We start from the raw sequence: 57671 nt of genomic DNA, 5'->3' as shown, positions 1-57671 counted from the left end.
GATTCGACCAGCGCCGCGGTCTCGGCATCGACGGCGTAACTGTCGATGGCCACCCGCGGCGGCACCGCCGCCTTGTAGTAGCTCACGCCGGCGACCAGGTGCAGCAGCCGCAGCGCCCGCTGCACGGCGTCGGCGCGCGCGTCTTCCATCGGGAACGGTGCGCCCGGCACGGTGACGGTCTCGGTCATCTCCGGCCCGTCGTCGAAGGCGTACACCAGCCGCGCCACACCGGTGTCCGCGGCGAAATCGCAGCGGACGAAACGGAAGACGGCAACGGAATCTCGATCAAACATGGGGTTCAGGTCTCCACCCGGGTGGGGATACGCCGCGCGCACGGGCGGCGGCGGGAAAAATACCAGCCTCCGGCGCCGCGCTGCGGCCACGCCGGCAGGCCGCGTCCGGCCGGCGCCGCGGCCGCGGTCACGGCAGGACCTCTTCGCGCGGCAACGCGCGCAGGTTGTAGGTGCTGGCCATGCTGAATCCATAGGCGCCGGCATCGGCGACCAGCATCACGTCCCCCGGCGCGGTGGCGCGCGGCAGCTTCACCCGCTGCGCGAACACATCGCTGGATTCGCAGATCGGGCCGACCACGCCGACGTCCGCGTCGCAGGCCTGGTCCAGCCGCGACAGGTTGGCGATGTCGTGCCAGGCGTCGTACAGCGCCGGACGCAGCAGGGCGTTCATGCCGGCATCCAGGCCGACCCGGCGCGCGCCGTCCTTTTCCACCACCTGGGTGGCATGCGCCAGCAGCACTCCGCACTCGGCGACCAGGAAGCGGCCCGGCTCGATCGCCAGCTGGAACGCCGGGTGCACCGCCTTGACCGCGGCCAGGCCGCGGCCCCAGGCGTCCAGGTCGAACGGCTCGTCGTCGTCGCTGTACGGCACCGGCAGCCCGCCGCCGATGTCCAGCACCTCCACGCTGCCGATACGGCGCGCGAACCCGGCCAGCTCATCGACCATCTGCTGCCAGTGGCCGCTGTTCTCCACGCCGCTGCCCAGGTGCGCATGGATGCCGCCGATGCGGATGTCCAGGGCCCGCGCCTGTTCCAGGAACTCCTCCACGCGCTGTGCCGACAGGCCGAACTTGGCCTCCTTGCCGCCGGTATTGACCTTGCGGTGGTGGCCGTCGCCATGGCCGAGGTCGATGCGCAGCCACAGCGCCCGGCCACGGAACACTTCCGGCCAGTGCTGCAGCAGCTCGACATTGTCCACGGTCAGGTTGACGCCCCGCGCCAGCGCCGCGCGGTATTCGTCGATGGGCGCGAAACTGGGCGTGAACAGCACCTGCGCCGGGTCGATCCCCGGCACCGCCGCGAACACCCGCTCCAGCTCGCCCTGCGACACGCACTCCAGGCCGAAGCCCTCCTCGGCCAGGGCGCGCAGGATGTGCGGATGCGGATTGGCCTTGATCGCGTAGAAATACCGGTCGATGGCCGCCACCGCCTTGAGCTGGCGCGCGCGTTCGCGCACCGTCGCCAGGTCGTAGGCGTAGGCCGGGGTGCCCTGCGCGGCCAGCGCCAGCAGGCGGCTGCGCGCGGCCGGTGCCCGCCACCAGGGCGTCGCCCGCGGGCGTACGCTGCCGATGATCTCGCGCCAGCGCGGGCCGAACACCTGCGCGTCGTAGACCGGCATGGCGCCGCTGTCGATCAGCTCGCCGTGCAGGATCGGCAGCAGCCCGTCGGCGTCGGCCTCGTCGATCACGAAGGTGAGGTTCAGGTCGTTGGACGACTGCGAGATCATGTGCACGCGCTCGCGGCCGAACGTGGCCCACACGTCGGAAAGCTTGTACAGCAGCGAGCGCATGCCGCGCCCGACCAGGGTGATGGCCGCGCACGGCACGATCACCTTGACCTTGCAGACCTGCGCCAGGTCCGCCGACAGCGCCGCCAGCACGTCGGTGCTTACCAGGTTCTCGGACGGGTCCAGCGACACGGTGACGTTGGTCTCGGCCGAGCCGATCAGGTCCACCGACAGCCCGTGCTGCTTGAACAGCGCGAACACGTCGGCCAGGAAGCCGACCTGCTGCCACATGCCGATGCCTTCCATCGACACCAGCACGATGCCGTTGCGGCGGCTGATCGCCTTGACCCCCGGCACCGGCTCGGCGCTGCCGTCGATACGGGTGCCGGGCATGTCCGGGCGCCCGGTATCGCGGATGGCCATCGGCACGCCGGCGTCGCGGCACGGCTTGATCGCGCGCGGATGCAGCACCTTGGCGCCGGTGGTGGCGATCTCCTGCGCCTCGTAGTAGTCCAGCCGCGTCAGCAGGCGGGCGTCGGGCACGTCCTTCGGATTGGCGCTGAACATGCCCGGCACGTCGGTCCAGATCTCCACGCCACGGGCACCAAGCAGGGCGCCGAAGTACGCCGCCGAGGTGTCCGACCCGCCGCGGCCGAGGATCGCGGTGCCGCCGTCGCCATGGCGGGCGATGAACCCCTGGGTGACCAGCAGCCGGGTCGGCTGGGCGTCGAAACGCGACCCGAAATCCTCCCCGCCCTGCCCTTGGCAGTTCACCGACAACCGCTGCGACCACGCGCTCTGGTTCGGCGAGGGCGGCAACGCCTGCAACCAGTGCCGCGCATCCATCCAGCCGACATCCAGGCCGCGGCTGCGCAGGTAGGCGGCACCGAGGGTGGAGGACAGCAGCTCGCCCTGCGCCAGCACCTCGGCCTGCCAGTCCAGGGGGCGGCCCGCCGCGCGCGGGTCCTGCAGCAGCCCGCGCAGCGCCGCCAGGCGCTCGGCCAGCACCTCCTGGCCCAGCTCCAGTTCCTCCAGGAAGGCGCCGTGGCGGGTGACCAGCGCGTCCACGCGGGCGGCGCTGTCGGCCGCGCCCTCGGCGATGGCGGTCAACTCGTTGGTGACCCCGGACAACGCCGAGACCACCACCAGCGCCCGTCCCCCGATCTCCTCCGCGCGTTTTCCCGCCAGGTCCCCGATCGTGTTCCAACGATGGCGGCGCGACACCGAAGTGCCACCGAACTTGAGGACGATCCAGCGATCGACGGGGCGGGAAGAGGCCATTGGCGGAAGGATTCACGTAGGGAGAAAGACCCGGCAGGCGGGCGGAACCGTCGATTCTATCGCCATGCCCCACCCTGCGGCGGCGCCACTGGCGGGCAATTGCATTGCATTGCCGTCGGCCGCGTCCTGCACCTGCCGGCCGGCACTCGCGACGCGCGCCCATGCTGCCTATGCTGGCCGTCCCGCCCCCACCCCCGCCTCCCGTCATGGCCGCACACCGTTTCCTGCAGCTGGACGTCTTCGCTCCCCAGCCGGGCACCGGCAACCCGCTGGGCGTCGTACTGGACGCCGATGGACTCTCCAGCGACCGGATGCAGGCGCTGGCCGCCTGGCTGGACCTCTCCGAGACCGTGTTCTTCCTGCGTCCGGACGTCCCCGGTGCCGACTACCACATCCGCATCTTCACCCCCGTCAGCGAGTTGCCGTTCGCCGGCCACCCCAGTGTCGGCGCCGCCTGGGCGGCGGTGACCTGCGGCCTCGCCACGCCCCGCGGCGGCGCGCTTGTCCAGCAATGCGCCGCCGGGCGGCTGCCGGTACGGGTGCGGGGGCCCGCGGAGGCCCCCGGCATCCAGCTGGCCAGTCCTCCGGCCCGGCGGCTGGCCACCGCCCCGGGCACGGTCCCCCCGGCGCTGCAGGTACTGGCCGCCGACGGCCAGGTGCCGGAGCTGTGGGACAACGGCCCGCGCTGGTGGCTGCTGCCGCTGCGCGACGCCGCCGCCGTGCGCCAGCTGCGGCCGGACATGGCCGCCGTGCGCGACTGGAGCAACGCCACCGGCGCGACCGGCGTGACGGTGTTCGCCGACGAACACGGCGACGGCCATGACCGGGTGGTGCGCGCCTTCTGTCCGGGCGATGCGGTGAGCGTCCCGGAGGACCCGGTCACCGGCAGCGCCAACGCCCTGATCGGCGCCTGGCTGCGGCACCACGGCGCCCTGCCCGGCGGCGAAGGCGGCTACGTGGCCAGCCAGGGCCGCGAGGTCGGCCGCGACGGGCGTGTGCAGGTGCAGGTGGATGCCGACGGCACGGTGTGGATCGGCGGCCAGGTGCAGTGCGTGATCGACGGCCGCGTGGACTGGTAACCGCCCGCCCCCGCCGCGGTGCGCGCCGGGAGGGCGCGCCCTCCCGCGGCGGGCACGCCCCGGCGCGACCGGCTAAGCTGCGCGCCATCCGTTTCCCCGAGGCCCCCGATGTCCGCACGCCGTTTCCTGCAGCTGGATGTGTTCGCCCCGCGCGCCGGCACCGGCAACCCGTTGGCCGCGGTGCTCGATGCCGACGGCCTGGACCCGGCCGCCATGCAGGCCATCGCCGCCTGGCTGAACCTGTCCGAGACGGTGTTCTTCCTGCCGCCCGAAGCGGGCGCGGACTACCGCATCCGCATCTTCACCCCGAAGATGGAGCTGCCCTTCGCCGGCCATCCCAGCGTCGGCGCGGCCTGGGCCGCGGTGGAACTGGGCCTGGCCGCGCCGAACGATGCAGGCCAACTGGTCCAGCAATGCGCCGCCGGACAGTTGCCGGTGCGCGTGCAGGGTGGCAGCCGCTTCCGCCTGGTCCATGTGCGCAGCCCCCGGGCGGTGCGCCGCGACATCGCCGCGCCGGAACTGCCGCCCGGCCTGGCCGGGCTGGCCCACCCGTCCGCGCGGCCGGCGCTGTGGAACAACGGCCCGGACTGGTGGCTGCTGGAAGCGGGCGATGAAACCGCACTGCGCCGCTACACCCCCGAACTGGCCGCCATCGCCGCCCTGCCCGGCAGCGGCAAGCTCGCCGTGTTCGCACCCGCCGCGCGCCCGGATGTCGGCTACCAGTACGCGGTGCGTGCATTCGCACCGGGCGCGGGCATCGACGAGGACCCGGTGACCGGCAGCGCCAATGCGCTGGTCGCCGCCCACCTGCTGGCACAGGACCGGCTGGCGCCCGGCCAGCAGTACCGCGCCAGCCAGGGCCGCGAGCGCGGCCGCAACGGCGAGGTCCACGTACAGGTGGACGCCGACGGCCACCTCTGGATCGGCGGCGAAGTGCAGCCGGTCATCGAGGGACGCATCGACTGGTGAAGCGGCTCCCGGCGCCCACCGGCAGAAGCGGTCCCGGGAACGCCGTGCGCCCGCCTGCCACCCCGTTTTCCTGTCCGCCGCCGGGCGTCCTCCCCCGGCCTTCCCGACCCGACTTACGGAATCCCCCATGACCCCTCGCCGCTTCCTGCAACTGGATGTGTTCGCCCCGCGCCCCGGCACCGGCAACCCGCTGGCCGTGGTGCTCGACGCCGACGGCCTGGACGATGCCGCCATGCAGGCCATCGCCCGCTGGACCCGCCTCCCGGAAACCACCTTCGTGTTCGCGCCCACCGCGCCGGGCAGCAGTTACCGCATCCGCATGTTCGCGCCGCAGAAGGAGGTGCCGTTCGCCGGCCATCCCAGCGTCGGCAGCGCGCATGCGGTGCTGGAATGCGGGCTGGCCACACCGGCCGACGGCCTGCTGGTGCAGGACGGCATCGCCGGCCAGCTGCCGCTGCGCGTCGACGAGACCGACGGCGTGCGCCGCATCGCCATCCGCACCCCGCGCGCATCGGTGGCGGAGGTCGTGGACGCGAATGACCCGCGCCTGCGCCCGGCCATCGCCGGCTGGGCGCTGGGCGCGCTGCCACCGGTGCGGATGGACGGCGGCCGCCGCTGGTGGCTGGTGGAACTGGCCGACGAGGCCACGCTGCGCGCCCTCGCGCCCGACTGGGACGCCATCGCCACGCTGGCCGAAGCCACTGGCGCGATGGGCGTGTTCGCCTACGCCCGCGGCGGCGGTCCGTCCCACGACCTGGCGGTGCGTGCCTTCGTCGGCAACGGCCGCCGCTTCGAGGACGCCGCCTCCGGCGCCGCCAACGCGGTGCTCGCCGCGTGGCTGGACGAGCGCGACGCCCTGCCCGGCAGCGGCAAGCGCTACACCGCCAGCCAGGGCCGCGAAGTCGGCCACGACGCGCTGCTGGAGCTGCGCATCGACGAACACGGCGACGTGTGGTCCGGCGGGCAGGTGCAGACGGTGATCCGCGGAACCCTCGACTGGTAGGCCGGTCATCGCAACACACTCCAGGCGGATCACCCCATGCGTCGATGGATGCCGCTGTCGCTCCTGCTCCTCGGGTGCATGCCTGCGTTTGCGATGGAGCCGGCGTCGGCACAGCGCATCCTGTTCGTCGGCAACAGCCTGACCTACGTGGGCAATCTGCCGGCCACCTTCGCCGCGATGGCCCGAGCCAACGGGCACGACGTCCACAGCGCGATGATCGTGCAGGGCGGCGCCACGCTTGCCCAGCGCATGGCCGATGGCTCCGTGCGACGGGCGCTGGTCCGTTACAGGCCGGCGGTACTTGTGCTGCAGGAGCGCGGTGGCGACCTGGTGTGCCTGCCCGACGAAGAGGCCTGCCGCCAGTCCCGGCAGGCGGTACGGACATTGGCCCGGGCCGGTCGCGAAGCAGGCGCGCGGGTGCTGCTGCTTGGCAGCTACCCGTCCCTTCCCCGCGCCTCGGCGGCCATTGTCGAGGAAGAACGCGCGGCCGCCACGCAGGCCGGCATCGGCTACATCGAGATTTCCGAAAGCCTGCGCCGGTTGTCCGGTAAAGCCACCTCATCTGCCTGGTACGACGCCGACGGCATGCACCCCGGCCCGGCACTTACCCTGCTGGATGCAACCCAGCTGCACCGTGCGCTGTTCGGCACGTTCCCCGCACAGGGCTTTTTGGTGGCCGCACCGATCTACACACCCGACAGCAGACTGCACGCCGAACTGCGCGATGCCGACGCGCCGGCACCGCGACCGGATACGCCGCAGGGCATCCGCTACGACGCAACGATGCTCGAACAACTCGGTTCCATGCTGGATTACAGCGACAAACGGCCCCGGTAGCTGCGGGGCATTCCCCGCATCGGGCCATCCTGCCAACGCCCGTGCCGGGCAAGCCCGGCACGGGCGGACGGGTCAGCGCGAGGCGCGCAGCGCCTGCTGCTCGACCAGGGTGAGCGCGACGTTGTCGCGCAGGTAGGCCGGCTGCACCCGTTCCGGGGCGATGCCCCCGCCGCGGGCGAAGGCCGGCACGGCGATCTTCAGCACGTCCGAGGCGCGCGGCAGCGCCTGCGCATCGACCGACGACAGCCGGGCCTGCAGGCGCGTGGCGAGCAGGCCCTCGGCCGCGCTGAAACCGGTACCGATGCCGGCCCAGCGACTGCCATCGTCGGGCAGCTGCAGCGCGTCCGGCGCGATCACCACTTCGGCGCCCTGCACCTGCATCACGCCCTCGGTGTCGCGCACGCAGCGCGCGGCATAGACCTCGCCCATGCGCGCGTCGATGCTGGCCAGCGCGTGGGTCGCCTCCCCGGACGCCTGCATCGCCAGCACCTGCAGGGTGGAGACCGGCAGCAGCGGCCGGTCCAGCGCCAGCGCGATGCCCTGGGCGATGGCGATGGCCAGGCGCACGCCGGTGAAGGCGCCGGGCCCACGGCCCAGGGCGATGGCATCCAGCTGCCCACGGACGATGCCGGCCTCGGCCAGCAGCTGCTCGGCCCATGGCAGCAGCAGCTCGGCATGGCGCCGCGGTGCGATCTCGAAACGCTCCCGTACCTGCCCGTCCACCTGCAGGGCGACGGAACAGGCTTCGGTGGCGGTTTCCAGGGCGAGCAGCTTCATGGGGTCACATCGGGATCGGGAAAGGGGGCCGGCGGCGGTTCCGTGGGCGACGCCCATTGTCGCGCAAAGAAGGCCTGCACATCGGCCAGCTCGCGGGTACGCCGGAACGGCGGCAGCGAATCGAGGAACACGCGCCCGTAGCCGCGGGTCAGCAGGCGCGGATCGCACAGCACCAGCACGCCGCGGTCGGTCTCGCTGCGGATCAGCCGGCCCACGCCCTGCTTGAGCGCGATCACCGCCTGCGGCAGCTGCTCGTCGCGGAACGGGTTGCCGCCCTCGCGGCGGATCGCATCCAGCCGCGCCTCGTAGACCGGTTCGTCCGGCGCCGCGAACGGCAGCTTGTCGATCACCACCACGCTCAGCGCGTCGCCGGCCACGTCCACACCCTCGCGGAAGCTGGCCGATCCCAGCAGCACGCCATTGCCCGACGCACGGAAGCGCTGCAGCAGGCTGGCCCGGGGCGCCTCGCCCTGCACGAACAGCGGCCACGGCCCGCCGCGCAGCGCATCAGCGGCCTCGCGCAGCGCGCGGTGCGAGGCGAACAGCAGGAACGCACGGCCCTGCGAGGCCTCCAGGACCGGCCTCAGGGCCGCGATCAACGCCGCACCGAAGCCGCGCGCGCCCGGGTCCGGCAGCCGCGGCGGCAGGTAGCACAGCGCCTGCACCGGCCAGTCGAACGGGCTGGGCTGGACCAGTGTGTGCGGGTCGTCCAGGCCCAGGCGCGCGGCCAGATGGTCGAAGCCGCCGTCGACGGTCAGCGTGGCCGAGGTGAATACCCAGGCCGCCTGCGAGCGCTGGCGGTGGTCGCGCAACGGTCCGGAGACGTCCAGCGGGGTGCGCTGGCAGCGGAACCCGCGCGGCGTGAGTTCGTACCAGAGCACGTCGTTGCCGTCCGCGACGGCGGCCGTCTCCGGCTCGGCATCGAAATCCGGCAGCGGCACGTCCTCGCCCAGCCAGCGCGCCAGCCGCCCGGCCCCCTCGACAGCGCGCGCGTGGCAGGCCTCCAGCCCCGGCGATGCACTGCGTACGAGCGCCAGCGCATCGCGCAACTGCGCCAGTGCCGCGGCCAGCGCGTCGAAGCCGTCGGCCACCGCCGGCACCGCCAGCGCGCGCCACTGGGTCCCCCGCGGCGGCAGCGCTTCCATCGCCGCGCGCAGCTGCCGCAGCGCGAGTTCCAGGGTCGCCACCGGCTGCAGCAGCACCGGCTGCGCGCCGGCCACGCCGCGGCACTCGGCCAGGCAGTCCCGGGCCAGCTCCTGCCACGGCCGCATGCCCAACCCTTCGCCGAAGAAGTTCGCCGCCAGCTCCGGCAACTGGTGGGCCTCGTCGATCACGAACGCCTGCGCGCCGGGCAGGATCTCGCCGAAGCCCTCCTGCTTGAGCGCCAGGTCGGCGAGCAGCAGGTGGTGGTTGACCACGACCAGGTCGGCGTCCTGCGCCCGCTGCCGGGCCTGCACCACGCAGCAGTCGCTCCAAAACGGACAGTCGCTGCCCAGGCAGTTGTCGACGGTGGAGGTGACCAGCGGCAGCAGCGGCGAGTCGTCGGCCAGCCCGTCCAGCTCGGCGATGTCGCCGTGCCGGGTGCGGCCGGCCCAGGCGACGATGCGCTGGAACTGTGCCGCTTGTTCGGGCGAGGCCAGGCGCGGTTCGCCGCGCGCCTGGTCCAGCCGGTAGCGGCACAGGTAGTTGGCGCGGCCCTTGAGCAGCGCGCTGCGGTGGCCGACGCCGAGTGCGGCCCGCACCCGCGGCAGGTCGCGATGGTAGAGCTGGTCCTGCAGGGCGCGGGTGCCGGTGCTGACGATGGTCTTCAGCCCCGACAGCAGCGCCGGCACCAGGTAGGCGAAGGTCTTGCCGGTGCCGGTGCCGGCTTCGGCCAGCAGCACGTCGCGCTGCTGGAAGGCATCGGCGATGGCTTCGGCCAGGCGCAGCTGCGCCGTGCGCGGCACGAAGGCATCCAGTTGCCGGGCGAGCGCCCCGCCCTCGCTGAGGGCGTCACGGCTGGCGGTGGCGAGCGACATCAGCGTGGCCTGTCCAGCGCCCGGACGGCGCCGGGATCAGTAGCGGATGATGCCCGGCACGGTGCAGCGTTCGATCTGCGCATGCGCCGAGGCGGCGTTTTCCTGCTCGGCGCGCGCCAGATGCGCCTGCTCGATGGTCGCCCAGTGGCGGCGGCACAGCGGCCCGGTACGCGACCCCAGCGCGACCGCCTTGCGCGCCAGCGTCTCCGCCCGCGCCCAGTCGCCCTGCAGCAGGGCGATCTCGGCCCGCTCCTGGAGGATGCCCGGGTCGTCCTCGACCTGCAGCAGCGCCTGGTTCAGCGCCTCGCCGGCCGCGGCCAGGTCGCCGGCCTCGCGGTGCGCGGCGGCGGTCTCGCGCAGGTCGTCCACCTGCGGATCACGCAGCGGCTGCACCGACAGCTCCTTGTCGTCCACGCCCGCGGCGGCCAGCACCGCGGCCATGCGCTGCGCCGGGGAGGTCGCATCGATCTGCGGCGGCGGTGGCGGCGTGCTGGTGCAGGCGGCGGCCAGCACGGCGGCGGCCACGGCGGCGAGGAGGGAACGGAGCGGAAGCAGGCTGTTCATGACGATACCGGAGCGTTGCGACGCACGATGGCGGGCGATGGCGCAGCAGCGTATACGAATACGCCGCGCTTGTAAGGGCCGCCGGAGGCCGCCGCGGCAGGCCCGGCGCTAACGCGCCGGTGCATCGGCGGGTGCCTCGGTCGCGGCGTCCTTGCGGTCCAGGCCGAACCATCGCCGCCAGCCGCCACCGCGTTCTTCTTCCGGCGCCGGCGGTGGCGCACAGGAGGCGTAGGGCGGTGCGAAACCGGCCACGAACGGCAGCCGCCGGGCACCGGGACAGCCCTCGTCGGTGCTGCTGTAGCCTTCGGCCGACACGTATTGCCAGTCCATCCCGCGGCCTCCGACCCGCAGCGGCTTGCTCGGCAGGTTGCGGAAGATCCCCGACCAGACCCGCATCGCACCGGTGGCGCCGAACAACCCGGTCTGCGCGTTCTGATCGTTGCCCATCCACACCACCGCCAGGTGGTCGCCGGTATAGCCGGCATACCAGCTGTCGCGGCCATCGTTGGAGGTGCCGGTCTTGCCGGCCGGCTGCAGCCGGCCCAGGCCATCGGCATTGAGCCGCGCCGCGGTGCCACTGGCCACCACCTGCTGCAGCGCCACGCTGATCAGGTTGGCGGCGATGGAGTCGCCCTCCTGCGCCGGCGCCGGGGTCTTGTCGTAGCGCTTGAGCAGCGTGCCGTGGGCATCGACCACGCCGCGCACCGCGTGCAACGGCTGGATCTGGCCGCCGGAGGCCAGGAACTGGTACAGCTGGGCCATGCCGTAGGGGCTCTGGTCGGTCGCCCCCAGGATCACCGCGGGGTTGGCCTCGGCCTTGAGCCCGGCCAGCACCTGCATCAGCTGGGTCACGCGTTCGGGCCCGACCTCCATGCCCACCCGCACCGTGGCCTGGTTGTAGGAGCGCGACAGCGCGTCGATCAGCCGCACCGTGCCATGGCTGCGGTTGTCGGCGTTGCCCGGGGTCCAGCCGCGCCCGCGGCTGAGCGGCACCGTGACCGGCGTGTCCTCCACCCAGGTGGCCAACGACCAGCGGTCCGGCTGCGCCAGCGCCAGCAGGTAGACGAAGGGTTTGAGCAGCGAGCCGACCTGGCGCTGCGCGTCGATGGCACGGTTGAAGCCCGGCTCGGCGACATCGCGGTTGCCGACCACCGCCAGCACTTCGCCGTTGTGCACGTCGGTCAGCACCAGCCCGGCCTGCAATGCCGGCCGCCGCGCGTTCTCCAGCGACTTGACGGTGTGCGCCACCGCGCCCTCGGCATAGGCCTGGGCGGAAGGCGACATGCCGGTGAACACATTCAATCCGGCGCCCTGCAGTGCGCTTTCCGGATAGTCGTGGCCGAGCTGGCGGCGCACCAGGTCGATGTAGGCCGGGAACCGGTTGGCGGCGACCAGCCCCGGCACCGTCGGCACTCCCAGCGGCGCCTTGAGCGCACGCTGGTATTCGGCCTGGTCGATGAGCCCGTTCTCGTGCAGCTTGCCCAGTACGAAATCGCGCCGGTCCTGCGCCCGCTCGGGGTTGCGCCGCGGGTCGTAGTACGAGGGGCCCTTGACCAGGCCGATCAGCAGGGCGACCTGCTCGGTGGTCAGTGAGTGCAGATCGCGCCCGAACCAGAACTCCGCGCCGGAAGCCACGCCGTGGATCGCCTGGCTGCCGCGCTGCCCGAGGTAGACCTGGTTGAGGTAGGCCTCCAGGATCACCGGCTTGTCATAGCGCGCTTCGATGATCAGCGCGTACAGGACCTCGTTGAACTTGCGGGTGACGGTCTGTTCCTTGCCGATGCCCAGCAGGCCGCTGCGCGCCAGCTGCTGGGTCAGCGTGCTCGCGCCCTGGCGGACCTTGCCGCCGGACCGCAGCGTCACCCACAGCGCGCGCGCGATGCCGCTCAGGTCGATGCCGTGGTGGCTGCTGAAATCCTTGTCCTCCACCGCCTGCAGGCCGGTGACCAGCAGTTCCGGCGTCTCGGCGATGCGCACCAGCCGCCGCTCTTCCTGCTTCTGCCCGTACAGGGTGGCGATGCGCGCCGGGTCCAGGCGCGCGGCCTTCAGGGGCTTGCGTTCGGCGCCGTCGCGCAGCGAGGCGACCTGCCCGCCGGACACCACCACCTCCACCTGGCGCGGCGCGACCCTGCCGTCGACGTCGACATAGCCGCGGCTGGAGATGGTGAAACGGCCCTCCTGCTGCCGGTAGGTACCCGGACCGCTGCCCGCACCGTCGTCGCGGTAGGCCGATGCCGCCAGCTCGGTCTTCAAGGTGGTGGCATCCATCGCCAGGCCCGGCGCCAGTACCAGCGGCCGCGCATAGACCCGGGTCGGGATCTGCCACCGCAGTTGCCCGAAGCGCTCGGTGACCTGCGTGTTCAGATAGACGGTGTAGGGAATCAGGAAGCCCAGCGCCAAGGCCAGCGCCGCCAGTCCCCAGGTGATCAGGCGGCCGCGCCAGCGCAGGCCGGGCGCCCCGGTGTCGTCGTCCAGTTGGTCGGAATCGTAGCGTCGCGGCACGGGAATGCGAGAATGGAGGTTCAGGCGAGTCTAACGCAGGCTCGCGCTCTGGCAGGTCCAACGCGCCCCGGCCTGCTCAGAAGGTGTTTACGATCCGGACGCGGCCCTGCCCGGCGGGCCCTGCCCCGGTGGAGCGCGCGGCGCTGCCCGGGCCGCCCGGGCGCCCGTTTCCACGCTGGAGTTGCACACGAATGTCGATGTCCCTGGCCGATGCGCGCTATCACCTGACCCGCATCGTCGGCCTGGTCCGCCGCGGCCTGTCCAGCCTGCGCACCCGCGGCTGGCGCGCCACCGCGCAGCGCGCCGGCGTGCACCTGCGGCCGGTGCCGCCGCCACCGCGCACGCCGCTGGTCTTCCCCGCCGATGGTCCGTTCGCGGCGTTCGCGGTACCCGCCAGCACGCAGCCGGTCGCCAGCATCGTCATCCCGGTCTACAACCATGTCCGGCACACCCTGGCCTGCCTGCGCGCCCTGGCCGAGCACCCGCCGGCCGCGGCCTGCGAGATCCTGGTGATCGACGATGGCGGCAGCGACGAGACCGCCGACTGGATGCCGCGGATCCAGGGCCTGCGCTACCACCGCCGGGCACGCAACGGCGGCTTCATCGCCGCCTGCAACGACGGCCTGCGGCTGGCGCGCGGCCGCTACGTGGTCCTGCTGAACAACGACACCGTGCCGCAGCCGGGCTGGCTGGACGCGCTGCTGGCGACCTTCGAGCAGGTTCCCGACGCCGGCCTGGTCGGTGCCCAGCTGCTGTACCCGGACGGCCGCCTGCAGGAGTCGGGGGGAGTGGTGTTCACCGACGGCAGCTGCTGGAGCTACGGGCGCTTCGAGGACGCCGACGATCCGCGCCACGCCAGCCTGCGCGACACCGACTACTGCTCCGGGGCGGCGCTGGCCGTGCCCCGGATGCTGCTGGAAGCGCTGGGCGGCCTGGATGTCCGCTACGCCCCGGCCTACTACGAGGACGTGGACCTGGCCTTCCAGGTGCGCGCCGCCGGCCACCGCGTACTGGTGCAGCCGGCCAGCCGCGTGGTGCACGACGAAGGCACCAGCAACGGCACCGACACCGGCAGCGGCGTCAAGGCCTGGCAGGTCCGCAACCAGCAGGTGTTCGCCGGGAAATGGCGCGATGCGCTGACCCGGCAGCTACCGGTCGGCAGCGTCCCCGGCCCGGCCACCCTGCACCGTGGCCGGCGGCAGATCCTGATCATCGACGAAGCCGTGCCGCGGCCGGACCGCGATTCGGCGTCGCTGCGCCAGTTCAACCTGGTCCGCATGCTGCTGGCCGGCGGCGCGCATGTGGTGTTCCTGCCCACCGGCGGCGAGCACGGCGGCGCCGCCACCGGCGCGCTGCAGGCGCTGGGCGTGGAGGTCTGGTACGCACCGCACCTCAAGGGCGTCGGCCGCTGGCTGCGCGTCCACGGACGCCGTTTCCAGGTGGTCATGCTGGTCCGCCACCATGTCGCCAGCCAGTGCCTGCCGCTGCTGCGGCGCTTCGCGCCCCAGGCGCGCACGGTGTTCGACACGGTCGACCTGCACTACCTGCGCGAGCGCCGCGGTGCCGAGGTGAGCGGCGACCCGGGACTGCTGCGCGCCGCCGAGCGCACCCGCGCCAGCGAACTGGCGGTGATGGCCGCCAGCGACGTCACCTTGCTGGTCAGCGCCGCCGAACAGCTGCAGCTGGCCAGCGATGCGCCGCAGGTACGGGTGGAACTGCTGTCCAACCTGCATGAGGTCGCCGGCCAGGGCCAGGACTGGGCGCAGCGGCGCGACCTGGTGTTCGTCGGCGGCTACCGGCATCCGCCGAACCTGGACGCCATGCAATGGTTCATCGGCGAGGTGTTCCCGCGGATCCGCGCACGCCTGCCGGCGATCGAACTGCACTGCATCGGCGCCGACGTCCCCGACAGCCTGCGGGCCCTGGCCGCGACCCGGCCCGGCGTGCACCTGCACGGCTACGTGCCCGACCTGGTCCCGTGGATGGCCGGCGGCCGGATCGCGGTGGCGCCGCTGCGCTTCGGCGCCGGGGTCAAGGGCAAGATCAACCTGAGCATGGCCCACGGCCAGCCGGTGGTCGCCACGTCCTGCGCCGCCGAGGGCATGCACCTGCGCGATGGCGAGGACGTGCTGGTGGCCGACGGCGCCGAGGCGTTCGCCGAGGCCGTGGTGCGGCTGCACGACGATGCGGCCCTGTGGCGGCGGCTGTCCGGCAACGGCCTGCACAACATCGCCACCCACTTTTCGATGGCGGCCGCCCGCGCGGTGGTGGAGCGGGTATTCCTCGACACCGCCGCGGGCACCGGTACCGGCGGCCGCGCGGCCGGCTAGCGCTGCGCGTTGCCCAGGCGTTCGGCGAAGGCCGGCAGCTCCGGTGCGCCGGCATCCAGCTCGCGCGCCTGCGCCAGGGCATGCGCGGCAAAGCCGATGTCGCCGGCCCCCAGCCGTTCGCTGCCCACCGCCAGCCAGCGCTGGGCCAGGCGACGGCGGGCCACCACCAGCCCCGTATCGCCCGGGGCCAGCGCCTGCCAGGCATCCAGGCAGGTGCGCGCCGCCTGCAGGCGGTTGCCCTGCAGGTTGTGCTCCATGCAGTCGCGCGCCACCGGACGGATGCGGGCGCCGGCCTGCACCACCCGCAGATCCTCCGGCGCCAGCGCCTGTGCGGCCTTGAAGCGGTCGTAGGCGCTGGCGCCCGGCGGCAGCAGCCAGTGCCCCTGGGCCGCGGCCGCCTCCATCTGCGCCAGCAGTTCGCGCAGCCGGCGCACGCGCTCGGCCGGCGGCAGCGGCGCGTGCATCGCCTGCCGCGCCTGTTGCGCCCGGTGCAGCGCCTGGGCGGCAGCGGCGACCTCGGCACTGTCCGGCGCCAGGCCGCGCGCCCGCTGCAGCGCCTGCGTGGCCGGCCCGAACCGGAAATCCCCGGCCAGGCGCAGCGTTTCGTCGGCCCAGGCATGCGCGAGCTGCTGCATTCCCTGTTGTGCCCGTGGATCGTCGGCCACTGCCAGCACCTCGCGGAACCCCTCCTCGGCCCGCTGCAGACGCCCGCGCGCCAGGTCGCGCTCGGCCCCGCGGCGGCGGCGGTCGGCCGCGGCATTCAACGCGGCGCGCGTCGCCGGCAGGTCCGAATGCCCGGGATCATGCTGCTGGGCCCGCTGCAGCAGCGCCACGGCGGTGCCGGTGTCGCTGCGCTGGGCGGCGCGCACCGCCTCGGCAAGCAGGTCGGACAGGACATCGTCGCGTCCCTGCAGGGCGCGCATGCGGTCGGGCTGCACCGCCAGCACCCGCTGGTACAGCGCCAGCGCGCTGTCCGGCCCGTCATCGTCCGGCCGGCCCTGCGCCTGCGCCGCCTCCGCCCGCTGCAGCAGGCTGTCGACCTCGTCGCGTTCCTGGGCGCGCTGCTGCAGGTGCAGGGCGATGGCCTCCAGCTGCGCCTGCGGCACCTGCAGCTGCCGGCCCACCTCCAGCGCCGCCCGCGCACCGGCGACGTCGCCGGCCGCCAGCCGCTGGCGCGCCTGCGCCAACGCCCGCTGCCCGGTCTGCGCCAGCGCGCGCTGCACATCGCCACGGTCCGGATCCAGCGCCGCCGCCGCCTCGAACAGTTCGCGCGCGCCGCTGCCGTCGGCCGCGCTCAGGTGCCCGCTGCGCAGCGCCCGGTCGCCCGCGTCGAGCAGTTGCTGGATCCGCGTATCCGGCCACAGCAGATCGGCCAGCGGCCGCCGCACCAGGGTCAGCACCAGTACCAGTCCACCCACCGCCACCGCGATCGTGCGCCAGGCGCGCGGGCTGTCCCATCCCCGCGCCACCCACCAGCGCGCGTACAGGCGCAGGCGTGCGCCGGCCCGGGCCAGCCACCGCGACGCGTGGGGGGGAGCATCATGCATGGCGCCAGACTAGCAGTCCGCCGCGGCGCAGGCCGCGCCTCACCCCATGCGCCGCGCTTCGTCCACGCCCGGCAGCGCGTCGAGCTTGCCGAGCAGGGTCGACAGCTGGCCGTAGTCGTTCACCCGCAGCCGCAACCGCAGCTGCATGCGCCCGCTGTCGCGCAGCGGGTCGCTGTTGATGTCCAGCACGTAGGCGTCTTCCTGGGCGATCAGGTTGGTGATGTCCTTCAGCAGCCAGCGCCGGTCCATCGCCCGGACCATCACGTCGACCTCGTAACCGGAGCCGGTCCGCCCCCACTCCACCGGCAGCACCCGCTCGGTGTGCGCCGCCGCCAGCCGCGCCAGCGCCGGGCAGTCTGCCCGGTGCACGGTGACGCCGCGGGTGCGGGTGAGGTAGCCGGCGATCGGCTCGCCGGCCACCGGCTGGCAGCAGCGCGCCAGCTGCACCAGCAGGTTGCCCACGCCCTGCACGGTGAAATCGGAGCGCCCGGTACGCTCGCGCCGCGCTGTCGGCCGCGGCAACGGCGGCGTGGCCGGCGCTGGCGCGGCCTTCTCCTTTTCCGCCTCCAGCAGCGTGCGGCTGACCTGGCTGGGGCCGGTGTCGCCCAGCGCGACCTGGATGTACAGATCGTCCACGCTGTCGGCGTGGAAACGCTTCGCCGCCACCATCAGGTCGGCCTGCTGCAACCCCAGCCGCTTGAGCTCGCGCTCCAGCAGTTCCCGCCCGGCCTGCACGTTGCGCGCGCGGTCGAGCTTGTGGAACCAGCTGCGGACCTTCTCGCGGGAACGGTTGCTGGCCAGGAAGCCGTGGGCCGGCAGCAGCCAGTCGCGCCGCGGATCGGCGTCGCGCGCGGTCATGATCTCCACCCGGTCGCCGCTGCGCAGCCGGTAGGTCAATGGCACGATGCGGCCGTTGACCTTGGCGCCGCGGCAACGGTGCCCGACCATGGTGTGCACGTGGTAGGCGAAGTCCAGCGGCGTGGCGCCGGCCGGCAGGTCCATCACCTCGCCCTTGGGGCTGAGGGCGTAGACCCGGTCCTCGATCAGCTCCGCGTCCAGCGCGCCGGCCAGGTCCTCCGGGTGGGCCGCATCCTGCGACTGCTCCAGCAGCTGCCGCATCCAGGTGATCTTGCGGTCGAACGCCTTCTCCGCCCCCTTGCCGCCTTCCTTGTATTTCCAGTGCGCGGCCACGCCCAGCTCGGCCTGGGCATGCATCTCGTGGGTGCGGATCTGCACTTCCACCGTCCGTCCCTCCGGGCCGATCACCGCGGTATGCAGGGAGCGGTAGTCGTTGGCCTTGGGGCGGGCGATGTAGTCGTCGAACTCGCTGGGCACCGGGGTCCACAGCGCGTGCACCACGCCGAGGGTGGCATAGCAGGCCGCGACGTCGTCCACCATCACCCGCACCGCGCGCAGGTCGTAGAGCTGGTCGAACGCCAGCTGCTTCTTCTGCATCTTCCGCCAGATGCTGTAGATGTGCTTGGGGCGGCCGCTGACCTCGCCGCCGATGCCGTGTTCGGCCAGGGCGGCCGACAGGGTGTGCTTGACCGCCTCGACGTAGCGCTCGCGGGCGAGCCGGGTCTCGTCGACCTCGCGTGCGATGTGGCGATAGGTCTGCGGATCGAGGAACCGGAACGCCAGGTCCTCCAGCTCCCATTTCAGTTGCCAGATGCCCAGCCGGTTGGCCAGCGGTGCATGGATGTCGCGGGTCAGCTGCGCCAGCGCGCGCCGCTCGTCCTCGGCCAGCCGATCGGCCGCACGCATGCAGGCCAGCTGCCGCGCCAGCAGCACCGGCACCACCCGCAGGTCGTGGACGATCGCCAGCAGCAGCCGGCGCAGCCCCTCGCTGTTGCGCCCGGCCTCGCGCCCGGCATGCAGCGCCCATACCTGGTCCGCCGCATCCTGCCCGTCCAGCAGGCCCTGCACCGCCGCGGCCGCGCCGTCCAGCGGCAGGTCGGCGAGGCGCGCGCGCAGCCCAGGCAGGTCGAACAACAGCGCCGCCGCCGTCACCGCCTCGTCGGCGGACAGCAGCGCCAGCGAATCCAGCGTGTCGGCCAGGGCCGGCCACGGCAGCCGCGGCCGGGTATCGGTGTCGGGCTGTTGCCAGGCCTGCAGCAGCGCCTGCCGCAGCGTGTCGGACAGGCCATCGCAGGAAGGACGTTGCAGCAGGGCGTCCAGGCCGGAAAGGGAAGAACGGTTCACAGCGGTCAATCGCGGGCGGTTGCCCCTACACTAGCGCCCAACCGTCCACGGGAACAATCGCCCATGAGTCCGTCACGCCTGTCCTCCCTGGCCCTGCTCTTCGTGCTCGTGCTCGCGCCGGCCTTCGCCGCCCAGGCACAACGTACCGTCGAGGGCGGCCTGCGGCAGCAGATGTCCGCCGACGAATTCCGTGCCGCCGGGCTGGACAAGCTGTCCGCCGACGAGCTCGCGGCGCTCGATGCCTGGCTGCAGGGCACGGTGCACCACGCCACCCGCGACGCGCTGGACCAGGCCCGCGAAGAGGGCCGCCAGGAGGTGATCGTGAAGAACCGCGGCTTCTTCGACTTCGGTTCCAAGGAGCCGATCGAGGCGCGCCTGGAGGGAGAGTTCCGCGGTTTCGGCAAGGGCCGCCACTACACCCTGGACAATGGCCAGGTCTGGGAGCAGACCGACGATGCCAGCATCGCCGGCGTGCGCCGGCAGGCGCCGACGGTGAGGGTCGCTCCCGGCCTGCTCAACGTCTGGTACCTGCAGGTCGATGGCCTCAATACCCGCGCCAAGGTCCGCCGCATCCGCTGAGCCCCGCCACCGCCCCGGCCGCGAGCGCCGGCAGCCGTCCGCCGCGGGTACCCGCCCCGCCACCGACCGAGGGTCCGACATGCCCGTCACCGCGTTGTCCGCACTGCTTGCCTCCCTGCTCCTGCTGTCCGCCGGCGCGTCCGCGCAGGAGGTCTACAGGTGCAAGGGAGCCTCCGGCGAGACCGCGTATTCGGCGCATCCCTGCGATGCCGGCTCGCAGCCGATGAAGCTGCGCGAAGAGCGCCTGCCCACGTCGGCCCCCGTCACCGTGACCGCGCCCCCGGGGCCCGGGGAGCCGGAATCCGAGCTTCCCGCGGACAGCGACGACGCGCCGCTGCCCGGCGACCCACCCACCGAGGGCGATCTCCCGCCCGCCCTCGTCGAGGTGGACCGCAGCGCCGAACGCGCCTGCATCGCCACCGCCACCGCCGCGGTCTACGGCCCGTCCAACGACCGCGTCGCGTCCTACCAGCAGCAGATGGCGATGCTCGGTGAACAGCTCGGCCAGGCCAGCGACCCCACGCATTCCAGCGCGCTGCGTGGACGCATGGCCAACCTGCGCGAATCGATCGCCCGCGAGCACGCCCGCGCCCACCAGCAGATCAGCGCCGCGCGCCGGCACTGTGTCGAACAGCACCGCGCGCCGGCCCCCTGACAGGCCAGGACGCAGGCCTACCGGCCCGGTCTTCCGTATGGCCCGGCGCCGGGCATTGGCGCCGCGGACGCGCCTCCGCTGATCCCCATCCGCCATGACGTCATGAGCACACCTCATGGCGCTCCGTCCACGTGCCCGACGGTGGCTGCGACCACACGGGTCCCCGGCCCGGAGCCGTGCGTCCCGGCACGGGAATCGGTCCACGATGAACGGAAAATGGTTTGACCCGTAACAATTTTCACGCGCATATTCCCAACAGGCACGCAGGGGGTGCCTGTGCACGTCCTACGGCATTGGGTCTCCGGCAGCACCCAAGGATCGCCGCGACAACGCTGCCTGTAACGGAGCTGGCAGTTCATGAAGAGCGCAAACCGTACCTCCCGGGCCCTTCGGGGCACCTCCCGCAGGCAACCGCCGCGCAGCAGCCGGTTGCGCAGGGCGCTGGTCCTGGCCCTGGTCCTGGGCATCAGCCCGGCGATGGCGCAGGCCCAGGCCGAAACCGGCGCGCCCGGTGATCCCGGCAGCTGGATGAGCGACGAATTCAAGGCCGACTGGGGGCTGGCCGCCATCAAGGCCCAATACGCCTACGCCCGCGGACTGACCGGCAAGGGCATCCGCCTGGGCGTCTTCGACAGCGGTGTCGATCTCGCGCACGGGGAGTTCGCGGGCAGGAACGTCGACGGCATCCGTATCGCCGATGTGCTTGCCGACGGCACCCCCTGCACGAACACGAGCCTGCTGGCCGGGCCGGATGCCTGCTTCCTGTCCGACGGCGATACCGTGGCGGTGGACTACTTCCACTACACCGACGCCGACCGTGCCCTCGTCGACGCCCTGGTGGACGGCGGATATCTGTATGACTGGGTACCGGAATATTTCGAATCCCTGGCGGGCTTTTCCTTCCAGACACACGGCACGCATGTCGCCGGCACGATGGCGGCCAACCGCGATGGCCAGGGAACCCATGGCGTGGCCTTCGCCGCCGACCTGACCTCCGCGCGGCTGTTCTCCAACAGCTATTCCGACCTGTACAGCCAGCTGGGCCTGGGCGGGGAGTCGCATGCGATCGGCCCGGACAGCGGCACGGTGGAGAGCATGTACGCACAGATGGCGGCCGCCGGCGTACGCGCCATCAACCACAGCTGGGGCCTGAGCGAAGAGCCGACCTCGGTGGCCGACATGGACATGCTGTACGCCTACAACGTGGCGTATTTCGATACCTACGTGCAGCCGTCGCTGCGCGACGGCATGCTGCAGGTGTTCGCCGCCGGCAACAACTACGGCGAGATCGCCGGCATCTACGCGACGCTGCCGCGCTATGTCCCGGACCTGGAGAAATACTGGTTGAGCGTGGTCAACATCGACCTCGCCGGCGCGATCGACGGCAGCTCCAGCCGCTGTGGCCAGACGATGGACTGGTGCGTGTCCGCGCCCGGCACGGACATCACCTCCACGGTCGTGGTCGGCGATATCGAAGGCGAGGTGCTCGGTGACGGCAACGGCGGAGTCGCCGGCCTGGAGATCACCGCCGAATCGCCCGAATACGGCTATGGCGACATGACCGGCACCTCGATGGCCGCGCCGCACGTCAGCGGCGCGCTGGCGCTGCTGATGGAGCGCTTCCCGTACCTGGACAACCCGCAGATCCGCGATGTGCTGCTGACCACCGCCACCGACCTTGGCGCCCCCGGCGTGGACGAGGTCTATGGCTGGGGCCTGATCAACCTGGAGAAGGCCATCGATGGCCCGGGCATGCTGCGGGTGGATACCGACGTGGTGATGAACCAGCGCGCCGGCGGTACCCGGGTATGGGAAGGCGCGGCGTGGGATGACTGGCGCAACGACATCGACGGCCCCGGCAGGCTGGGCAAGGACGGGATCGGCTGGCTGCGCCTGAGCGGGGACAACCGCTTCGCCGGCGCCAGCGTCAGGCAGGGCATCCTGGAGCTGACCGGCGACAACACCCTGGCCGGCGATGTCAGCGTGGACGGCACGGCGGCGGCGCTCTACCTGACCGCCACCGGCAGCCTCAACGGCAGCGACCTGCGGGTGAACCAGGGCATGGCGGTGGTCAACGGCAGCGTCCGCGACGGCCGCACCGTGGTGGGGGCCGGGGGCACGCTGGGCGGCAGCGGCACCCTGGGCGACCTGGAGGTCCAGGGCACGCTCGCCCCGGGCAACTCCATCGGCACCCTGTCCATCAAGGGCGACTATGTGCAGAAGGCCGGTTCGACCTACGTCGCCGAGCTCTCGCCGCCGGCCGCCTCCGACACCCTGGACGTGAGCGGAACCGCGCTCATCGAGGGCGGTACCCTCATGCTGCTGCCGTCCGGTGACGGCACCTTCCTGCTGGGCCAGCAGTACACGCTGCTCACCGCCGCCGGCGGCCTGAGCGGCGCATTCGAGGCCGTCGACGCATCGGGCCTGTCCCCCTTCCTGAAGCCGTCCGCGCTGTTCTCCGCCAACCGGCTGCAGCTGGCGATCGAACGCGGCCAGGCCCTGGCGTCGGCGGCGACCACCCGCAACCAGAAGCCCGTGGCCACCGCACTCGACAGCATGGCCGACTCCAGCGGACTCCTGCAGCGCCTGGTGCTGCTGTCGGCACCGCAGGCCGCCACCGCGTTCGACCAGTTGAGCGGCGAGATCCATGCCAGCGCGAAATCCCTGCTGGCGCAGGACTCGCGTGCCGTGCGCGACAGCGCCCTTGCCCGCGCCCGCCATGGGCAGGATGCGTTCAGTGCACAGAACGCGGCCGACCCCGGCCTCGGGGCATGGGTCGAGGTGGAGCAGAGCAACAGCCGCCTGGAAGGCGATGGCAATGCCACGCAGGCGCGCCTGAGCGGGAACACCACCCTGGTCGGTGCGGACCTGCAGACGGACAGCGGCTGGCGCTTCGGCCTGCTCGGCGGCACCGGGCGCTCCACCCTGCGGGTCGCCGGACGCAGCTCGAAGGCCGAAGTGGACAGCCGCCATGTCGGCGCCCATGCCGGCCGGCAATGGGGCGGCTTCGGCCTGCGCGCCGGTTACGCGCAGTCACGCCAGACCCTAGAGACCCACCGCGAGGTGGTGTTCACGGGCCTGTCCGAACGCGCCGACGCCAAGTACGACGCCGACCTGAAGCAGGCCTTCGTCGAAGCCGGCTACCGCTTCGCCTTCGGACGCAACGAGCTGGAACCCTTCGCCCAGTTCGCGCAGGTACGGATCAGGACCGATGATGCCCGTGAAACCGGTGGCCTGTCGGCGCTGGCGGTCCGCGGCGACAGCAGCACCACCCACCTGTCCACCGCGGGCCTGCGCTTCAACGCCAACCTGTCCGCCACCGGGCAACCACAGAGCTGGCTCAGCCTGCGCGCCAGCCTGGCTTACCGGCATGCCGGCGGCGACCTCACCCCGCGCACCTCGGCCGACTGGAACGGCGGCGGCGGTTTCACCGTGGAGGGCACGCCGTTGACCCGGAACGCCACCCTGGCCGAACTGGGCGTGGCCGCGCGGCTGTCGGCGCGGACGCTGCTGGAACTGGGCTACACCGGCATGCTGGCGAGCGACGGCAACGACACCGGCATGAACGCGCGCCTGTCCGTGCAGTTCTGAGCGGTTTCCCCACTGGGATGGAGCGGGGGGCGACGACGGCGGCGGCCCTCCGCCCTTCCCGCTCCCCTGCCCCCGCCATGCCATCGAGCGTCCCCATGCCTGCCAGCCCACTTCCCCGGCTTCCACTGCTGTTCGCCGCGGCGCTGCTGAGCGGCTGCGGCGGCGCACGCGGGACCCCGGCGCGGAGCTCGCCGGCGCTGGAGATCGGGCGCCCCAGCGCGCCGGTGACGGCGATGGTGCGCCTGCCGCGCCAGCTGCCCCCTGGTGCACCGCTGACCGGACAGGTTCCGCCCGGGTCGTCCGTCACCGCCAATGGCGAAGCGCTGCCGGTATCCGCCGACGGCCGCGTCGACTGGCCGGTTCCCGCCGGCACGACGGCAGTGCGGCTACGCGTAGAGCGGCCCGACGGGCGGGTGATCGTCCAGCAGCTCGAGGTGAAGGTGCAGGCGCAGACGGAGGAGCACCGGACCCCGGAAGCGCCGGTGCGGCCTCCGCCCGCGGCGGAGTGACGCGCCGGCGAGGCCTCCGTGCCGCGCGGCGTCACTGCTGGCGCAGGGCCGCTGCCCGCTGCGCCAGCTTCTTCGCCGAGATCCCCGAGCGGACGCCGAGCTCCTGCGCGAACAGCGATACCCGCAGTTCCTCCAGGTCCCAGCGCAGCGCGGACCATGCCGGACGCGCGGCATGGCCCTGCGCGCGCGCCTCCTCCAGCGCCTGGATGAAGGGCTCCAGCTCCAGCATCCGTGCCTGGTCGCGCGGCGGGTCGCGCTTGGCCCGCTCGGTGCGCAGGACCATCGCCTTGAGGTAGCGCGGGAACTGCGCCAATGCATCGGCGGGCGTCTCCCGCAGGAAGCCCGCGGGGACCAGCGCGGCCAGCTGCCGCTCCATGTCGTCCAGGTTGCCGCGTGCCCAGCCCATCAGCGGCGCCTCCAGCAGCGGCTTGAGCTCGCCGACCAGGCCGAGGATGGTCTCGGCCAGCCGCAGCCGCTCCATCGCCTCGCCGAACAGCTGCTTGCCGGCATCGGCACGGCGCTGCTCGAACGCTTCCGACGAGCGTATCCCCTCCAGTCCGTCGGCCAGCACCGCGTTCATCGCCGCGTCGACCAGGTCGGCGCGCAACCGGTCATGGCGGGACGCATCCCTGCCGTCCGGGCCCCCGTCGAATGCATGGATCGCCGCGTACAGCAGGCCGATCCTGGGAGACACCGGCAGCTGCCGGCGGGCCTGCTTGACCTTGTCCGCCAGCGCGATCTCCAGCAGCCGGCGCACGCCCTGCGGATGGGCCTGCCCCGCCTCGCCCTGGTCGGCGAAGATCCGCAGCGCCACCGTTTCGCCATCATCCACCAGTGCCGGATACGCCGGCACCCCGGCCTCGCCCGGCACCTGCACGGGAATGGCCGTCTCCGGGAAGCTAAGCAGGCCCTCGGCGGCCAGCGCCTGGCCGGCACGCGCGGCGAACGCCTCTCCGGCACGGTCGCCGAACCGGCGGCGCAGCGCCTCGAGGTCGCGCGACATTGCCAGCACCTGCGGCGCAGCGGACTGCGCCGTCCGTTCCTGCGCACGTCCGCCGCCGGCACGGCGCCCCCGTGCGGCGACCTCCACCAGGCGCAGGTTCATCCGCAGGTGCGGCTCCAGCGCCGCCTCGTCGAAATCGGTGGCCGCGACCGTCGCCCCGGTGGTCCTGGACAGGAACCGTGCCAGTTCCCCGCGCAGGTCATCGGCCGACGGCTGCGGCCAGGCTTCGGCGAACGCGCGCGCGAAATCCGGGGCCGGCACGTAGTTGCGGCGCATCGCCTTGGGCAGGCTGCGGATCAGTGCCGCGGCCTTGTCGGCGACGAAGCCCGGGGCCAGCCACGACAGCCGCGCCGGGTCCAGCGCGTTGAGCAGGTGCAGCGGCACGTCGAGGGTGACACCGTCGTCCTCGGCACCGGGCTCGAAGCGGTAGTGCAGCGCCAACCGCGCCTCACCGAGCGCGAGGTATTTCGGATAGCGTTCCTGCTCGCTGCCTTCGCCGGGCAGCAGGTCGACCAGCGACCAGCGCAGCGCCCGGTGCTGCTCGGCCGGCAGCGCCTTCCACCAGGCATCCAGGCCGCTGGCCGAGTGGATCTCCGCGGGGATGCGGTCCAGGTACCAGCGGGCCTGCCAGTCTTCGTCGGCGACGATGCCGGCGCGGCGCAGCTTGGCCTCTTCCTCGCGCGCCTGCTCCAGCATCTTGAGGTTGTCGGCGACGAAGCCGGCGCGGGTATTGATCTCGCCGGTGACCAGTGCCTGCCGCACGAAGAGGTCGTGCGCCTCCCCCGGCGCGATGCGGCCGTAGTGCACGGGCTTGCGCGGCGCCAGCACCAGCCCGAACAGGCTGATCTGCTCGGCCGCCAGCACCTGGCCCTGCGCACGCGACCAGTGCGGGTCGAAGTGCTTGCGTGCCAGCAGGTGCGGCAGCTCGGCGATCGCCCAGTCCGGCTCGATGGCGGCATTGGTCAGGCCCCACACCCGCTGGGTGTCGAGCAGGGTCGCGCTCAGCACCCACGGCGGTGGACGCTTGGCCAGCGCCGAGCCCGGGAACAGCTGGAAACGGCGCTGGCGCGGTGCCTGGAAGTCGCCCTTGTCGGTGCGGTGCCCGACCTGGGTCGGCAGGCCGGCAAGCAGCGCACGGTGCAGCGCCTGGTAGGCGGCGGCACGGACCTTCTCGGGGATGGCGGGTGAGCCGGGCGGCACCGCCCCGGGCCGCGCCTTGCCCTGCGGCCCGGCCGTGGCCGGGCCGGGCGCATCGGCCGTGGCTGCCGTTCCTTCGCGCGCCAGCCGCGCCGCCTTGTGCAACTCGCCGCGCGTGGCCTTGCGCTTCGCCTCGCCATCGCCGCCGGCCGCCACCGTGGCCGGGCTGGCCAGCAGCGCCTTGCCGAAGGCCCCGTCGCTGGAGCTGTCCCAGCCCAGCTCCTCGCACAGCAGGCGCAGCTGGCGGTGCAGCTCGCGCCATTCGCGCATGCGCAGGAAACCCAGGAAGTGGCGGCCGCACCAGTCGCGCAGCTTCGATTGCGTCAGGTCTGCATGCGCGGTCTTGTACCCCTCCCACAGGCGCAGGATGCCAAGGAATTCCGAGCGCGGATCGGCGAAGACCGCGTGCGCGTTGTCCGCCGCCTCGCGCGCTTCCGGCGGCCGCTCGCGCGGGTCCTGGATACCGAGGAAGGATGCGATGACCAGCAGTTCGTGCAGGCAACCGCCCTTCTGCGCCGCCACCAGCATCCGTGCCAGCTTCACGTCCACCGGCAGCCGCGCCATCTGCCGGCCGATGGCGGTGAGCGCCCGCTCGGCGTCCACCGCGCCCAGCTCGGTCAGCTGCTGCCAGCCGTCGGCCACGGCGCGTTCGTCCGGCGGCTCCAGGAACGGGAAGTCCTCGATCCGTCCCAGGCCCAGCTGCAGCATGCGCAGGATCACCCCGGCCAGCGAGGAACGGCGGATCTCCGGGTCGGTGAATGCCGGGCGCGCCTGGAAGTCGGCCTCGGCGTACAGGCGGTAGCACACCCCCTCGGCGATGCGCCCGCAGCGCCCCTTGCGCTGGTTGGCGCTGGCCTGGGACACCGGCTCGATGTGCAGCCGGTCCAGTTTCTGACGCGGACTGTAGCGCTTGACCCGGGCCAGGCCGGGATCGACGACGTAGCGGATCCGCGGCACCGTCAGCGAGGTCTCGGCGACGTTGGTGGTCAGCACCAGGCGCCGCTTCGGCCCCGGGTTGAACACCCGGTCCTGGTCCTTGGCCGACAGCCGCGCGTACAGCGGCAGCACCTCGGTCTCGCGGTACTTGCGGCGTTCCAGCGCCTGGTGCGCATCGCGGATCTCGCGTTCGCCGGGCAGGAACACCAGCACGTCGCCGCGCGGGTCGGTACGGCTGATCTCGTCGACCGCGGCGACGATGCCGTCGTTGACCGACATCGGGTCCGTCCCGGTGTCGTCGCCACGTCCGCGCCCCTTGGCCTCGGTGGCCGGGCGCAGGTCGTCGAGCGGCCGGTAGCGTACCTCCACCGGGTAGGTGCGGCCTTCGACGCTGACCACCGGCGCGTCGTCGAAATGGCGCGAGAAGCGCTCGGTGTCGATGGTCGCCGAGGTCACCACCAGCTTCAGGTCCGGACGCCTGCGCAGCAGCTGCTTGAGGTAGCCGAGCAAAAAGTCGATGTTGAGGCTGCGTTCGTGGGCCTCGTCGATGATCAGCGTGTCGTAGCGCGACAGCCAGCGGTCCGAGGCGATCTCGGCCAGCAGGATGCCGTCGGTCATGAACTTGATGCGGCTGTCCTCGCCGACCTTGTCGGTGAAGCGCACCTGGTAGCCGACCACCGCGCCCAGCTCGGTGCCCAGCTCCTCGGCGACGCGCGCGGCGACCGCGCGCGCGGCGATCCGCCGCGGCTGGGTGCAGCCGATCATGCCGGCCTCGCCACGCCCGGCGGCCAGGCACAGCTTGGGCAGCTGCGTGGTCTTGCCCGAGCCGGTCTCGCCGGCGATCACCACCACCTGGTGGGCGCGGATCAGCGCCGTGATGCGCTCGGCTTCACGCGCGATCGGCAGCGCCTCGTCCATGATCACGGCCAAGGGCTGTCCGGCGCGCCGCCGCCGCTGGGCGCACGACCGCTCCAGCAGTTGCGCGAAGGCCGCCTCGGCGGCGGCATCGGCCGGCTTTCCCTGCCAGCGCGACAGCGCGCCCAGCAACCGGCCACGGTCGCGGCTCATCGCGCCGTCGATGGCCGTGCGGGCCGCGCGCAGGCGCGCGGCGATGTCCTGTTCATTGACGCTCATCGATCGTTCAACGCGAAAACCCGAAATACGGATAAGGTGCCAAGGGCACCATTGTGAAGCCATTCAACCCGCCAAGGAGAACCCAGCATGGCCAAGGCCAAGAGCAGCAAACCCGCAACCGCCAAGAAGAAGCTGGCGTCCGCCGCGCCCTCGGCGCCGGGGATCGATATCGGGATCAAGGACGCGGATCGCAAGAAGGTCGCCGATGGCCTGTCGCACGTGCTGGCCGACGCCTACACCCTGTACCTGAAGACCCACAACTTCCACTGGAACGTCACCGGGTCGATGTTCAACTCGCTGCACACCATGTTCGAGGAACAGTACACCGAGCAGTGGACGGCGCTGGACGAGATCGCCGAGCGGATCCGCGCCCTGGGCTTCAACGCGCCCGGCTCGTACCGGGAGTTCGTGGCCCTGACCTCGATCACCGAGGAGCCCGGCCTGACCGACAGCCCGGACTGGCGCGAGATGGTCCGCCAGCTGGTGCAGGGCAACGAAGCCTTCTGCCGCACCGGCCGCAAGGTGCTGGAGCAGGCCGAGAAGGCCGGCGACGCCCCCAGCGAGGACCTGCTGACCCAGCGCCTGCAGACCCACGAGAAGTACGCCTGGATGCTGCGCTCGCTGCTGCAGTAATCCCCGGCCCTCGCCCTCCGGTCGTCCGGGGTTCCCGTACGCGGAACCCCGGCGCCCCTCGCCCGTCATGCCCCGCCCCTGCTGTGCGTAAAGCGGGGGCCATGTCCCGCCGGGACATCACCGCACAGGCCCTGCCGGGCATGGCCCGGGCGCTACAGCATCACCGCAACCCGTCACCCCGGTAGAGCGGGGCCATGCCCCGCTGGCACAGCGCCGCACACGCCCCGCCGAGCATGGCCCGGCGCCACAGCATCACCGCGTCCCCTCACCCTGTAGAGCGGGGCCATGTAGAGCGGGGCCATGCCCCGCTGGCGCATCGCCGCACACGCCCCGCCGGGCATGGGCCCGGCGCCACAGCACCACCGCGACCCGTCATCCCGGTAGAGCGGGGCCATGCCCCGCTGGCGCAGCGCCGCACAGATCCCGCCGGGCGCGGCCCGGCGCTACAGCATCACCGCGTCCCCTCACCCGGTAGAGCGGGGCCATGCCCCGCTGGCACAGCGCCGCACAGATCCCGCCGGGCATGGCCCGGCGCTACAACAGCGCCGCAACCCGTCATCCCGGTAGAGCGGGGCGATGCCCCCCTGGCGCATCGCCGCACAGATCCCGCCGGGCATGGCCCGGCGCTACAACACCGCCGCAACCCGTCATCCCGGTAGAGCGGGGCCATGCCCCGCTGGCGCATCGCCGCACGGGCACCGCCGGGCACGGCGCGGCATCCCGACGCCACCGCGCCCCACCTCTCCCATAGAGCGGGGCCGTCGGTCATTGCACCGCGGGATTTCCCTATCGCCCCGCCGTTTCTCCGCGGGGACCCGGCGAGACCGCGCGGTATCCTATGCGGCATGTCTTCCCCCGCCCATGAAGTGCTGAAGCGCGTCTTCGGCCATGACGCCTTCCGCGGCAACCAGCAGGCCATCGTCGAGCACGTCACCGCCGGCAACGATGCGCTGGTGCTGATGCCCACCGGAGGCGGCAAATCGCTCTGCTACCAGGTGCCCGCGCTGCTGCGCGAAGGCTGCGGCATCGTCATATCGCCCCTGATCGCGCTGATGCAGGACCAGGTCGAAGCGCTGCGCCAGCTCGGCGTACGCGCCGAATTCCTCAATTCGACGCTGGATGCGGAGAACGCCGGCCGGGTCGAGCGGGCGCTGCTGGAAGGCAGCCTGGACCTGCTGTACGTCGCGCCCGAGCGGCTGCTGACCGGCCGTTTCCTGTCGCTGCTCGAGCGCAGCCGGGTGGCCCTGTTCGCCATCGACGAGGCCCACTGCGTCTCGCAGTGGGGGCACGACTTCCGCCCCGAGTACCGCCAGCTCACGGTCCTGCACGAGCGCTGGCCTCAGGTGCCGCGCATCGCCCTGACCGCCACCGCCGATCCGCCCACCCAGCGCGAGATCGCCGAACGCCTGGACCTGGCGCAGGCCGAGCATTTCATCAGCTCCTTCGACCGCCCCAACATCCGCTACAGCGTGGTGCAGAAGGACAACGCCCGGCGCCAGTTGCTGGATTTCCTGCGCGGCCGTCGTGGCGAGGCCGGCATCGTCTACTGCCTGTCGCGGCGCAAGGTCGAGGAAACCGCCGAGATGCTGCGCGGCGAAGGTCTCGATGCCCTGCCCTACCACGCCGGCCTGCCGGCCGAGGTGCGCGCCGGCAACCAGCGCCGCTTCCTGCGCGAGGACGGCATCGTGATGTGCGCCACCATCGCCTTCGGCATGGGCATCGACAAGCCGGACGTGCGCTTCGTCGTGCACACCGACCTGCCCAAGTCGATGGAGGGCTACTACCAGGAAACCGGCCGCGCCGGGCGCGACGGCGAGCCGGCCGACGCCTGGCTGTGCTACGGGCTGGGCGATGTGGTGCTGCTCAAGCAGATGATCGAACAGGGCGATGCCGGCGAGGAACGCAAGCAGCTGGAGCGCGCCAAGCTCGACCACCTGCTGGGCTACTGCGAATCGATGCAGTGCCGCCGCCAGGTGCTGCTGGCCGGCTTCGGCGAGACCTATCCCAGGCCCTGCGGCAACTGCGACAACTGCCTGACGCCACCCGCGGCCTGGGACGCCACCGTGCCCGCGCAGAAGGCGCTGAGCTGCGTGTACCGCAGCGGCCAGCGCTTCGGCGTCGGCCACCTGATCGACATCCTGCGCGGCAGCGACACCGAGCGCATGCGCCAGCTCGGCCACGACACGCTCAGCACCTACGGCATCGGCAGCGACCTGGATGCGCGCAGCTGGCGCAGCGTGTTCCGCCAGCTGGTGGCGGCCAGCCTGCTGGAGGTCGACCCGGACGCCCATGGCGGCCTGCGCCTGACCGACGCCAGCCGCGACGTGCTCAAGGGCCGGCGGCAACTGATGATGCGCCGCGAGAACCCTGCCGCCAGCGGCCGCCGCGACCGCACCGGCAGCCCGCGCAGCGGCGTGGCGGTGCAGCCGGAAGACCTGGCGCTGTTCAACGCCCTGCGCGGCCTCCGCGCCGACCTGGCGCGGGAGCAGAATGTGCCCGCCTTCGTCATCTTCCATGACAGCACCCTGCGCAACATCGCCGAACAGCGCCCGGCCGACGTGCAGGCGTTGTCGCGGGTCGGCGGCATCGGCGGCAGCAAGCTCGCCCGCTACGGGCAGCAGCTGGTGGACCTGGTGCGCGCCCAGGGCTGAGCCGCGCTCAGCGCGCCTGCGCCAGCGCCAACAGGCCGGCCAGGCGCCGGCGCTGCGGCGCGCCCTCCACCTGCAGCCGCTCCAGTACCGGGGCGGCCTGCTGCAGCATGCCCAGCGCCTGCGGCCTGTGGCCCAGCCGGAGCAGGGTCTCGCCCAGCTCCATGCGGCAGACGGCCGTCTCCACCCGGGCATCGCCGTACTGCGAATGCGCGTATGTCAGCGCCGTCCTGCGCAGGGCCAGCGCCGCAGCCCCCTGGCCCTGGCGTTCCGCCAGATCGGCCCGGGTGCGCAGCAACGGCAGCTGCAGCGGCCCGGGGATGCTCGCGCCCAGCGTCGCCAACAGGCGTTCCGCCTCTCCGGTATCACCCTTCTGCACATGCCAGGCGATGCGGTTCACGCGTGCCTCGATGCGTCCGGGCGCGTCCAGCGGCAACATCTCATGCAACCCTTCGTCGGCATGCAGCAGCAGGCGGCCGGCCTCGTCCAGCCGGCCCTGGTGCCGCAGCAGCGCCCCCAGGCCCGATTCGGCCCGCAAAGTGGTCGGCGAGCGTTCGCCCAGCCGGTCGCGACGGATCTCCCAGGCACGCCGGAGAAGACTTTCGGCCGGCACGACCTGGCCCCGCAGCTGCTGGAGCTCGCCGTAGTTGAACAAGCCCATCGAGTACTCGACCGAATCCACGCCGTCGATGCGCGCGCTCAGCCGTTGGCGCTGCAGGAACTCCTGCTCGGCGGCGGCATAGTCGCCCAGGTCGCGGTACAGGTCGGCAAGACCGTCGTGCTGCATCCGCAGGAAACTGTTCTCCGGGCCGTACAGCTCACGTGCATGGCGCATGCCCGCCTGCAGCAGCGGCAGCGCCTGCGCGAACCGGCCCTGTTCGCGCAGCACGTGCGCCAGACGCATCTCCGCGGCCAGCGCCATGCTGGTACGCCGCCCGCCGACACCGGCGAGCACATGCCGCAGCTCGCGCTCGGCGGCCGCCAGCCGCCCCCAGCGCAGGTACATCAGGCCCTTGTTGTAGGACAGCGTGAGCTTCTGCGTGGTCACGGTGTCCGCCGGCAACTGCGCATACAGCGCCATGGCCGCGTCGAAGGCGGCCTCGGCGCGGTGGTACTGCTGCTGGTTGAGCAGGGCCAGGCCGCGCGCGTCCTGGAGCCGGGCCCGGGTGGCGACCGCGCGGTCCCGCGGCAGCAGCGCCAGGCCACGTTCGGCCAGGGCCTGCCCGAGCACCCCGTTGCCGTCCTGGGTCTTCTGCTGCGACAACTCTGCCAGCACCGCCGCGGCATCCGCGGGACGGCCCACGCGCGGGTCCATGAAACCGTCATGGGCCTGCTGCAGCAGCAGCTCCGCCTGTCGCGACACGCCGGAATTGCGGTAGGCGGTGCCCAGCACCGCCCGCATCCTGGCCCGCTGCGCCGGGGCGTCGGCCAGGTCCTGCGCGATCCGTTGCGCGGCCCGGTCGAGCAACTGCCGCGACGACAGCTGCTCTTCCCCGCGCTCGGTGCGCAGGAAGGGGTCGGCAGTCTCGAACACGCCCACCATGAAATCACCGACCTGGCGGGCCACCGCCGCCTCTTCCTCCGCCTGCCGCCGCGCCTGGACCAGACCGGCGACGAACAGCGCCGCCAGCGAGAAGGCGCTCGCGCCGGCCAGCAACCCGCGCCAGTTGCGCCGCGCGCCCCGCGCCCACCGGTACCCCCGCCCCCCCGCGCGCGCCTTCACCGGCCGGCAATCCAGGTAACGGTGCACATCGGCCATCAGTGCCTCGACCGAGCGGTAGCGGTCGCCGACCTGCAGCGCGCACGCCTTGCCGGCGATCGCATCCAGGTCGCCGCGCAGCGCCCGGCGCCAGCGCAGGTCGGCCGGGGCGTGCGCGGAGGGGCGCACCACGGCGCGCTGCAGATCCTGCGGTGTCCGCGCATGGGGACGGGCGCACAGCAGTTCCACCAGCAGTACGCCCAGGCTGTAGATGTCGCTGGCCACCCCCACCGGACGGCCAGCGATCAGCTCGGGACTGGCGTAGGCCGGCGTGCAGTAGTCCGCCTGCCGGCGCTCGCGCGCATCGTTGAGCAACCGCGCCAGGCCGAAATCCAGCAGCACCGGCCGGCCGTCGGCGCGGACCAGCACGTTGCCCGGCTTGAGATCGCAGTGCAGCACCAGGCGCTCGTGCGCCGAACGGACGATCGCGCAGATCTCCAGGAACAGGCGCAGGCGCTGGCGGAGATCGGGGGCATGGCGGATGCAATAGCGGTCCAGCGGCAGCCCGTCGACATACTCCATCACCAGGTAGGGATAGCCGTCGGGCGTCGTCCCGCCATCGTAGAGCCGGGCGACGCCGGGCAGGTGCAGGTCGGCCAGCACCTGCCGCTCGGCCTGCAGCCGTTCCACCTCGTCGGTACCGGGCAGGCCGTGCAGCAGCTTGATCGCCACCGTGCGCTGGTAGAGGCCGTCATCGCGCTCGGCGCGGAACACCGTGCCCATGCCGCCACTGGCGATGCGTGCGGTCAGCCGCCAGGGCCCCAGCCGCTGGCCCACGCCCAGTTCCGGAACGAGCGCGCTGGCCAGCATGCGGTCGACCCGGCCGAGGCGGCCGGTCTGTGCCTGCAGCAGCTGCAGCACCTCCTCGACCAGATCCGGCGCATCGCAGCGCTCCCGCAGCGCCTGCCCCCACTGCGCTTCCGGCAGCTCGCAGACAGCGTCGAACAGGGTCCGGACCCTGCGCCAGTACGCCGCGTCCGTCATCAGGCCAACTGGCGGTTCAGCCAGGCCCTGGCGAAGCGCAGGTCGCGGTCCACCGTGGGCGTGGAGACGCCCATCACCATCGCGATCTCATCGCGGCTCATGCCGCCGAAGTAGGTCAGTTCGATCATGCTCGCCGCACGCGGCTCCAGTTCGGCCAGCTGGTTCAGGGCCTGGTGCAGGGCCATCACGTCGTAGGCATCGCCATCGTCGTCGGCGACCTCGCTGGCATGGGACAGGGTCAGCTGCGCCATGTGCCCGCCGCGCTTGTCCGCCGAACGCGCGCGCAGGTGGTCGATCAGCACCGAGCGCATCTTCAATGCGGCCACCGCGATGAAGTGCGCGCGGTCCTTGTAGTCCACGTCCGCACCCAGCAGCCGCAACAGCGACTCGTTGACCAGCGCCGCGGGCTGCAGCGTACCGCTGGTATCGTTGAACAGCCGGTACCGGGCCACCGTCACCAGATCGGCATACAACGCTTCGAACAACTGCTCCCGCGCCTGCGCGTCGCCGCCTTGCCAGCGGTGCAGGAGTTGGGTGATCTGGGTGCTCACGCGTGCCCCGTACTGCCGGAAACTGGACCGCGTCCATGGTAGGACCGGATCCGGCCGCTGCCAACCGCCCGCGGTTCAGCCCCGCGCCTGGCGGCAGACACGGAAAGGCCCCGGACGATGCGGGGCCTTCGCGATCCTTGGTGGGCCGTGATGGACTCGAACCATCGACCAAAAGATTAAAAGTCTTCTGCTCTACCGACTGAGCTAACGGCCCAAACAAAGACCCGGCTTGACGCCGGGGTGCGCATTCTAGCGCAAGAAAACGGAAAACAGAATTCAGGCGTAGCAGGTCGGATCGGCCAGGCCGGCCGCGGCGAAGCCGTCCGCGCGCAGCCGGCAGGCGTCGCACCGGCCGCAGGCCCGCCCCTGCCCGTCGGCGCGGTAGCAGGAGACGGTCAGCGAGAAGTCCACGCCCAGGCGTACGCCCTCACGGGCGATCTGCGCCTTGCTCAGGTGCTGCAGCGGCGCATGCACGCGCAACCCGGCCCCTTCGACACCGGCCTTGGTGGCCAGGTTGGCCAGGGTCTGGAAGGCCGCGATGAATGCGGGACGGCAGTCCGGATAGCCGGAGTAATCGACGGTATTGACGCCGCAGAACAGGTCGTGGGCACCCAGCACCTCGGCCCAGCCCAGCGCGAGCGAGAGCATGATGGTGTTGCGGGCCGGCACGTAGGTGCTGGGGATGCCCGGGCCGCCGGCATCGGGAACCTCGATGTCGTCGGTCAGCGCCGACCCGCCGATGCTGCGCAGGTCCACGTCGACCACCTTGTGTGCGGCCACGCCCAGGGCCTGCGCCACGCGCTCCGCGGCCGCCAGTTCGGAGGTGTGCCGCTGGCCATAGCGCACGCTGAGCGCATGCACGCTGAAACCCTGTTCCTGTGCCAGGGCGACGACGGCGGCCGAATCCATGCCGCCGGACAGAAGCACTACTGCCTTCTTCATCACGATCTTCCGGTTGGGGGGAGTGCCAGCACGCTGTCCCGCGCCGGGAACGGACCCGGTGGGGTCGGGTTCCGCAGGGCGGTGCAGCCGGACGGGCCGACGCAACGCCGCGGACGGAGTGTACAGGCTGGCTGGCGGCGGCGAGGCGCCCGCGCCGAGGGAAGCGGCTGCTAGCGTCCCGGCTCGTCGTTCCAGAGCAGCTTGTGCAGCTGCATCTGGAAGCGCACCGGCAGGCGGTCGGCCACGATCCAGTCGGCCAGGTCGCGCGCCGCCAGGCGGTCCTTGCATGGCGAGAACAGCACCATGCAGCGCTCGTGCAGGCTCTGAGCAGCCACCAGTGCGCGGGCCCACTCGTAGTCGTGCCGGTCGCAGAGCACGAACTTGAGCTGGTCGCGAGCGTTCAGCAGCGCCAGGTTCTCCATGCGGTTGCGGGCCTGTTCGCCCGAGCCGGGGGTCTTGAGGTCGACCACGCGCGCCACCCGTGGATCGACCGCGCCGACGTCCAGTGCCCCGGAGGTCTCCAGCGAGACCTCGAGGCCGGCGTCGCACAGCGCATGCAGCAGCGCCAGGCAGCGCTTCTGTGCCAGCGGCTCGCCGCCGGTCACGCAGACATGCCGCACGCCGTAACCGAGCACTTCGGCGACGAGGGCGTCGATCTCGCGCCATTGCCCGCCATGGAAGGCATATTCGGTATCGCAGTAGGTGCAGCGCAGCGGGCAGCCAGTCAGCCGCACGAACACCGTCGGCCAGCCGGCGGCATCGGCCTCGCCCTGCAGCGACAGGAAGACCTCGGTGATCTTCAGCCGCGGCAACGGTGACTGCACGATGTCGCTGGGCGTGGCGGCGCTGATCGTAGGAACGGCGGTCATGGCGGGAAGGTCGGAAACTCCGGAAGGACGGAGCCGCCGGTGCGTGGCGGCCCCATGAACGGATGCGGCCGGGCAAAGCCCGGCCGCCAGGGGCGCCACCGTGGCGGTCAGCGGATCTGCTGGCCCAGCCGGATCGACTGCAGGCGGTCCTGCGCGGTCCGCGCGGCATCGCTGCCCGGGAAGCGGGTGGCGACGTCGGCCAGGGTACGTTCGGCCTGCGCCGCATCGCCGAGCCCGAACTGCGACAGGCCCAGCTTCAGCAGGCCGCCGGCGGCCTTGTCGTGGGTCGGGTAGCGCGCCACCAGGTCGCTGAACTGCGCCTGGGCCAGCTGGAAGTTGCGGGTGGCATAGTAGCTTTCGCCCAGCCAGTACAGGGCGTTGGGGGCGTAGACGCCCTCGGGGTGCTGTTCCAGGAAGGCCTGGAAAAGACGCGCCGAGTCGTCGTATCGGCCCGCCTTCAGGGCGTCGAACGCGACGTTGTAGGCGGCGCGCTCGTCGCCGGCCGCCGCGATCGCGCCGGCGTCGCCGCGCACGTTCGGGGACTTCTCGGCCGCCGCGGGCTTGGCCGCGGGCGGCGGCGGCAGCGCGGCCGTTCCATCCGCGTCGGTGCCGCCTTCCAGACGGTTCAAGCGCCCATCCAGGTCCAGGTACTGGTCGCGGTTGCGCTGCTTGAGCTGTTCGTTCTCGTGCTGGAGCTGTTCGATCGTGCCCTGCAGCGTCTGCATCTCGCTGCGCAGCTGTTGCAGCTGGTTGAGCATGTCGGTGTTGGCCTGGTTGTTCTGGAGCTGCTGCTCCAGTGCCCCCACCCGGTCGGCCAGACTCTGCCGCTGCGCATGAGCGGGTGCGGCAGCCACGAGGGCTGCCGCAACCACGAGCATCATCGCCTTGATGCCGGTACGCATCGATTACTGCGCGGTGTAGACGATTTCGACGCGACGGTTCTGCGACCAGCAGGACTCGTTCGACTCGGTGCACACCGGGCGCTCTTCGCCGTAGGACACCACGGTCAGCTGCGACGCCGAACCGCCGTTGGCCTGCAGCGACGAGTTCACGGCATTGCCGCGACGCTCGCCCAGGGCCTGGTTGTAGGCGCGGCTGCCGCGCTCGTCGGTGTGGCCCTGCAGGGTGATACGCGAGGACGGACGGTCACGCAGGTACTTGGCGTGGCAGCCCATGATGGCCTGGAACTCGGACTTCACTTCTTCCTTGTCGAAGTCGAAGTAGACCACCCGCTGGCGCAGGCAGGCATCGGTATCCAGGTCGCCCGGGCCGTACAGGCCGGAGGTCGACGGACCGGTCGGCTGGACGGTCGGGGCCGGATCGGCCGGCTGCGGAGCCGGCTGTTCCTTGACCTTCTTCGAGCAACCGGCCAGGGCGGCGGCCGAGAGAAGCGAAACAAGCAAAACGCGAGTGGACTTGTTCATGGCGATACCTAGAGGCTCCTGAGCCAATGACGGGGTTTGATACGGATCGGATATTAACATTCTATCAACGCGCAGTACGGTACGGACCCCACGCGGGTTCGCGCACATCACCGTCTGCCAAGACCAGACGCTGGCGAACCCGGGCGTCGGCCGATACTGCATACAGCACACCACGACCACCCTCGCGGGCGGCATACAGAACCATGCTCGCGTTGGGCGCGAAGCTGGGCGATTCGTCGAGGGATCCCGGCGACAGCGTACTCCAGCGCGGCGACCCCAGGCTGCTGTCCATCAGCGCGATCTTGTAGGTGTTCCCGCTGCCCTGTGCGACGGCGATCTTCTTGCCGTCCCACGAGACCGAGGCCTTGGCATTGTAGTTGCCCTGGAAGGTCACCCGCGTGGCGCTGCCGCCGGCGGCCGGCACCTGGTAGATCTGCGGGCGGCCGCCGCGGTCGGAGGTGAAGTAGATCGTGTTGCCGTCCGCGCTCCAGGTCGGCTCGGTGTCGATCGCGAAGTGGTTGGTCAGCTGGGTCAGCTGCTTGCTGGCCAGGTCCATCACGTAGACCTCCGGGTTGCCGCTGCGCGAGAGCGTCAGCGCCAGCCGGCGGCCGTCCGGGGAGAATGCCGGGGCGCTGTTGATGCCGCGGAAGCTGGCCACCAGCTCGCGCGCGCCGGTGGCGATGCTCTGGATGTAGATCGCCGAATTGCCGCGCTCGAAGCTGACATAGGCCAGCTGGTTGCCGTCCGGGCTCCACGAGGGCGACAGCAGCGGTTCGGCCGAGCGCACGATGGTCTGCGGGTTGAAGCCGTCCGAGTCGGCGACCATCAGTGCATAGCGCATGGCGTCGCCGCGGCCGTTGGCGGTCACATAGGCGATGCGGGTCCAGAAGGCACCGCGCACGCCGGTGATCTTCTCGTAGAGGGCATCGGCCATCTGGTGGGCGACATCGCGCATGGCATTGGCGCGGGCGGTCATCGCCAGACCGAGCATGCGCTCGCCCTTGGCCACGTCGAACAGCTCGTACTCCACGCGGTAGGCGCCGGCGCCGGCGTCGAGCACACGACCGACGACCAGGTAGTCCTGCTTGAGCGCCCGCCAGGTCGGGTACTGCACCTCGGCGCCGCGCGTCGGGCGCTCCACGATCTGCGCCTCGGGCAATGTACGGAACTGGCCGGAACGGTCCAGGTCCGAGCGGACCACGGCGGCCACGTCGGTCTGCGGTGCGCCCGCCGTGCCCTGGTAGGGCATGGGGACCACGGTGACCGGCAGCGCCGAGGCGTTGCCGCCGATGATGTCGATCTCCAGCCCCCGCTGTTGCGCCATCGCCACGAGGGGCAACAGCAGTACGGTCAGGGCGGCCAGCCAGCGGAGCGGTTTCTTCATGGGGTGCTCAACGATACGGATGAACAGGGAATAAGGGATAGCAGCAGGCGGATGAACATTTTCGCAATCATGAACGAACGCCGCGTGAAATTGCGGATCGGGTCTGCGGGAGCGTGTGTGGGACGCCGGCGATGGTCTTCCCGCGGCAGGCCGCGGGACGCTGCCATGGCCTCATCGGTCCTGCGCCTCGAAGGTGAAATTCAGGGTACGCTGGAATACCGATTCGAATCCGCGGAACGGCAGCGGCTGCGCCCTGAGCACCGCCGCCTCGACCGAGCGGCGGCCGGCATCGTCATAGGGGCAGCCGGCGGCGAACTGCACCTCCACCACCTCGCCGCCGGGCAGCTGGCGGATGGTGAGGCGGCAGCGCTGGCCGCGCGGGATCGTGTCCGGGCGCACCCATTGGTTGAGGACCGCCTGCTGGATCGCGGCGGCGTAGCGCGCGGTCAGGTCGGTACTGGCGCCGCCCTGCCCGGGGGCCGACTGCGGCGCACTGTTGTTGCTGGCTGCGGCCGCCTGCGCGCGCGCCTGGGCATCGGCGACCTGCCGCTGGCGCTGCTCGGCAAGCTTGAGCTCGCGTTCGGCCTGCTCGCGCTTGCGGCGGATCTCGGCGATCTTCTGCTGGCGCTCGCGCTCGGCGGTTTCATTGGCGGTGCGCTGCTCGTCGGCCAGCCGTTTCTGGCGGTCGGCCTCCTCCTGCTGCCGCGCCAGCCGCTGCTTCTGCTCGGCGTCCTCCACCCGCTTGCGCTCGGTCAGGTCGATCTGCTCCTGGCGGCGTTTGGCCTCCTGCTCCTCGCGCGCCTTCTCCGCGGCGATGGCCAGCGCGCTGACCCGTTCCTGGTCGACCGTGTCCGGTTGGGCGATGCGCTCCTGGGCATTGTGCTGCTGCGGTGTGGTGGCATCCTGCGGCCGGCGCTCGGCCAGCGGCTGCGGCGGCGGCACGGTGTCCTCGGGCACCGGTGCGGGCATCGGCTCGGCGACCGGTTCCGGCAGCGGCGGCAGTCGTTCAGAGGCCTGCAGCGCACGGCGCGCCGCCAGCGCCTCGGCCGCGGACAGTTCCAGGCTGGCCTCCACCGCCGGGTCGCCGGCCGCGGCCTCGGTGCTGCGCACCGGCGACCACAGCCAGGCCAGGATGAACACCAGCGCGACCAGCACGTGCACCAGCAGCGCCAGGGCCACGGGCAGGCCCCAGCCCTCGCCGGGCGTGCGCGGAGGTGGCAATGCGTCAGCGTGCATCGGTCGCCAGACCCACCTTCTCGATCCTGGCCGCCTTGATCACATCCATCGCCGCGACCACCTTCTCATAGGTCACCGACCGGTCGGCGGCGACGATCACGCGCAGGCTCTTGTCCTGCGAGGCCATCGCCGCCAGCTGCGCCTGCAGCGTCTCCGCCGCCATCCGCTCCGGCGCCTTGGCGTCGGGCAGCTTCAGGCTCAGCTGGCCGTCGGACAGCACCGACACCACCACCGGGTCCTGTTTGCTCTCCAGCGCCTTGGCGTGGGAGGTGGGCAGTTCGACTTCGAAGCTGAGCGTCAACAGCGGCGCGGTGACCATGAAGATGATCAGCAGCACCAGCATCACGTCGATGTACGGCACGACGTTGATCTCGGACTTGAGCTTGCGCTTCTTGCGGCGGGAAATTCCGGACATCATCGCGGGAGCTTCCTGGTCGGGACACGCATCGGAGCGCGCACGGCGGGGCGCTGACGGGAGGGCTGCATCATTCGTCGCTGCCGGACTGGCGCTGGAGGATCGAGCTGAATTCCTCGGCGAAGGTCTCGTAACGTACTGACAGCCGTTCCACGCGGGTGGTGAAGCGGTTGTAGGCCCAGGTGGCCGGGATCGCCACGAACAGGCCGATGGCGGTGGCGAACAGCGCTTCGGAAATGCCCGGCGCGACCGAGGCGATGCCCGCCTGCTCGCCGCTGCTGATCATGTCGTGCATGGTCACCATGATGCCGAACACGGTGCCGACCAGGCCGACATAGGGCGCGTTGGAGCCGATGTTGGCGAGCAGTTCCAGGTTGCGCTCCAGCCCGTCGACCTCGCGCGCATAGGTGGTGCGCATGGCCCGCTGGGTGCCTTCCAGCTGGCTGCGGCTGTCCAGCCCGCGGCGCCCGCTCAGGCGGCTGTATTCGCGGAAGCCGGACTCGAAGATCGCTTCCAGGCCATCGACCGCCCGGTTGCGGTCGGCGGCCGAGGCGTACAGCTTGCCGAGGTCGGCACCGGACCAGAAGCGGGCCTCGAAATCGTCAGCGGCACGGTCGGCCGCCTTCAGCACCCGCGCCTTGCGGAACACGATCACCCAGCTGATGAACGAACCGGCGAGCAGCAGCAGCACGATCAGCTTGACCGGGATGCTGGCCTTGAGCATCAGGTCCAGGTAGTTGATGCCACCGCGGCTGGCGTCGACCACGGTCTGCGCCGCCGCGGCACTGACATCCGCCGGCAGCGCCTCGGTCACGGTGGCCTGCAGGGCCAGAAGCAAAGCGATCATCCGATGTTCCTCAATCTTGCGCGTGTTGGGTTTCGAATTGTTTGAGCGTGGCGTACAGCGTGGTGTCCATGGCCTGCGGACGGAAGTCGCGGGCGCCGACCGCGGCCAGCCGCACCTGCGCGGTGACCAGCGGCTGCTCTCCGCGCAGCACCGCCTGGCGCATCACCAGGCTGGCGCGGCGGCAGTGCAGCAGCTCCACCGTGGACTGCAGCACATCGTCCAGCCGTGCCGGCTTGAGGAAGTCCAGCGCCATGGCACGGACCACGAACACCTGCCCGTCGCCGTTGCGCATGCTTTCCTGACCATAGCCCAGGGTCCGCATCCACTCGCTGCGCGCGCGCTCCATGAACGCCACGTAGCGGGCGTGGTAGACCACGCCACCCGCGTCGGTATCTTCCCAGTAAACCCGTGTCGGCCAACTGAACCGTGCCTCAACCATGGTCGGAAGGCTCCACGAACAGGTCGGCCGGCGCCGCCTTCGGTTTCAGGCCCATGTGCCGGTAGGCCTTGTGGGTGGCCATGCGCCCGCGCGCGGTGCGCACCAGGAAGCCCTGCTGGATCAGGAACGGCTCGACCACGTCCTCCAGCGTGCCGCGCTCCTCCGAGAGCGCCGCGGCCAGCGATTCGATGCCGACCGGTCCGCCGTCGAAGTACTCCAGCAGGGTCCGCAGCAGGCGCCGGTCCAGCTCGTCGAACCCTTCCGGGTCGACCTTGAGCATCTGCATCGCCGCCTGCGCCACGGCCTGGTCGACAGGGCCGCCGGCCTTGACCTGGGCATAGTCGCGCACGCGCCGCAGCAGCCGGTTGGCGATCCGCGGAGTGCCGCGCGAACGGCGCGCGATCTCGCCGGCGCCCTCGGCGCTGCAGTCGATGCCGAGGATTGCCGCCGACCGCCGCACGATGCGGGTCAGCTCCTCGGCCGAATAGAACTCGAGCCGCTGCACGATGCCGAAGCGGTCGCGCAGCGGGGCGGTCAGCAGGCCGGCGCGGGTGGTGGCGCCGATCAGGGTGAACGGCGGCAGGTCGAGCTTGATCGAGCGCGCGGCCGGGCCCTCGCCGATCATGATGTCGATCTGGAAATCCTCCATCGCCGGGTACAGCACTTCCTCGATCGCCGGCGAGAGGCGGTGGATCTCGTCCACGAACAGCACGTCGTAGGGCTGCAGGTTGGTCAGCAGCGCGGCCAGGTCGCCGGCCTTCTCGATCACCGGACCGGAGGTCACCCGCAGGCCGACGCCCAGCTCGTTGGCGATGACGTGGCTCAGCGTGGTCTTGCCCAGCCCGGGCGGGCCGAAGATCAGCACGTGGTCCAGCGCCTCGCTGCGCGACTTGGCCGCCTGGATGTAGATGTCCAGTTGCTCGCGCACCGGCGCCTGGCCGAGATAGTCCGCCAGCCGGCGCGGGCGGATGCTGGCGTCGGCGCTGTCGTCCTCGCGCGTAGCCGCCGCGGCGATGATCCGTTCGCTGCTCATCGGCGCCGGCGGCCGGGCAGCGGGGAGCGGGAGGAAAGCGGCGGGAATGGGGGCATGTCCATGCCTGCGATTGTAGGCACAAGCGCGGCGCCGCGCTCGCGTCCGGGCGCCCCTGTCGCGCGCCCGGCCGCGGCTAGATCTCCACCTGCGCGCCCAGCTCGACCAGGCGGTTGCCGGGGATCCGGAAGAAGCCGGTGGCCGAGGCGGCGTTGCGGTGCATGAGCGCGAACAGCTTGTCGCGCCAGATCGGCATGCCGCGGTTGGCACGGGCGACGATGGTCTCGCGGCTGGCGAAGAAGGTCGTGTCCATCAGGTCGAAGTAGATGCCGCCATGGTCGCAGGAGCGCATCAGTGCCAGCGGCACGTCCGGCGTCTCCATGAAGCCGAAGCGGACATGGACGCGGTAGAACTCGTCGCCCACCGGCTCGATCTTCAGCCGCCGGTCCGCCGCCGCATAGGGCACCGGCAGGGTCTCCACGTGCAGGAACACGTTGCGCTCGTGCAGCACCTTGTTGTGCTTGAGGTTGTGCATCAGCGCATGCGGCACCACCGCCGGGTCGGCGGTCAGGAACACCGCGGTCCCCGGCACCCGTACCGGTGGCGCCAGCATCAGCCCGGGCAGGAAGGTGTCGATGCGGATGCCGTCCTTGCGGATCTCGTCGCGCAGCAGTTCGCGGCCGCGGCGCCAGGTGCGCATCATCGTGAACAGCACGATGCCCAGCGCCACCGGGAACCAAGCGCCCTGCAGCAGCTTGGCGCCGTTGGCGATGACGAAGCCCAGGTCGATCACGAAGAACGCCACGCACAGCGCCAGGATGCCGTGGCGCGCGCGCGGCCACAGGGTGCGCGCCACCAGCGCCAGCAACAGGGTGTCGATCAGCATCGTGCCGGAGACCGAGATGCCGTAGGCCACCGCCAGGTTGCTGGAACTGCGGAACGCCAGCACCAGCCCGAACACCATCAGCGCCAGTCCCCAGTTGATGCCGGGAATGTAGATCTGGCCGATGGTGTCGTGCGAGGTGTGCAGGATGCGCATGCGCGGGATGTAGCCCAGCTGCATCGCCTGGCGGGAGACCGAGAACGCGCCGGTGATCACCGACTGGCTGGCGATCACCGCCGCCATCGTCGCCAGCACGATCATCGGGTACAGCGCCCAGCCCGGCACCGCCTCGAAGAACGGGTTGGCCACCGCGTCCGGCCGCTGCAGCACCAGCGCGCCCTGCCCCAGGTAGTTCAGCACCAGGCACGGCAGCACGAAGAAATACCAGGCATGGCGGATCGGCGGCGCGCCGAAATGGCCCATGTCCGCATACAGCGCCTCGCCGCCGGTGACCGCCAGCACCACCGCGCCGAAGATGAAGATGCCCTGCCAGCCATGCTCCATGAAGAAGCGGGCCGCCCACCAGGGGTTGAAGGCCTTGAGTACCTCGGGGGCGGCGATCACGTTCCAGATCCCGATCGCCGCCAGGGCCAGGAACCAGACCATCATCACCGGGCCGAACACCCTGCCCACCTTCTCGGTGCCGAAGCGCTGCGCGGCGAACAGCAGCGCCAGCACCGCCAGGGTGATCGGCACCACGAACCGGCCCAGCCCCGGCGCGGCCACCTCCAGGCCCTCGACCGCGCCCATCACCGTGATCGCCGGGGTGATCACACCGTCGCCGAAGAACAGCGAGGCGCCGAAGATGCCCAGGATGCCGACCACGTAGGCCGACCGCGAACCGTGGCGCAGGGTGCGCTGGGCCAGGGCCATCAGCGCCATGATGCCGCCCTCGCCGTTGTTGTCGGCGCGCATGATGATGGTCACGTACTTGAGGGTGACCACCATGTTCAACGACCAGAACGCCAGCGACAGCACCCCCAGCACCGTGTCGTGGTCGCTGTCCAGGCCATAGTGCGGTGAGAACGCTTCCTTGAGCGTGTACAGCGGGCTGGTGCCGATGTCGCCGAACACGACACCGATGGCGCCGACGATCAGCGCCAGGCCGGCGGCAGCACCCGGGCCCTGGGAATGGCCGGCGGTTTCAGGCTTGGAGGCGGCGTGTGACATGAAGGTCTCGCTCGGTCCCGGCCGGGCCGGGAGGGGATGGCATCAACGCAGCGCCGACTGCAGCGCCCTGCGGATCACGGCGGCGACGTCGTCGCCCTCGTTCAACGCCTCGCGCGCCATCTTGGCTGCTTCGGCGGGTTTATACCCCAGTTGCTGCAACGCCACCGTCGCCTCGGACAGCGGGTCGGTGGCGGTGCCCCCGGCCAGCGGCGCACCGCCGCCGGAGAAATCCGCCGCCTTGTCGCGCAGCTCCACGATCATGCGCTCGGCGGTCTTCTTGCCGATGCCCGGGATCCGGGTCAGGGCGGTGATGTCGCCGGCCTGGATCGAGCGCGCGAACTCCTCCACGCTGGCGCCGGACAGCACCGCCAGCGCGATCCGCGCGCCGATGCCGCTGACCTTCTGCACGTCGCGGAACAGGCGCCGTTCGCCCTCGCGCAGGAAGCCGTACAGCGACACGCTGTCCTCCTTCTGCGCGTAGTGGGTGAACAGCACCACCTCGCGGCCGATGTCGGGCAGGTCGTAGAACGTGCTCATCGGCGCTTCCAGCTCATAGCCCACGCCCCCCACGTCGATCACCAGCCAGGGGGGAGCCTTGTGGGCGAGGATGCCGCGCAGACGACCGATCATGGAAAAACTCCTGCTGTGTTCTTCTCCCCCGGGAACGGGAGAGGGAGGGCCATGCGCCTCGGGCGCGCATCTGTCCGGCCGCCATGCACGCCGCGCGGAACCGGGGCGCGAAGCGCACGGGAAAGGGACGGCAGCGGCATGCCCCGCCCCGGGGTCACTTGCGGCTCCAGGCCGTGCGTGCATCCACGCCCAGGCGGTTGGCCGTGGCGCGCACATGGGCGTGGGTGATGGCCACCGCCAGCGCGTCGGCGGCATCGGCCTGCAGCCTGCCCTGCAGGCCGAGCATCAGGCCGACCATGTGCTGCACCTGCTGTTTCTCGGCACCGCCGCGCCCGACCACCGCCAGCTTGATCTCGGTGGCCGCGTACTCGCTGACCGGCAGGTCGCGCAGCACCACCGCGCACAGCGCCGCGCCGCGCGCCTGGCCGAGCTTGAGCGCCGAGTCCGGGTTCTTGGCCATGAACACCTTCTCGATCGCCACTTCCTGCGGCCGGTACTCGTCGATCAGCGCATGCACGCCGTGCACCAGCCGCTTCAGCCGCTGCGCGAAGTCCTGCGCGCCGAGCAGCACCAGCGGCTGGTGGTGGACATGGCGGCTGCGCCCGGCGGCATCGATGTCGATGATGCCGATGCCGGTGCGCTGCGAGCCCGGGTCGATGCCGAGGATGCGGATCATTGCCTTGCCAGCCGAAGGGAAACGGCGCCCATCATCGCCGGCCGCGGTCTCGCGCGACGCGACGCGGACATGCCGTCAGGCCTGCTCCAGGCTGGCCTGGTCGACGTTGGAGTACACGGCCTGGACGTCGTCCAGGTCCTCGAGCATGTCCAGCAGCTTCTTCACCTGCAGGGCGACCTCGCCGGCGACGGCGATGTCGTTGTCGGCACGGAAGGTGATCTCGGCGTGGTCCGGCGCCATCCCGGCCGCCTCCATCGCGTCCTTGACCGCCTGGAAGCCCTCCGGCGCGGTGACCACGTCGATCGCACCGTCCTCGGGATAGACGACGATGTCGTCGGCGCCGCCCTCGATGGCGGCCTCGGTGATCCGCTCCTCGTCGGCGCCGGGCGCATAGGCCAGCACGCCCAGGCGCTTGAACATGAAGGCCACCGAGCCCTCGGTGCCCATGTTGCCGCCGCAGCGGGAGAAGGCATGGCGCACGTCGGCCACGGTGCGCACGCGGTTGTCGGTCAGGCAGTCGACGATCACCGCCACGCCGCCGGGCGCATAGCCCTCGTAGCGGACCTCCTCGTACTCCACGCCCTCCAGCTCGCCGGTCGCCTTCTTGATGGCGCGCTCGATCACGTCCTTGCTCATGTTCGCGGCCAGGCCCTTGTCCACGGCCACGCGCAGGCGCGGGTTGTTGCCGGGGTCGCCTCCACCACCGCGCGCGGCCACGCCGATCTCGCGGATGATCTTGGTGAAAATCTTGCCGCGCTTCGCGTCGGACGCGTTCTTGCGGGCTTCGATGGAAGGACCTCTACCCATGGAGCTCTACCCGTACATCTTGAGAGAAACAGGGGCGGATTCTAACCGATCCCCGTCAATGCACCGGTCAGGCGACCCGCCGGTCCGGGGTCCGCGGGAAGCGCCCGTCGCGCAGGAAGGCCGCGGTCAGCGCGGCGACCTCGGGCGACAGCACCAGCCCGCTGTGGCTGGACGGCACCACGCAATGGTCGGCCAGCCCCGGCAGCCGCGTCTCGGCCAGCGCCACGGTGCCGTCGGAGTCGCCGTGCAGCGCGCCCATCAGCGCGCCCAGCCCGTGCGGCACGCACCCCGCCACCAGGCCCACCTCGGCACGCCCGTGCCATGCCGGCAGCCCATGCCGCAGCAACCCACCGCTGCGCCCCAGGGCCGCCGCCCAGCCATGCCCGGCCAGCGCCCGGGCGGTCTCGCTGCCGCACAGCGGCGAGCCCAGGCAGACCACCCGCGGCACCGCCAGCTCCGGCGCCTGGCGCAACGCTTCCAGCGCGACCAGCCCGCCCAGGCTGTGCCCCACCAGCGCTATCGGCGGCTGCCCGCGCAGGCGTTCGACCAGGGCCGGCACCGCGACCTCCGGGCCGCCGAAGACACTGGGATAGCCGAAGGCCGCGACGTCGAACCCGCGCGCGCGCAGGCGCCACGCCAGCGGCCCGACCCAGGCCCGCGCGTTCCAGATGCCGTGCAGCAGCAGTACCCGTTGCGTCATGCCTCCACCCTGTGCCGGAACGGCGTCATCCACCCTGTCCCGGATTGAAGCCCAGCCCGCCGCAACGCGGGGTGAAGCGGCCCGGCACCGTCATGCGCTGTCGTCCCGGGACACAACCGGCCCGCGGCGCAGGATGAATTCGCGGTCGCGGGTACGCCCGACCGCGAAACCGTATTCCCCGACCTTCTCGAAACCCTGCCGCCGGTAGAACCGCTGCGCGCCGGCGTTCTCCGACCATACCCCGATCCACAGCGTGCGCGGTCCCCCGCGCAGCAGCCAGCGTTCGGCCTCGGCGAACAGCCGGGCGCCCCAGCCCGCTCCTTGGTGGGCGCCAAGGACATACAGCCGCTTCAGTTCGCCGTGGTCCGCACGCGCGTCCGCATGCGGCAGGCCGCAGGGGCCGGCGAACGCGAAGCCGACCGCTTCGCCCGCCACCTCCAGCAGCCACGCGGCATGATCACCTACCTCCAGCTGCCTGCGCTGCAGGTCCGGCGCATAGGCGCCGGCAAGGTAGTCGGCCAGGTCCCGTGGCGGGTACAGGTGGCCAAACGTCTCCACGAAGGTGCGTTCAGCCAGTGCGCACAGCGTCGCGGCATCGGCGGGGGTGGCACGGCGGATCGGCATGGCGTCGGCAACCGGCGGCAGGGGGTGTGGACCGGACGGCGGTGGAGCGCGGCGGGACGACCCGACCGCCGTCGTCCCCCGCCCCGGCGTTCACGCCGGGTGCTTGGCGCGCACCTGCACGTGCACGTCGGCCAGCTGGGCCTCGGCGATGGGCGACGGCGCGCCGGTCATCAGGCACTGCGCACCGGTGGTCTTGGGGAAGGCGATCACGTCGCGGATCGACTCGGTGCCGGCCATCAGCGCGGCGATGCGGTCGATGCCGAAGGCGATGCCGCCATGCGGCGGGGCGCCGTAGTTCAGCGCGTCGAGCAGGAAGCCGAACTTCGCACGGGCCTCCTCGGCACCGATGCCGAGCAGCTCGAACACCGCGCTCTGCATCTCCGGACGGTGGATGCGGATCGAGCCGCCGCCGATCTCGTTGCCGTTGAGCACCATGTCGTAGCCGCGCGAGACCGCGGTGCGGGCATTGGCGCGCAGCTCGGCGATGTCGTCCACCGCCGGCGCGGTGAAGGGATGGTGCAGGGCGACGTACCGCTGCTCCTCCTCGTCCCATTCGAACATCGGGAAGTCGGTGACCCACAGCGGACGCCAGCCTTCGGCGACCCGGCCGAAGTCCTTGCCGGCCTTCAGCCGCAGCGCGCCCATGAAGTCGGACACCTGGTTGTAGCCGCCGGCGCCGAAGAACACGATGTCGCCCCTGCCGGCGCCGACATGGGCGACCAGGGCGGCGAAGGCGTCCTCGCTGAAGAACTTCTGGATCGGCGAGCCGACCTCGCCGCTGTCGGCGATCTTGATGTAGGCCAGGCCCTTGGCGCCGTACTTGGCGGCATGCGCGGCGTACTCGTCGATCTGCTTGCGGCTCAGCGACGCGCCGCCCGGGATGCGCAGCGCGGCCACGCGGCCGCCGGCGTCGTTGGCCGGGCCGGTGAACACCGCGAACCCGCTGTCCTTCACCAGCGCGGCCACGTCCACCAGCTCCAGGTCGATGCGCAGGTCCGGCTTGTCCGACCCGTAGCGGCGCATCGCCTCGGCCCAGGTCATGCGCGGGAACTGCGCATCGAGTTCGACCTCGACCACCTCCCTGAAGACCGAGCGGACCATGTCCTCGACGAAGTCCTGCACGTCGCGCTCGCGCACGAAGGCGAACTCCATGTCCAGCTGGGTGAACTCCAGCTGGCGGTCGGCGCGCAGGGCCTCGTCGCGGAAGCAGCGCGCGATCTGGTAGTAGCGGTCGAAGCCGGCCACCATCAGGATCTGTTTGAACAGCTGCGGGCTCTGCGGCAGGGCGTAGAACTCGCCCGGGTGCATGCGCGCCGGCACCAGGAAGTCGCGCGCCCCCTCCGGGGTGGCCTTGGTCAGGATCGGGGTCTCGATGTCCTGGAAGCCGGCGCTGTCCAGGTGGCGGCGCAGCGCCTGCACCAGGCGGGTGCGGGTGCGCTGCATGCGCTGCATCTCGGGACGGCGCAGGTCCAGGTAGCGGTACTTCAGGCGGGTGTCCTCGCCCGGGTTCTCATGGGCATGGAACGGCAGCGGCGCCGCCTTGTTCAACACGGTGATGGCGGTGGCGATCACCTCCACCCGGCCGGTGCGGATCTTGTCGTTGACCGCATGCCGCGCGCGCACCACCCCTTCCACCTGCAGCACGTCCTCGTAGCCCAGCGACGCGGCCACGGCGAACACCGCCGCGTTCTCCGGCTCCACCGTCACCTGCACGATGCCCTCATGGTCGCGCAGGTCGATGAAACAGACGCCGCCGAGATTGCGCGCCACGTCGGTCCAGCCGGCAAGGGTCACGGTTTGGCCGATCAGGGTCTCATCGACCAGGCCGCAGAAGTGGGTACGCATGGAAAGCTCCGCAGGGGCACCGGCGCCGGAGGGGGCCGGAAAGCCGGCTATTTTGCGGCCGCCCGGCGGACGGGGCAAATCCGCCGTGCAGTCACGCGCGCTTAAGCGCGGTCTTCCCTATAGTTCGGTCATCCAGACCTGAACAGGGGACGCCCGCCATGAACCGCCTACGCCTGCTGGCCACGCTCGCCGCGCTGCTGCCTGCCGCCCTCCTCGCCACCGAGGCCGCCGCACAGGCCCCGGGCACCGTGGCCGCGGTGCGCTGCGAGAGCGTCAACAACCGCCCGCAGTCCTGCACCACCGACTGGGCCGACGCCATCATCGTGCGCCAGCTGTCCAGCACCCGCTGCGTGCAGGGCCAGAACTGGGGCAGCGGCAACCGCTCGGTCTGGGTCAGCAACGGCTGCCGCGCCGACTTCGGCCCCGGCCGTGGCGGCGGCAACCACGGCAACGGCAACGGGAATATCGTCGGCGACGGCAACATCCGCTGCGAAAGCAACGACAACCGCCAGCGCGTCTGCAACACCGGCTGGCGCAGGGCCGCCCTGGTCCGGCAGCTGTCCAAGACCCGCTGCATCGAGGGCGACAACTGGGGCAGCAGCAACGGCGCGGTCTGGGTCACCAACGGCTGCCGCGCGGAGTTCGCCGAAGGCCGCGGCGGCCTCTGGGGCGGCGGTGGCGGCAACACCGGCTACCAGGACACCCTGCGCTGCGAGAGCAACGACAACCGCCAGCGCGTCTGCAACACCGGCTGGCGCAGGGCCACCCTGGTCCGGCAGCTGTCCAAGGCCCAGTGCGTGGAAGGCACCAGCTGGGGCAGCAGCAACGGCGCGGTCTGGGTCACCAATGGCTGCCGTGCGGAGTTCGCCGAGGGCCGCGGCAGCGTCTGGGGCGGCGGCGGCTCCTGGGGCGGCGGCAACGCCGGCTACAGCATCGAATGCCACAGCGAGAACAACCGCATGCGCTCCTGCCCGTGGGAGCGCCGCCGGGGCCGCCCGGTGCTGATCCAGCAGCTGTCCAGGACCCAGTGCATCGAGGGCCGCAACTGGGGCTACAACGGCAACAGCGTCTGGGTGAACGACGGCTGCAGGGCACGCTTCGGCGCCCGCTGAGGTCCCTCCCGCAACACTCCCGGGGGCGCCGGTCAGGCGCCCTTCTGCGTGGCGCCGACCGCCTCGTCCCCCCACGGTGGCGGCGGTGCCGGGAGCGGATGCGCCAGATCGAACTCGACCCGGAACAGGCGACCGTCCGGGCGCGCCAGCTCGTATACGAAACGCCTGCCCGGCTCGATTTCCATCGCCCAGGCATTGTGCGTCGACGCCGCCATGCCCTCGCGCTCGAACAGCGCCACCGATTCGGCATCGGCCGGGAAGACCTGCCGCCGCGCCGTGCCGGCCCCGCGGGTGTCGCCCCCGTAGAGGGTGACCGGCTCCGGCGGGCCGTCGGCCTGGCGGTGATCGTGTTTCAGACGCAGGCCCGGGCCGACACGCGAGATCACCCAGGTCCGGGAGCGGTCGTCGCCGACATGGAAGGGCACCCGCAGTGTCTGCTCCGGTGCCTCGCACCCGCGCACATGCATCACCAGCACCTTGCCCTGGAACGGATCCGGCGCCGTACTGGCCGGGCGGTCCACCACTATGCGGCCGGCGAAGGCCTGCCCGCAGTAGCGCGCCAGGGCAGCCATGAACTGGGCCGGGGGCGTCGCCGCGACGGCCCCGGAGTCGGTCGCGGCCGTCGCGGCGGACGGCACCGCGGCGGCCAGCAGCGGCAACAGGCCGCCGAGCAGGAATCGAGCTGTCATGCCCCGACCCTAGCCGCTGCCCCCGGCCCGGCACAAGCCACATGGCCCGGGAACCGCACATGGCCGCCGCCGACGCCCGCGTCGGCCATCACCGCCACATCGAGTCCGCCGCTGCCTGGCCGGTGGCGCCCCCGTGAATGCGGCGCGAATACCTGCTAATAAGGTCGCCACCTTCCCTGCGAACGCGAACGATGTCCCTGCTGCTGGAATTCGTCGATGCCCACTCCTGGGCCCTGCTGCCGTCGATGCTGGCCCTGCTGGGCCTGTCCGCCTTCGCCGGCAAGCTGGCCTGGGGCCGCCGCGTCCGCCATGAAGCCACCGCCGACGATGAGCTCAAGGTCGTGCTCGGCGCGACCCTGTCGCTGTTCGGGCTGCTGATCGGCTTCCTGCTGTCCTTCGCCATCGGCGGCTACAACACGCGCATGGCCGCCGAGGAGAACGAGGCCATCGCCATCGGCAACGCCTTCCAGCGCACCACCCTGCTGGGCGCCGAGCGCCAGGCCCACGCCGAACGCCTGCTCGGCGACTACCTGGAACAGCGCATCGGCTTCTTCGACGCGCCCGACGAAACCCGGCGCGAACAGGCGCGCATGCAGTCCATCCAGATGCAGACACGGATGTGGGCCTATGTCGGGCGGATCGCGCAGGAGCGCCCCGACCCGGTGATCGTGACCGTGCTCAACGCCTGCAACGACCTGTACACCGCCCAGCAGAAGACCATGGCCAGCTGGCGCCACCAGATCCCCGGTGCGGCATGGGCGATGCTGATCGCCTTCGGCGTGTGCTCCAACGTCCTGATCGGCTACAACATCCGCGGCGCCAGGACCGGCAGCGCGCTGCTGCTGGTGGTCCCCGCGGTCACCGCGCTGGCGATGTTCCTGATCGCCGAGATCGACGTTCCCGGCAGGGGCCTGATCCATGTCACGCCGGACAACCTGGAGGCCATCCGCGCCACCCTCGCCGCCGGCGGCCTGGCCCCCTGAGCCGGGCCGCCCGCGACGCCCAGGGCGCCGGGCTCACGCCTCCAGCAGCGCCATCCACGCCGCCTCGGCCTGCTCCAGTTGCCGGGCCAGGGCAGCACGCTCGCTGCCCAGCGCGGTCATCCGGGCCGCGTCGGCGTAGTTGCCCGGATCGGCCAGCTGGCGATCGACCCCGGCCAGCGCCGCGGTCAGCTGTTCGACCTGCTTCTCGGCCGCATCGAGCTTGTGCGGATTGACCGGCTTGCGGCCCGCGGCCGGACGCTCCGCCGGCACGGCGGCGGCGGCCGGCGCCTCCCGCTCGGCGCGCGCACGCGCGCCCTGGGCCGTGGCCCGGGTGCGCAGCCAGGCCGCGTATTCGTCCAGGTCGCCGGCGAACGGCTCGACCACACCGTCGGCCACGCGCCAGAACGTGTCGCAGACCAGGCCGATCAGGTGGCGGTCGTGCGACACCATGACGATGGCGCCCTCGAACAGGCTCAGCGCCTCGGCCAGCGCCTCGCGCATTTCCAGGTCGAGGTGGTTGGTCGGCTCGTCGAGCAGCAGCACGTTGGGCTGCTGCCAGGCGATCAGCGCCAGCGCCAGCCGCGCGCGCTCGCCACCGGAGAACCCGTCCACCGGCTCGAAGGCGCGGTCGCCCGGGAAGTTCCACTTGCCGAGGAAGTCGCGGAACGCCTGGTTCACGCCGTCCGGCGCGATGTCGCGCAGGTGGTCCATCGGCGTGGCGCCCTCGCGCAGCGACTCCACCGTGTGCTGGGCGAAATAGCCGATCTTCATGTCCGGGTGCGCGTTGCGCTCGCCCGCCAGCGCCGGCAGGTCGCCCACCAGCGTTTTCACCAGGGTGGTCTTGCCGGCCCCGTTCGGGCCCAGCAGGCCCACCCGCTGGCCCGCTTCCAGGCCGAAATCCACGCCCTCGAGGATCACCGCGTCGGCGCCATAGCCGGCGGCGACCTGGTTCAGGCGGATCAGCGAGAACGGCAGCTTGGCCGGTTCGGCGAACTCGATGCGGAATTCGCGCTCGGCGCGGACCGCCTCGGTCCCGGCCAGCTTGGCCAGCCGTTTCATCCGGCTCTGCGCCTGCGCGGCCTTGGAGGCCTTGGCCTTGAAGCGGTCGATGAAGCTCTGCAGGTGGGCGCGCTCGGCCTGTTCCTTGTCGTGCGCGATCTGTTGCTGGCGCAGGTGCTCGGCGCGCTGGCGCTCGAAATCGGTATAGCCGCCGACATAGAGCCGTGCGGTGCCGCCGTGCAGGTGCAGGGTATGGGTGGCGACGTTGTCGAGGAACTCGCGGTCGTGGGAGATCAGCAGCAGCGTCCCGGGGTACTTCAGCAGCCATTGCTCCAGCCAGTACACCGCGTCCAGGTCGAGGTGGTTGGTGGGTTCGTCGAGCAGCAGCAGGTCGCTGGGCATCATCAGCGCGCGCGCCAGGTTCAGGCGCGCACGCCACCCGCCGGAGAACGCGGCCACCGGGCGCGCATGCGTTTCCGCCGGGAACCCGAGGCCATGCAGCAGCCGGCCGGCGCGCGCCTCGGCATCGTAGGCCCCCAGTTCGGCCATCTTCTGGTGGGCGTCGGCGACCGCCTCCCAGTCCTCGCGCGCGGTCGCCGCGGCCTCCTCGGCCAGCACCGCGGCGACGACATCGTCGCCGCCGAGCACGAAGTCGATGGCCCGGTCGGGCAGCGCCGGGGTTTCCTGGGCCACGTCGGCGATGCGCAGCCTGCCCGGCAGCGATACGTCCCCCTTGTCCGCTTCCAGGTCGCCGCGCACGGCGGCGAACAGGCTGGACTTGCCGGCCCCGTTGCGGCCGACCACGCCGACGCGGTAGCCGGCATGCAGGGTCAGGTCGACATTCGACAACAACAGGCGTTCGCCGCGGCGCAGGGCGAAATTACGAAGGGAAATCATGAGGGGTTCCGTTATAACCATATGGAATGTGCACGTGAGCAACATTCCTGCGACGCAATTCTAGCGTTAACGAATACTTGACCCACGCTTTCGGCCTCGGCCGTGGGCGGAACCCCCTGTCCCCCACCCGCATTCGCAGCCGCGGGCCCGCAATTGCTTTCACAGGCAACCACATGCGGGTCACCATCGGCATTTGACGCGAAGTAAAAATTCCATTAATTCATCAGGGCGCACCGTTCCCCCGTCGCCGCAGGCGACCGATCCCGCCGGTGCCGTCCATTCATTCCGGAGCTGCAACCCGATGAACCGCAAGTCCAGTACGCTCGCCGTTGCCGTCGCCATCGCGCTTGGCCTCCCCCTTGCGCCCGCCTTTGCCCAGTCCGGCGCCCAGACGCTGGATACCGTGATCGTCACCGGTACCCGCGTGGCCGACCGCACCGTCGCCGAATCGCAGTCCCCGATCGACATCATCACCCCCGAGGCCCTGCAGGCCACCGGCTCCACCGAGCTGGCCACCGCGCTGTCGCGCGCCCTGCCCTCGCTCAACTTCCCGCGCCCGGCGCTGACCGACGGCACCAGCGGCGTGCGCCCGGCGCAGCTGCGCGGGCTGTCGCCGGACCAGGTGCTGATCCTGGTCAACGGCAAGCGCCGCCACCTGTCCGGACAGCTGAACGTCAACGGCAGCATGGGCCGCGGCTCCTCGGCGGTGGACCTGAACACCCTGCCGGTGGCCGCGATCGAGCGCGTGGAAGTGCTGCGCGACGGCGCTTCGGCCCAGTACGGCTCGGATGCCATCGCCGGCGTGGTCAATATCGTGCTCAAGGGCGCGGGCAGCGGCGGCAGCCTGGCGCTGGACGTCGGCCAGTACTCGGCCGGCGACGGCAAGCAGTACCAGCTCTCCGGCGACACCGGCGTGGGCTTCGCCGACGGCCGCGGCAGCCTGCACCTGGCCGGGCAGCTGTCCCACCAGGACCGCACCAACCGCGCCGGCCCGTTCAACGCCTACAACCAGCCGGGCAATCCGACCCCGCACAGCGGCAACTACCCCGGCCTGGGCGAAAAGGCGTTCGTCGTCGGCGACCCGGAAGCGGACACCCGCGCGGTGTCGGCCAACGGCGGCTTCGACTTCAGCGACAGCGTGCGCGGCTACGCCACCGCCATCGCCAGCAACCGCGACATCACCTCCTTCGCGTTCTACCGCGGCAAGAACCACAATCCGGCGACCTCGCTGCTCTACCCGGACGGCTTCGTCCCGGAGATCAACCAGTACCTGCGGGACCGCTCGCTGGTGGCCGGTGTCAAGGGCGGCACCGAGGGCGGCTTCGCCTGGGACGTCAGCTACAACTACGGCTACAGCAAGGTCGACTTCCACACCGGCAACACCATGAACTACGCGCTGGGCGCCACCAGCCCCACCCGTTTCTACGACGGCGCGCTGGAGTACACCCACAACATCGTCAATGCCGACTTCTCGCAGGCGCTGGACTGGGGCCTGGCCTACCCGGTCACGTTCTCCTTCGGCGGCGAGTACCGCGAAGAGAAGTGGAACCAGTCGCCGGGCGCGCCGGACGCGTACCTGGGCAGCGGCGCGCAGGGCTTCGGCGGCTTCACCCCGAACAACGCCGTGCATGCCGACCGCCACAACTATGCCGTCTATGCGGGGCTGGAAGCGGACTTCACCGACAAGCTGTCCGCCGGCGCCGCCGCGCGCTATGAGGACTACTCCGACTTCGGCGACAAGACCTCCGGCAAGCTCTCGGCGCGCTACGCCTTCACCGACACGGTCGCGCTGCGCGCCACCGTCTCCAACGGCTTCCGTGCGCCGTCGCTGGCCCAGCAGAGCTACCAGGTGGTCACCAGCAACTACAACAACGGCGTGTTCGTCGATTCCGGCACCTTCCCGGCCAGCAGCACCGTCGCGCAGGCCCTGGGGTCCACCCCGCTGCAGGCCGAGACCTCCACGTCCTACAGCCTCGGCCTGGTGCTGCAGCCGAGCGAGCGCCTGTACATCACCGTCGATGCGTTCCAGATCGACATCGACG

44 protein-coding genes and 1 tRNA gene (2 of these 45 cut by a window edge) are annotated in these 57671 nt (G+C 71.5%); 14 read left to right on the top strand and 31 right to left on the bottom strand.

Annotated features, from left to right (window positions below; translation table 11 throughout):
* Positions 1 to 293: the beginning of a UDP-N-acetyl-alpha-D-muramoyl-L-alanyl-L-glutamate epimerase gene (gene murL / locus K5L01_RS01760; RefSeq protein ID WP_250061389.1), read on the bottom strand. Its footprint begins 1054 nt before the window's first position; the window shows 293 of its 1347 coding nt (coding positions 1-293); its start codon is at positions 291 to 293; its stop codon lies beyond the left edge, outside the window.
* A gap of 127 nt (positions 294 to 420) precedes the next feature.
* Positions 421 to 3021, bottom strand: a complete 2601-nt coding sequence (locus K5L01_RS01755) for a bifunctional aspartate kinase/diaminopimelate decarboxylase (protein ID WP_250061388.1) — start codon at positions 3019 to 3021, stop codon at positions 421 to 423.
* A 206-nt stretch (positions 3022 to 3227) separates the two neighbouring features.
* Here K5L01_RS01755 and K5L01_RS01750 point away from each other — a divergent pair, with 206 nt between their 5' ends.
* The 4 genes from K5L01_RS01750 to K5L01_RS01735 all read left to right on the top strand — a co-directional run bounded on the left by K5L01_RS01750 (position 3228) and on the right by K5L01_RS01735 (position 6909).
* Positions 3228 to 4100, top strand: a complete 873-nt coding sequence (locus tag K5L01_RS01750) for a PhzF family phenazine biosynthesis protein (protein ID WP_250061387.1) — start codon at positions 3228 to 3230, stop codon at positions 4098 to 4100.
* Positions 4101 to 4208: 108 nt separating this feature from the next.
* Complete coding sequence (locus tag K5L01_RS01745; protein ID WP_250061386.1) at positions 4209 to 5069, top strand: PhzF family phenazine biosynthesis protein; 861 nt, start codon at positions 4209 to 4211, stop codon at positions 5067 to 5069.
* A 127-nt stretch (positions 5070 to 5196) separates the two neighbouring features.
* A complete protein-coding gene (locus tag K5L01_RS01740) occupies positions 5197 to 6072 on the top strand; it encodes a PhzF family phenazine biosynthesis protein (protein WP_250061385.1) in 876 nt (291 codons plus the stop codon).
* 36 nt (positions 6073 to 6108) lie between these two features.
* Positions 6109 to 6909, top strand: a complete 801-nt coding sequence (locus K5L01_RS01735) for an SGNH/GDSL hydrolase family protein (protein ID WP_250061384.1) — start codon at positions 6109 to 6111, stop codon at positions 6907 to 6909.
* A 72-nt stretch (positions 6910 to 6981) separates the two neighbouring features.
* Here the strand turns inward: K5L01_RS01735 and tsaB are convergent, their stop codons facing one another.
* From tsaB to mrcB, 4 genes are all read right to left on the bottom strand, one after another.
* Entirely contained in the window at positions 6982 to 7686 is a 705-nt protein-coding gene (gene tsaB / locus K5L01_RS01730; protein ID WP_250061382.1) for a tRNA (adenosine(37)-N6)-threonylcarbamoyltransferase complex dimerization subunit type 1 TsaB, read from the bottom strand.
* On the bottom strand, positions 7683 to 9707 hold the full coding sequence (gene yoaA / locus K5L01_RS01725) for a DNA repair helicase YoaA (RefSeq protein ID WP_250063404.1): 2025 nt from the start codon (positions 9705 to 9707) through the stop codon (positions 7683 to 7685). The genes tsaB and yoaA overlap by 4 nt, the downstream gene beginning before the upstream one ends.
* Before the next feature lie 33 nt (positions 9708 to 9740).
* Positions 9741 to 10268 carry a tetratricopeptide repeat protein gene (locus K5L01_RS01720; RefSeq protein ID WP_250061379.1) on the bottom strand — a complete coding sequence of 176 codons (528 nt, stop codon included), beginning with the start codon at positions 10266 to 10268 and terminating at the stop codon, positions 9741 to 9743.
* A 108-nt stretch (positions 10269 to 10376) separates the two neighbouring features.
* A complete protein-coding gene (gene mrcB, locus K5L01_RS01715) occupies positions 10377 to 12770 on the bottom strand; it encodes a penicillin-binding protein 1B (protein WP_250061377.1) in 2394 nt (797 codons plus the stop codon).
* 191 nt (positions 12771 to 12961) lie between these two features.
* Between mrcB and K5L01_RS01710 the strand changes: the two genes are divergently transcribed.
* Entirely contained in the window at positions 12962 to 15100 is a 2139-nt protein-coding gene (locus tag K5L01_RS01710) for a glycosyltransferase (protein ID WP_250061375.1), read from the top strand.
* Here the strand turns inward: K5L01_RS01710 and K5L01_RS01705 are convergent.
* Together K5L01_RS01705 and K5L01_RS01700 are read right to left on the bottom strand one after the other, a co-directional pair.
* Positions 15097 to 16647, bottom strand: coding sequence for a tetratricopeptide repeat protein (locus K5L01_RS01705; RefSeq protein ID WP_250061373.1), 1551 nt, complete (start codon positions 16645 to 16647; stop codon positions 15097 to 15099). The genes K5L01_RS01710 and K5L01_RS01705 overlap by 4 nt on opposite strands.
* Before the next feature lie 39 nt (positions 16648 to 16686).
* Complete coding sequence (locus tag K5L01_RS01700; RefSeq protein ID WP_272494027.1) at positions 16687 to 18858, bottom strand: RelA/SpoT family protein; 2172 nt, start codon at positions 18856 to 18858, stop codon at positions 16687 to 16689.
* A 54-nt stretch (positions 18859 to 18912) separates the two neighbouring features.
* Here K5L01_RS01700 and K5L01_RS01695 point away from each other — a divergent pair, with 54 nt between their 5' ends.
* The 4 genes from K5L01_RS01695 to K5L01_RS01680 all read left to right on the top strand — a co-directional run bounded on the left by K5L01_RS01695 (position 18913) and on the right by K5L01_RS01680 (position 24183).
* A complete protein-coding gene (locus K5L01_RS01695; RefSeq protein WP_250061370.1) occupies positions 18913 to 19428 on the top strand; it encodes a hypothetical protein in 516 nt (171 codons plus the stop codon).
* Positions 19429 to 19507: 79 nt separating this feature from the next.
* Complete coding sequence (locus K5L01_RS01690) at positions 19508 to 20083, top strand: DUF4124 domain-containing protein (RefSeq protein WP_250061369.1); 576 nt, start codon at positions 19508 to 19510, stop codon at positions 20081 to 20083.
* Positions 20084 to 20512: 429 nt separating this feature from the next.
* Positions 20513 to 23674: a S8 family serine peptidase gene (locus tag K5L01_RS01685; RefSeq protein ID WP_250061368.1), complete on the top strand. Its 3162-nt coding sequence runs from the start codon at positions 20513 to 20515 to the stop codon at positions 23672 to 23674.
* Positions 23675 to 23769: 95 nt separating this feature from the next.
* Positions 23770 to 24183, top strand: coding sequence for a hypothetical protein (locus K5L01_RS01680; RefSeq protein ID WP_250061367.1), 414 nt, complete (start codon positions 23770 to 23772; stop codon positions 24181 to 24183).
* A gap of 31 nt (positions 24184 to 24214) precedes the next feature.
* On the opposite strand, the gene hrpA is transcribed toward K5L01_RS01680, so the two are convergent.
* Entirely contained in the window at positions 24215 to 28453 is a 4239-nt protein-coding gene (hrpA, locus tag K5L01_RS01675; protein WP_250061366.1) for an ATP-dependent RNA helicase HrpA, read from the bottom strand.
* Between the two features lie 87 nt (positions 28454 to 28540).
* Between hrpA and K5L01_RS01670 the strand changes: the two genes are divergently transcribed.
* Together K5L01_RS01670 and recQ are read left to right on the top strand one after the other, a co-directional pair.
* Complete coding sequence (locus K5L01_RS01670) at positions 28541 to 29086, top strand: Dps family protein (protein WP_250061365.1); 546 nt, start codon at positions 28541 to 28543, stop codon at positions 29084 to 29086.
* 845 nt (positions 29087 to 29931) lie between these two features.
* A complete protein-coding gene (recQ, locus tag K5L01_RS01665; protein WP_250061363.1) occupies positions 29932 to 31737 on the top strand; it encodes a DNA helicase RecQ in 1806 nt (601 codons plus the stop codon).
* 7 nt (positions 31738 to 31744) lie between these two features.
* On the opposite strand, the gene K5L01_RS01660 is transcribed toward recQ, so the two are convergent.
* The 20 genes from K5L01_RS01660 to aspS all read right to left on the bottom strand — a co-directional run bounded on the left by K5L01_RS01660 (position 31745) and on the right by aspS (position 50949).
* Positions 31745 to 34477: a serine/threonine-protein kinase gene (locus tag K5L01_RS01660; RefSeq protein WP_250061361.1), complete on the bottom strand. Its 2733-nt coding sequence runs from the start codon at positions 34475 to 34477 to the stop codon at positions 31745 to 31747.
* Complete coding sequence (locus K5L01_RS01655; protein WP_250061360.1) at positions 34477 to 35028, bottom strand: ECF-type sigma factor; 552 nt, start codon at positions 35026 to 35028, stop codon at positions 34477 to 34479. The genes K5L01_RS01660 and K5L01_RS01655 overlap by 1 nt, the downstream gene beginning before the upstream one ends.
* Before the next feature lie 138 nt (positions 35029 to 35166).
* Positions 35167 to 35242 (bottom strand) — tRNA-Lys (locus K5L01_RS01650).
* A 62-nt stretch (positions 35243 to 35304) separates the two neighbouring features.
* On the bottom strand, positions 35305 to 35970 hold the full coding sequence (gene queC, locus K5L01_RS01645; RefSeq protein ID WP_250061357.1) for a 7-cyano-7-deazaguanine synthase QueC: 666 nt from the start codon (positions 35968 to 35970) through the stop codon (positions 35305 to 35307).
* A gap of 170 nt (positions 35971 to 36140) precedes the next feature.
* A complete protein-coding gene (gene queE, locus K5L01_RS01640; RefSeq protein WP_250063402.1) occupies positions 36141 to 36821 on the bottom strand; it encodes a 7-carboxy-7-deazaguanine synthase QueE in 681 nt (226 codons plus the stop codon).
* 125 nt (positions 36822 to 36946) lie between these two features.
* Positions 36947 to 37741 carry a tol-pal system protein YbgF gene (gene ybgF / locus K5L01_RS01635; protein WP_250061355.1) on the bottom strand — a complete coding sequence of 265 codons (795 nt, stop codon included), beginning with the start codon at positions 37739 to 37741 and terminating at the stop codon, positions 36947 to 36949.
* 3 nt (positions 37742 to 37744) lie between these two features.
* Positions 37745 to 38263: a peptidoglycan-associated lipoprotein Pal gene (pal, locus tag K5L01_RS01630; protein WP_250061352.1), complete on the bottom strand. Its 519-nt coding sequence runs from the start codon at positions 38261 to 38263 to the stop codon at positions 37745 to 37747.
* Positions 38264 to 38327: 64 nt separating this feature from the next.
* A complete protein-coding gene (tolB, locus tag K5L01_RS01625) occupies positions 38328 to 39647 on the bottom strand; it encodes a Tol-Pal system beta propeller repeat protein TolB (protein ID WP_250061350.1) in 1320 nt (439 codons plus the stop codon).
* A gap of 171 nt (positions 39648 to 39818) precedes the next feature.
* Positions 39819 to 40883, bottom strand: a complete 1065-nt coding sequence (gene tolA, locus K5L01_RS01620; protein ID WP_250061348.1) for a cell envelope integrity protein TolA — start codon at positions 40881 to 40883, stop codon at positions 39819 to 39821.
* Positions 40873 to 41301, bottom strand: a complete 429-nt coding sequence (gene tolR, locus K5L01_RS01615) for a protein TolR (RefSeq protein WP_250061346.1) — start codon at positions 41299 to 41301, stop codon at positions 40873 to 40875. Before tolR ends, tolA begins: the two co-directional genes overlap by 11 nt.
* 67 nt (positions 41302 to 41368) lie before the next feature.
* Positions 41369 to 42145 carry a protein TolQ gene (gene tolQ / locus K5L01_RS01610; protein ID WP_250061344.1) on the bottom strand — a complete coding sequence of 259 codons (777 nt, stop codon included), beginning with the start codon at positions 42143 to 42145 and terminating at the stop codon, positions 41369 to 41371.
* A 10-nt stretch (positions 42146 to 42155) separates the two neighbouring features.
* On the bottom strand, positions 42156 to 42584 hold the full coding sequence (gene ybgC / locus K5L01_RS01605) for a tol-pal system-associated acyl-CoA thioesterase (protein ID WP_250061341.1): 429 nt from the start codon (positions 42582 to 42584) through the stop codon (positions 42156 to 42158).
* Positions 42577 to 43617 (bottom strand): Holliday junction branch migration DNA helicase RuvB, encoded by a 1041-nt coding sequence (gene ruvB, locus K5L01_RS01600; protein ID WP_250061338.1) that lies wholly within the window; start codon positions 43615 to 43617, stop codon positions 42577 to 42579. The genes ybgC and ruvB overlap by 8 nt, the downstream gene beginning before the upstream one ends.
* A 133-nt stretch (positions 43618 to 43750) precedes the next feature.
* A complete protein-coding gene (locus K5L01_RS01595; RefSeq protein ID WP_250061336.1) occupies positions 43751 to 45667 on the bottom strand; it encodes a potassium transporter Kup in 1917 nt (638 codons plus the stop codon).
* A gap of 42 nt (positions 45668 to 45709) precedes the next feature.
* Entirely contained in the window at positions 45710 to 46297 is a 588-nt protein-coding gene (ruvA, locus tag K5L01_RS01590) for a Holliday junction branch migration protein RuvA (RefSeq protein ID WP_250061334.1), read from the bottom strand.
* A gap of 154 nt (positions 46298 to 46451) precedes the next feature.
* A complete protein-coding gene (ruvC, locus tag K5L01_RS01585; RefSeq protein ID WP_250061332.1) occupies positions 46452 to 46973 on the bottom strand; it encodes a crossover junction endodeoxyribonuclease RuvC in 522 nt (173 codons plus the stop codon).
* Between the two features lie 75 nt (positions 46974 to 47048).
* Complete coding sequence (locus K5L01_RS01580) at positions 47049 to 47780, bottom strand: YebC/PmpR family DNA-binding transcriptional regulator (RefSeq protein ID WP_250061330.1); 732 nt, start codon at positions 47778 to 47780, stop codon at positions 47049 to 47051.
* Between the two features lie 67 nt (positions 47781 to 47847).
* Complete coding sequence (locus tag K5L01_RS01575; protein ID WP_250061328.1) at positions 47848 to 48480, bottom strand: alpha/beta hydrolase family protein; 633 nt, start codon at positions 48478 to 48480, stop codon at positions 47848 to 47850.
* A gap of 90 nt (positions 48481 to 48570) precedes the next feature.
* Positions 48571 to 49104, bottom strand: a complete 534-nt coding sequence (locus tag K5L01_RS01570) for a GNAT family N-acetyltransferase (RefSeq protein ID WP_250061326.1) — start codon at positions 49102 to 49104, stop codon at positions 48571 to 48573.
* Between the two features lie 90 nt (positions 49105 to 49194).
* Positions 49195 to 50949: an aspartate--tRNA ligase gene (gene aspS / locus K5L01_RS01565; RefSeq protein WP_250061324.1), complete on the bottom strand. Its 1755-nt coding sequence runs from the start codon at positions 50947 to 50949 to the stop codon at positions 49195 to 49197.
* Between the two features lie 158 nt (positions 50950 to 51107).
* On the opposite strand from aspS, the gene K5L01_RS01560 reads away from it, so the two are divergent.
* A complete protein-coding gene (locus tag K5L01_RS01560; protein ID WP_250061322.1) occupies positions 51108 to 52061 on the top strand; it encodes a DUF3011 domain-containing protein in 954 nt (317 codons plus the stop codon).
* 32 nt (positions 52062 to 52093) lie between these two features.
* Here K5L01_RS01560 and K5L01_RS01555 read toward each other — a convergent pair whose 3' ends face one another.
* Entirely contained in the window at positions 52094 to 52750 is a 657-nt protein-coding gene (locus K5L01_RS01555; RefSeq protein WP_250061320.1) for a hypothetical protein, read from the bottom strand.
* Between the two features lie 191 nt (positions 52751 to 52941).
* Here K5L01_RS01555 and K5L01_RS01550 point away from each other — a divergent pair, with 191 nt between their 5' ends.
* The gene (locus tag K5L01_RS01550) at positions 52942 to 53733 is read left to right on the top strand and encodes a bestrophin-like domain (protein ID WP_250061318.1); all 792 of its coding nucleotides are present in this window, start codon (positions 52942 to 52944) and stop codon (positions 53731 to 53733) included.
* A gap of 33 nt (positions 53734 to 53766) precedes the next feature.
* On the opposite strand, the gene K5L01_RS01545 is transcribed toward K5L01_RS01550, so the two are convergent.
* Positions 53767 to 55629 carry an ABC-F family ATP-binding cassette domain-containing protein gene (locus tag K5L01_RS01545; protein ID WP_250061316.1) on the bottom strand — a complete coding sequence of 621 codons (1863 nt, stop codon included), beginning with the start codon at positions 55627 to 55629 and terminating at the stop codon, positions 53767 to 53769.
* A 301-nt stretch (positions 55630 to 55930) separates the two neighbouring features.
* Here K5L01_RS01545 and K5L01_RS01540 point away from each other — a divergent pair, with 301 nt between their 5' ends.
* Positions 55931 to 57671: the 5' portion of a TonB-dependent receptor plug domain-containing protein gene (locus K5L01_RS01540; RefSeq protein ID WP_250061314.1), read on the top strand. The gene runs 650 nt beyond the window's last position; the window shows 1741 of its 2391 coding nt (coding positions 1-1741); its start codon is at positions 55931 to 55933; the stop codon falls past the right edge of the window.

The sequence above is a fragment of the Stenotrophomonas mori genome (genome assembly GCF_023556335.1).
Classification (GTDB): domain Bacteria; phylum Pseudomonadota; class Gammaproteobacteria; order Xanthomonadales; family Xanthomonadaceae; genus Stenotrophomonas; species Stenotrophomonas mori.
This window is presented reverse-complemented; position numbering and strand designations above follow the sequence as displayed.

Excerpts from the sequence above, each read along its gene's own strand:
- K5L01_RS01755 (WP_250061388.1), bottom strand. The coding sequence starts at position 3,021 with ATGGCCTCTTCCCGCCCCGTCGATCGCTGGATCGTCCTCAAGTTCGGT.
- ybgC (WP_250061341.1), bottom strand. The coding sequence starts at position 42,584 with ATGGTTGAGGCACGGTTCAGTTGGCCGACACGGGTTTACTGGGAAGAT.
- K5L01_RS01580 (WP_250061330.1), bottom strand. The coding sequence starts at position 47,780 with ATGGGTAGAGGTCCTTCCATCGAAGCCCGCAAGAACGCGTCCGACGCG.
- aspS (WP_250061324.1), bottom strand. The coding sequence starts at position 50,949 with ATGCGTACCCACTTCTGCGGCCTGGTCGATGAGACCCTGATCGGCCAA.
- K5L01_RS01575 (WP_250061328.1), bottom strand. The coding sequence starts at position 48,480 with ATGACGCAACGGGTACTGCTGCTGCACGGCATCTGGAACGCGCGGGCC.
- recQ (WP_250061363.1), top strand. The coding sequence starts at position 29,932 with ATGTCTTCCCCCGCCCATGAAGTGCTGAAGCGCGTCTTCGGCCATGAC.
- queC (WP_250061357.1), bottom strand. The coding sequence starts at position 35,970 with ATGAAGAAGGCAGTAGTGCTTCTGTCCGGCGGCATGGATTCGGCCGCC.
- tolA (WP_250061348.1), bottom strand. The coding sequence starts at position 40,883 with ATGCACGCTGACGCATTGCCACCTCCGCGCACGCCCGGCGAGGGCTGG.
- K5L01_RS01735 (WP_250061384.1), top strand. The coding sequence starts at position 6,109 with ATGCGTCGATGGATGCCGCTGTCGCTCCTGCTCCTCGGGTGCATGCCT.
- ruvB (WP_250061338.1), bottom strand. The coding sequence starts at position 43,617 with ATGAGCAGCGAACGGATCATCGCCGCGGCGGCTACGCGCGAGGACGAC.
- ybgF (WP_250061355.1), bottom strand. The coding sequence starts at position 37,741 with ATGCGTACCGGCATCAAGGCGATGATGCTCGTGGTTGCGGCAGCCCTC.
- pal (WP_250061352.1), bottom strand. The coding sequence starts at position 38,263 with ATGAACAAGTCCACTCGCGTTTTGCTTGTTTCGCTTCTCTCGGCCGCC.
- K5L01_RS01550 (WP_250061318.1), top strand. The coding sequence starts at position 52,942 with ATGTCCCTGCTGCTGGAATTCGTCGATGCCCACTCCTGGGCCCTGCTG.
- K5L01_RS01695 (WP_250061370.1), top strand. The coding sequence starts at position 18,913 with ATGAGTCCGTCACGCCTGTCCTCCCTGGCCCTGCTCTTCGTGCTCGTG.
- K5L01_RS01750 (WP_250061387.1), top strand. The coding sequence starts at position 3,228 with ATGGCCGCACACCGTTTCCTGCAGCTGGACGTCTTCGCTCCCCAGCCG.
- K5L01_RS01670 (WP_250061365.1), top strand. The coding sequence starts at position 28,541 with ATGGCCAAGGCCAAGAGCAGCAAACCCGCAACCGCCAAGAAGAAGCTG.
- K5L01_RS01720 (WP_250061379.1), bottom strand. The coding sequence starts at position 10,268 with ATGAACAGCCTGCTTCCGCTCCGTTCCCTCCTCGCCGCCGTGGCCGCC.
- K5L01_RS01680 (WP_250061367.1), top strand. The coding sequence starts at position 23,770 with ATGCCTGCCAGCCCACTTCCCCGGCTTCCACTGCTGTTCGCCGCGGCG.
- K5L01_RS01705 (WP_250061373.1), bottom strand. The coding sequence starts at position 16,647 with ATGCATGATGCTCCCCCCCACGCGTCGCGGTGGCTGGCCCGGGCCGGC.
- tolB (WP_250061350.1), bottom strand. The coding sequence starts at position 39,647 with ATGAAGAAACCGCTCCGCTGGCTGGCCGCCCTGACCGTACTGCTGTTG.
- K5L01_RS01690 (WP_250061369.1), top strand. The coding sequence starts at position 19,508 with ATGCCCGTCACCGCGTTGTCCGCACTGCTTGCCTCCCTGCTCCTGCTG.
- tsaB (WP_250061382.1), bottom strand. The coding sequence starts at position 7,686 with ATGAAGCTGCTCGCCCTGGAAACCGCCACCGAAGCCTGTTCCGTCGCC.
- tolQ (WP_250061344.1), bottom strand. The coding sequence starts at position 42,145 with ATGATCGCTTTGCTTCTGGCCCTGCAGGCCACCGTGACCGAGGCGCTG.
- hrpA (WP_250061366.1), bottom strand. The coding sequence starts at position 28,453 with ATGAGCGTCAATGAACAGGACATCGCCGCGCGCCTGCGCGCGGCCCGC.
- K5L01_RS01570 (WP_250061326.1), bottom strand. The coding sequence starts at position 49,104 with ATGCCGATCCGCCGTGCCACCCCCGCCGATGCCGCGACGCTGTGCGCA.
- K5L01_RS01740 (WP_250061385.1), top strand. The coding sequence starts at position 5,197 with ATGACCCCTCGCCGCTTCCTGCAACTGGATGTGTTCGCCCCGCGCCCC.
- K5L01_RS01555 (WP_250061320.1), bottom strand. The coding sequence starts at position 52,750 with ATGACAGCTCGATTCCTGCTCGGCGGCCTGTTGCCGCTGCTGGCCGCC.
- K5L01_RS01660 (WP_250061361.1), bottom strand. The coding sequence starts at position 34,477 with ATGACGGACGCGGCGTACTGGCGCAGGGTCCGGACCCTGTTCGACGCT.
- K5L01_RS01595 (WP_250061336.1), bottom strand. The coding sequence starts at position 45,667 with ATGTCACACGCCGCCTCCAAGCCTGAAACCGCCGGCCATTCCCAGGGC.
- ruvC (WP_250061332.1), bottom strand. The coding sequence starts at position 46,973 with ATGATCCGCATCCTCGGCATCGACCCGGGCTCGCAGCGCACCGGCATC.
- K5L01_RS01545 (WP_250061316.1), bottom strand. The coding sequence starts at position 55,629 with ATGATTTCCCTTCGTAATTTCGCCCTGCGCCGCGGCGAACGCCTGTTG.
- K5L01_RS01560 (WP_250061322.1), top strand. The coding sequence starts at position 51,108 with ATGAACCGCCTACGCCTGCTGGCCACGCTCGCCGCGCTGCTGCCTGCC.
- K5L01_RS01710 (WP_250061375.1), top strand. The coding sequence starts at position 12,962 with ATGTCGATGTCCCTGGCCGATGCGCGCTATCACCTGACCCGCATCGTC.
- ruvA (WP_250061334.1), bottom strand. The coding sequence starts at position 46,297 with ATGATCGGTCGTCTGCGCGGCATCCTCGCCCACAAGGCTCCCCCCTGG.
- K5L01_RS01745 (WP_250061386.1), top strand. The coding sequence starts at position 4,209 with ATGTCCGCACGCCGTTTCCTGCAGCTGGATGTGTTCGCCCCGCGCGCC.
- tolR (WP_250061346.1), bottom strand. The coding sequence starts at position 41,301 with ATGATGTCCGGAATTTCCCGCCGCAAGAAGCGCAAGCTCAAGTCCGAG.